Genomic DNA, 51,237 nt, shown 5'->3' on the forward strand with positions numbered 1-51,237 from the left:
CTGGAAGCCACCCAGTCCGGCTACGAAGTGGGCACCCGTAACGTGGTCGACGTGCTCAACGCCCAACAGGCGCTGTACGCCGCCGAGCGCGACTATGCCAACGCCCGTTACGACTACATCATCAACTCCCTGACCCTGAAATCCACCACCGGCGACCTGCAGCAGGGCGACCTGGCGGCCATCAACCAGTGGTTGTCGGACACGGAAACTCTGAACATCTACCAGCCGGACCTGGAAGGCCGCAGCGACGCGCTGGTGCCGGATACACGTTATTGAAAGGCAATGTAGGAGCCATGCTTGCATGGCGAACCGAGCCCTAGCGAGGAAAAGGCGTTGCAGGATCCTCCGGAATCTCACCTGAGGAATCGGATACGCCTTCTCGCCCTGTGGTGCTTGTGCTTCGTTTCGTGAGGTTCGCCATGCGAGCATGGCTCCTACAACAGCCCCTGCTTTTACTGTTCACTAATCAGTTTAAGCCCCTTCTCCAGCGCCCCACGATTGGCTTCCACCACCGCTGCTGCCGCCTGCCCCTGACGCTGGCGTTGATCCGGATAACGGAACAGCGCCTGCAGGGCAATGGCCAGGGCATCCGCATTGTCCACCAGGGTCAGGGCACCGGCGTCATCCAGCAGATTGGAGATGGCGGTAAAGTTGTGCAGGTGGGGGCCAGTGAGCACCGGCTTTCCCCAGCCGGCCGGTTCCAGCAGATTGTGCCCGCCCACCGGCACCAGGGAACCGCCCACAAAGGCCACGTCGGCCACCCCGAACAACATCAACAACTCGCCCATGGTATCGGCCAGGTAAACCTGGGTGTCGGCGGCGATGGTGTCCTGCTTGCTGCGCCGGGCCAGGCCAAGTCCCTGCTGGCGGACCAGCTGGGCCACGCTGTCGAAACGCTCCGGATGCCGGGGCACCAGCATCAGCAGGGTCTGCGGTGCCGTTTCCAGTAGAGCCTTGTGCGCTGCCAGCACCGGCTCGTCTTCACCGGGATGGGTACTGGCGGCGATCCACACCGGACGCTCGCCAATAGCGGCACGTAAATCCCCTGCCGCCTGACGCACAGCATCATCCAAACTCATGTCGAATTTCACGCTGCCGATGGCATGGACCCGTTCCGGCCAGGCACCCAGAGCCACATAGCGTTTCGCCTCCACCGGGGTCTGCACCGCCAGGGCATCGAAGCGCGCCATCATGGGCCGCACCAGACGGGGAAACTTGCGGTAGCCCCGGTAGCTTTTCTCCGACAGCCGCCCGTTCATCAGCATCAGTTTGGCTCCGTGACGCTTCACCGCCGCACACAGGTTGGGCCACAACTCGGTCTCCAGCACGATCACCGTTTTCGGATCGAAAGCCCGCAGGAAACGGTTCAGTGCCGTGGGCAATTCCCAGGGGCAATACACATGGGTCACCCGGTCACCGAACAGGGCCTTGACCCGCTCCGAACCCGTAGGTGTCGTAGTGGTAACCAGTAGCGGAACATCCGGATAATCCGCCAGCAACCGCTCAATCAACGGCGCCGCCGCCAGCGTCTCCCCCACCGACACCGCGTGTACCCAAAGGCTGTTTTTCAGGGTGCCGGGGCGATAGCCCCAGGCCATGCGCTCTTTCCAGCGCAACCGATACGCCGGCGCCTTTCTGCCCCGCAGCCACAGGCGCAGGAAAAGGAAGGGCAGCAATAAATACCAGAGGAAAGAATAAAGGGTTCGCATGGGCTCTCTTGTTTTGGCGTGGTGCGTATCGCGTGCTTGCGTGTTAGCGGCTTCGCCTATGCTAGCATAGCCGCACTGTTCAACGATGGTGAGCCATGAGTGACTCTACCCTGAAACCTGACACACTCCGCCCGGACATTGTGATCTTTGGCGGCGGCATCGCTGGCCTTTGGCTGATCAACCGGCTCAACGCCGCCGGCTACCAATGCCTGCTGCTGGAGTCCGCCACCCTCGGCGGTGACCAGACCCTGGCCAGCCAGGGCATTATTCACGGTGGCCTCAAGTATGCCCTGGGCGGCAATCTGTCCAGTGAATCGGAATCCATTGCCGCCATGCCGGACCGTTGGCGTGCGGCCATGGCCGGCGACGACCCGGTGGACCTGCGCCAGCTGCAAGTACTGAGTGACACCCAACACATGTGGTCCAGCGGCTCCGTGGCCTCACGGATGACCAATTTTTTCGCCAGCAAAATGCTGCGTGGCCGCATTGAAAAGCTCAAGCGCGACCACTTCCCCAGTGCACTGGCCAACAAGGCCTTCAGAGGCAACGTCTACAAACTGGACGATCTGGTCATCAACACCGAATCGCTGATCGAGACACTTAGCACCCCGGTCCGCGACCGGCTGCTGGCGCTCGACAACGAACGGGACACGCTGGAATGGGATGAAAACGGCCTGCGCGCCGTCACGGTTAATGGTCAACGCATTGAACCGCGCCTGACCCTGCTCGCCGCCGGCAACGGCAACCCGGCCCTGCTCGACGGCGCCCATCAGGCCCACCTGCTGGAGCAGGAACACAGCCAGCTGCGCCCCCTGAAAATGGTGCTGGTCAAACATGATCTGGGTCATCGCCTTTACGCCCACTGTGTCGGCACCAGCAACAAGCCCGTGCTCACCGTTACCACCCACGACTGCCCCGACGGCAAGGTGGTGTGGTACCTGGGCGGCGATCTGGCGGAACGGGGCGTGGAGCGCAGCGAACAGGAACAACTGACTGCCGGCCGGGACGAACTCAAGCATCTGTTCCCCTGGCTGGATTTCAGCAACGCCGAATTCGCCACCCTGGATGTAACCCGCGCCGAACCCAGACAGCAGGCACTGGTAAAACCGGATAACGCCTACGCCCGCCGGGACCAAAACCTGATCATCGCCTGGCCCACCAAACTCACCCTGGCCCCGGATCTGGGCGACCGGGTCATGGCACTGATTGAAGAAAGCGGCCTGCAGCCGGGCGAGCCATTAACGGTACCGGCAGAACTAAAACAGGCGCCCATGGGTGTGCCGTACTGGCATACCTGTTTTTAACATTGCCCGAGGGGGTTACTGGAGACGTGTGAGGCTGAGTTGAAAGTTCAAAGTTTAAACGCGAGGCAGGGCTGTTCCGGTTTTTAACACTGGCGCTCCGCGACCACCAGCCATTGGGGCGCGGCGACAACATTAAAACCGGCACCCGGTCTATCCCGCGCTTTTCAACTTTAAGCTTTGAACTTTCAACTGCTTTTACCCCGCAACCCGCCCCCTCCTACCGTCAATACAGAGGACCGTCATGTCTTTCATGCGCCCGCTGGGCAACACAGGATTAACCGTCAGCGCACTCGGCCTGGGCACGGTGAAAATCGGCCGCGACAAGGGAGTGAAGTACCCCAACGGCTTCACCATTCCCAACGACAAGGCCGTGACGGAACTGCTGGCGCAAGCGCGGGATCTGGGCATCAACCTGATCGACACCGCTCCCGCCTACGGCCACAGCGAAGTACGGCTCGGCCAGCTGATGAGCCGGCGCCAGGACTGGGTCATTGTCACCAAGGTGGGCGAAGAGTTTGATAACGACAGTGGTGAAAGCCATTTCGATTTCTCCCCGGAACACGTTCGCCGCTCCGTGGAACGCAGCCTGAAACGGCTCAACACCGATTACCTGGATTGCGTATTGATTCATTCCGATGGCAGCGACCTGGCCATTATGGAGCAAGGCACCCTGGCCGCCCTGAACGAGTTAAAGAAGGAAGGCCTGGTGCGCACCACTGGCATGTCCACCAAGACAGTGGAGGGCGGCATTGCCTGCCTGGACCACGCCGACATGGCCATGGTCACCTACAACCTTCAGCACCAAGATGAAGTACCGGTGATCGAACACGCCGCCGCTCACCAAAAAGGCATCCTGATCAAGAAAGCCTTTGCCAGCGGTCACCTCAATGACACCCTTGCAGACCCGGTGCAGGAAAGTCTGAACCAGATCCTTGGCACCGCGGGCGTCAGCAGTATCATTGCCGGCACCATCAATCCCGTCCACTTGCGGGAAAACGTGGCCAAGGCCCGACAGGCCTGCAAGCAATAACAACAACAGGAAACCCCATGCGCTTTTGTCTGATGATTCTGCTACTCGGCACCTCCCTCGCGGCACAGGGGGATAACATATTACTGCTCCGCGAAGCCCCTCAGGGGTGCGAAGAAAAAGGGGAAGTCTCGGTGTCGTCGGGGAGCAAAATGCAGGGCATGCTGTTCAGCGATGCGTTCATCAATAACAACGTGAACAAGAAGCTCGCCAAGGCCATCAAGAAAGCCGGCGGCAACCGCGGCATGCTCAGCGATCGCCGTGAATTCATGATGGAGAGCCACTTCCGCGGTATTGAGCATATCGAGCTGGATGCCTGGGTCTGGCACTGCGAAGAAAAAGAGAGCTGAGCCTCAAAGCTCGCAGCTAGTAGCTCGAAGCTGCTTTTATCTCCGTCCCCAACGATTGCAACCCCGCCCAGTGACCTTGCTGATACCCCCGCTCCAGTTTCCCGGCATGGGTGGTCAAGCGATTCACCGGGAAATCCGGCTGCGGGGCAATCACGGTGAGATTGCAGTCTGCAGGGGGATTATCGATAAAATCCAGCGCCTGATTATAGGCATCCGTTCGCTTCACCATGGCCGCATACAGTGCCGGCATGTCACGCACCCAGGGCTTGAGTAGCGGTGTCAGGGCACTGGAACGCTTGCGGTAGCCCTGATGGCGGGACAACACCACGGTAATATCCCGCGCCCCCTGCTCGTAGGCCCAGCGCACAGGAATGGAATCCGCCAGCCCACCATCTGTCATCGGCTGCCCATCCACGGTGGGAAAATCCCGGTAAGCGAAAGGAATGGAACAGGACGCGGTCATCACTTCATCCAGATTCTCGGGTCGGGTCTGGAAATAACGGGGCGCACCATCCTCCACCGACGTGGTCACCACCCACAGCGGCACCTTTCCCTGCCAGTGCTGCTCCAGGCTTAACGGCACCTCCAGGCGCGATTGATGCCACAACCAGTGCACATCGCACAGATGCCCGCCGGCCATAAAACGCTGCCAGTTGATAAAGTCCGGACGGCAGGCATGGTCGGTGATGATCCGCCGGCTTCTGCCGTGGTCTCCCGCCAGATAACCAATCAGGTTGGTCGAACCGGCAGACACGCCCACCGCAAAATCAAAACCGCGATGCGGGTTTTCCAGAAACGCATCCAGCACCCCTGCAGCAAAAATGCCGCGCATGGCACCGCCTTCCACCACCAACGCACGCTGGGACATTCTCTTTCCTCCACCTCGGACCCGCGCAGACTCCACGCACCGGAGCCAACTGAGATAACGATGGCAGAGCGAATCAGCCAGTGGAAATAGAGCGTTACTGTCCCTGCCATCGTCATCCCTGATGCATCACATCCGCCTGCGGGGATTCACCTCGTGACGCCTGCACCGATACAGCGCAGCTGCATCAGGTTAGCGCATCCAGTCTCTTCCCTGGGGCACTTAGCATTCAACGCCACTGTTATTAATTATTGTAAAAACAACACGTTAAATATTTTTTGTTTGGCTGGCACCGCATTTGCACAAGTTCGAATACCAACTTGTGTACAACCAGGTGTGCTAACGAATGATTGGCTGGACTCTTCAACAATGGCAGGCGGCTTACCGCAGCGGTGACCTCACCCCGGTACAGGCCATGAAAAAACTGGCGACCTCACTACACGACAGTGAACGCGCCCTGTGGATCCACCTACTGGATGAGTCCTCCCTGACAGCCCAGGCTGAAGCACTGACAGATTCTTCTTTGCCCCTCTATGGCATTCCCTTCGCAGTGAAAGACAACATTGATGTGGCGGGCATGCCTACCACCGCTGCTTGCCCCGCATTCGCCTATACCCCGCAGCAAGACGCCACCGTGGTACGTCTGCTGCGTGAAGCCGGGGCTATCGTGGTGGGCAAGACCAATCTGGACCAGTTCGCCACCGGCCTGGTGGGCACCCGCTCCCCCTATGGTGAAGTGCCCAACCCGTTTAACCCGGATTATCTCAGCGGCGGCTCCAGCTCTGGTTCCGCCACGGCGGTGAGCCTGGGTCTGGTGCCATTTTCCCTGGGCACCGATACCGCCGGTTCCGGCCGGGTACCGGCCGCGTTCACCAATACCGTGGGCCTCAAGCCCACACGCGGTGCCATCAGCACCCACGGTGTCGTCCCCGCCTGCCGGACTCTGGATTGCGTCAGCATTTTTGCGCTCAGCGTAGACGACGCCCAACAGGTCTACCGGGTGATCGGCCAGTTCGACAACCACGATACCTACAGCCGCCCGGCCCCGGCATTACAGACCACCGGCCTGCCCGCACGCCCCACCCTCGGCATTCCCAAAGACCTGCCCTGGTTCGGGGACACCCAGGCCAAACAGTTATGGGAACAACAGCTGGAGCAGGTCAAACAGATTGCCGACCTGGTCACCGTGGACACCGCCGTGCTGCAGGATGCCGCCGCGTTGCTCTATCAGGGCCCGTGGGTCGCCGAGCGTTTCACCGTTACTGAATCCCTGTTGCAGGAAAAACCGGATGCGCTGCTGCCGGTGATTCGCGACATTCTCGAACCCGCCGCCACCCTCACTGCTGCCGACGGTTTCCGCGCCCAGTACCAGCTCGCCGCACTGAAACGCCAGTCGGACGCCCTGATGGAAACAGTGGACGCCCTGCTGTTACCCACCACGCCGGGGATTTACACCCGCGCCGCCGTTCAGGCCGACCCCATCACCCTGAACAGCCAGCTCGGCACCTGGACCAACTTCGTCAACCTGCTGGACCTGTGCGCCCTGGCACTGCCCGGCGGCTTCCGTGAAGACGGCCTGCCCGGTGGCGTGACCCTGATTGGCCCGGCCTGGCAGGACCATGCACTGGCCGACTTCGGGCAACGCTGGCAGCAGGCGCAGCCCTGGCAAGCCGGCGCCACCGGCCAACCCTTGCCGGATCCGCAACCCCACGCGGCCAATGATGATGACGACGACCTGATAACCGTTGCGGTGGTCGGCGCGCACCTTACCGGCATGCCCCTCAATACCCAGCTCACCGAACGCGACGGAGTCTTGCTCGAAGCCACTCACACCGCGCCCTGCTATCGCCTCTACGCCCTGGCCAACACAGTGCCCCCCAAACCCGGGTTGATCCGGAACGAGAAAAACGGCGGCGACAGCATTCCCATCGAACTGTGGCAAATGCCGGTAAAACACTTCGGCAGTTTTGTCGGCCTGATCCCCGCCCCACTGGGAATCGGCAGCCTGGAAACCGCCGACGGTCGCTGGGTGAAAGGCTTTATCTGTGAGCCCTGGGCCATTGACGACGCCACCGACATTACCGCGTTGGGCGGCTGGAGAAATTACATCGCGCAATTGAAGAAAAACGCCGAGGAGACACACTGATGTTGCAAAAAGTCCTGATCGCCAACCGGGGTGAAATCGCTGTTCGTATCTGCCGCACCCTGTCGCAGATGGGCATCACCTCAGTGGCGGTGTATTCCGACGCAGACCGTAACAGCCAACATGTCAGCGCCGCCGATGAAGCCGTGGCGCTGGGTGGGCAAACCGCCGCGGAAAGCTATCTGCGTACCGACCTGATCCTCAAGGCGGCCAAAGACACCGGCGCCGAGGCCATCATCCCCGGCTACGGTTTTCTCTCGGAAAATGCCGAGTTTGCGGAAACCTGTGAAGCCAACGGCATTGCCTTTATCGGCCCCACCCCGAAGCAGCTCCGTGAATTCGGTCTCAAGCATGAGGCCCGCGCGCTGGCGGAAAAAGCCGGCGTTCCGCTGGCCCCCGGTACGGACCTGCTACAAAGCCTGGAAGAAGCCAAACAGGCTGCCAGCGATATCGGTTATCCGATCATGTTGAAAAGCACCGCCGGCGGCGGTGGCATCGGCCTGTCGCGCTGTAATGATGAAGCCGAACTGGTGGCCGCCTATGAATCCGTGAAACGGCTGGGCGAAAATTTCTTCTCCGACAGCGGCGTCTTCATTGAACGTTTTGTCGCCCGCGCCCGCCATGTGGAAGTGCAAATTTTCGGTGACGGCAACGGCACCGTACTGGCTCTGGGTGAGCGCGAGTGCTCCCTGCAACGGCGCAACCAGAAAGTAGTGGAAGAAACCCCGGCGCCCAACCTGCCCCAGGCCACCCGTGAAAAACTGCATGCCAGCGCCGCCCGCCTGGGCCAGTCGGTGAAATACCGCTCCGCCGGCACCGTGGAATATATCTACGATGACCAGCGAGACGAATTTTATTTCCTGGAAGTTAACACCCGCCTGCAAGTCGAACACGGCGTCACCGAATCCGTATTCGGGGTGGATCTGGTGGCCTGGATGCTGATGCTGGCCGGCGGTGAACGTCCACCACTGGATGACGCCTACACCAGCCAGGGCGCGTCCATGGAAGTACGCATTTACGCCGAAGATGCCCTGAAAGATTTCCAGCCCAGCCCCGGCGAGCTCACCGAAGTCGCCTTCCCGGATAACGTTCGTCTGGACGGCTGGGTAGAGACCGGCACCGTGGTGAGCCCCCATTACGACCCCATGATCGCCAAACTTATTGTCCACGGTAACGATCGCCAGGATGCACTGGAGAAGATGCAAACCGCACTGGCGCAAACCCGACTGTCCGGTATCGCCACCAACCTGGATTACCTGCGCCAGATTTTGCGCGACCAGAATGTCATCGCCGGCACCGTCTCTACCCGTTATCTGGAAACCTTCCACTACACGCCCATGGCGTTCGAAATCGTTGACCCCGGCACTTACACCACCGTGCAGGATTACCCGGGCCGAACCGGTTACTGGGACATTGGCGTACCGCCATCCGGCCCCATGGATGATGTCGCCTTCCGCCTCGCCAACCGCATCGTCGGCAACCATCACAGCGCCGCCGGCCTCGAAGCCACCCTGGTGGGCCCGAGCCTGAAACTCCATTGCGACACGGTGGTTGCTCTCACCGGCGCACAATGTGACGCGCAGGTGGATGGCAACGCGATCAACCTCTGGGAGCCGGTTGCCATCAAGGCCGGCCAGACCCTGACCACCGGCAAGGTCGAGAGCGGCTGCCGAACCTACATTGCCGTGCGCAACGGTATCGACGTACCGGATTATCTGGGCAGCAAATCCACCTTTGTGCTGGGCCAGTTCGGCGGCCACGGCGGCCGCACCCTGCGCAAGGGCGACGTACTCGCCGTGTGCCAGCCCCAGCTGGCCGGCTGCCCCACGCCCGCACCGGTAGCCGACCCTCACCCGGCAGAAAAAAACCTGCTGCCCGACTACCCCCAACAGTGGGACATCAAGGTGCTGTACGGCCCCCACGGCGCGCCGGACTTTTTCACCGACGAGGCCATCGAGGAATTTTTCCAGGCCGACTGGCAGGTGCACTACAACTCCAACCGGCTGGGCATTCGCCTGGTCGGCCCGAAGCCGAGCTGGACACGCACCGACGGCGGCGAAGCCGGCCTGCATCCCTCCAACGTGCACGACAATGAATATGCCATTGGGTCCATCAATTTCACCGGCGATTTCCCGGTTATTCTGACCAAGGATGGCCCCAGCCTCGGCGGGTTTGTGTGCCCGGTGACCATTGCCAAAGCCGAACTGTGGAAAGTGGGTCAGCTGAAACCCGGCGACAGCATTCGCTTCTCGCCGATCAGCTTCGCTGAAGCCAAGGCACTGGAGGAAGCCCAGGATGCCTCCATCGAGAATCTGGGTGTTATTCCGGTGGTACAGCCCGCCATTGCCGATCACAACGCTGCCTGCACCTCGGCCACCATGCTCGCCGAACACGACGCCAAGGGCGACGTACCGCGTATCGTCTATCGTCAAGCGGGCGACAAGTACATCCTTATCGAGTACGGCGATAACGTGCTCGACCTGGCCCTGCGCATGCGTGTGCATGCGCTTATGGAAAATCTCAAAAGCGCCCCGGTCAGCGGTATTCTGGAGTTGTCCCCCGGCGTTCGCAGCCTGCAAGTTCACTATGATTCCCGCCTGATTGATCAGCCAACGCTGGTCAGCACTTTGCTGGAACGGGAACAGACCATCGGCAGCGTGGACGAAATGGTCGTCACCTCTCGCGTTCTGCATTTGCCCATGGCATTCGAAGACAGCGCCACCCTGGAAGCGGTGCAGCGCTACCAGGAAACCATCCGCAGTGATGCGCCCTGGCTGCCCAACAATGTGGAATTCATTCGCCGCATCAACGGCCTGGATTCCACCGAGCAGGTCCGCGACATCATCTTCAGTGCCAGCTATCTGGTGCTTGGCCTGGGCGATGTGTATCTCGGTGCGCCCTGTGCGGTGCCCATTGATCCGCGCCATCGCCTGATGACCTCCAAATACAATCCGGCACGGACCTTCACCGCCGAAGGCACCGTCGGGATTGGCGGCGTTTACATGTGCATCTATGGCATGGACTCCCCCGGCGGCTACCAGCTGGTAGGGCGCACCCTGCCCATCTGGAACAAACACCTGAAGAACAAACAGTTCCTGAATGGCGAACCCTGGCTGCTGAAGTTTTTCGATCAGGTGCGCTACTACCCGGTCAGCGAAGAAAAGCTAACCGAGATGCGCGACGCCTTCCGTCACGGCCATCTGGACATCGAGATCACCGAAGAACCCTTCAGCCTGGCCGAACACCGCCAGTTTCTGGCCGACATTGAACCGGAGATGGCCGCCTTCAACGCACGCCGTGATGCGGCCTACCGTGAAGAAGTGGCGCGCTGGCAAAACGAGGATGCCGCCATCGAATCTGCACTCATGGGCCATAGCGCAGATATCGGCGATGTGGATGGCCACCTGATCAATGCGGAAATCAGCGGCAACGTCTGGAAGCTACTGGTGGAAGAAGGCGCTCAGGTCTCGGTTGGCCAGCCTCTGGTCATCGTGGAAGCCATGAAGATGGAATTCGAGATTGTCGCCAACGCCAACGGCAAGATCACCGGCCTGCATTGCCAGCCTGGCGCCATCATCAATGCCGGCGATCCGGTCGTCGTCATCGACACCGATGCGGTGGCCTGAGGGATCAAGCATGAATGCGCGAGCGGCAAAAAAAACCGAGAACCTGGCAGAGCGAATCTATCTGCAACTGAAGCAGGACATTTTCGATTTTCGGCTAATGCCCGGTGACCGCTTCAGTGAAAACGAGATCGCCGAACGAATGGGGGTGTCACGTACCCCCGTGCGCGAAGCCCTGTTCCGGTTACAACGCGAAGCCTATGTGGATGTGCTCTATCGCAGCGGCTGGCAGGTCAAACCCTTCGATTTTAAATACTTCGAGGAGCTGTACGACGTGCGCACCATTCTGGAGTGCGCTGCGGTACGCAAGCTGTGCGAGCACGACGGCGAACTGTGCAAGCTGGACGACCTGGTTAGCCAGTGGTGCGTCCCCAGGGAGCAGAGACTTGACGATGGCCCTGTGGTCAGCGGCATGGATGAACGCTTTCACGAAAAGCTGGTGGAAGCCGCCGGCAACAGTGAAATGGCGCGCATTCATCATGACCTGACCGAGCGGCTGCGCATCATTCGTCGCCTGGATTTCACCAAGCCACCACGGGTGGATGCCACCTACAACGAACATCAGGCGGTGCTGGAAGCCATCCTGCACCGCCGGGTGGAGCAGGCACAGATTCTATTGCGTGCTCACATTGAAGAGTCCCGTAACGAAGTCAGAAAAATCACCGTGCATATGCTGCACGAAGCCAGTGCACGCAGTCAGTTGCACTCGGTCGATAACAACGTAAATACGGGGGAAGACGGCCAGCGCTCCTGATGCGCATCCGGCCACTTTGTTTGGGCAACGATTGCCGCCCAGGGAGTTCACGGAAATGGAAACGCCAACTTAAACGCAAGGGGAAACACCATGAGTTTTTCACAATCCATGAAGAAACTGGCTGCCGGCGTTGTCGCATCCAGTGCTATTGCCTACAGCGGCGCCGTCATGGCCGCCGACACCATCAAGGTGGGGGTCTTGCATTCCCTCTCCGGCACCATGGCCATCAGTGAGTCCACCCTGAAAGACACCGTTCTGATGATGATTGAAGAGCAGAACAAGAAGGGCGGCATCATGGGCAAGAAGCTGGAACCCGTTGTGGTTGACCCGGCTTCCAACTGGCCGCTGTTCGCCGAAAAAACCCGCGAGCTAATCACCAAGGAAGACGTGGACGTTATCTTTGGCTGCTGGACGTCAGTATCGCGCAAATCGGTACTGCCGGTGGTGGAAGAACTGAACGGGCTGCTGTTCTACCCGGTGCAGTATGAAGGCGAGGAATCGTCCAAGAATGTTTTCTATACCGGTGCGGCGCCGAACCAACAGGCCATTCCTGCAGTGGATTACCTGATCAACGACCTGGGTGTCGAGCGCTTCGTTCTGGCCGGTACCGACTACGTTTATCCGCGTACCACCAACAAGATCCTGGAAGCCTACCTGAAATCCAAGGGGGTGGCCGAAAAAGACATCATGATCAACTACACCCCATTCGGGCATTCCGATTGGCAGAGCATCGTCAGCGAGATCAAGGCGTTTGGCAGCCAGGGCATGAAAACCGCCGTGGTTTCCACCATCAATGGTGATGCCAACGTTCCCTTCTACAAGGAACTGGGTAACCAGGGCGTCAGCGCTGAAGACATTCCCGTGGTTGCATTCTCCGTGGGCGAAGAAGAGCTGTCCGGTATCGACACCGGCCCGCTGGTCGGCCACCTGGCAGCCTGGAACTACTTCCAGAGCGTCTACAACGACAACAACGAAGCCTTTATCGACCAGTGGCATGCATTCACCGGTGACGACAAGCGCGTAACCAACGACCCCATGGAAGCCACCTATATCGGTTTCAACATGTGGGTGAAGGCCGTGGAGAAAGCCAAGTCCACCGATACCGATAAAGTGGCTGACGCCATGATCGGCATCCAGACACCGAACCTGACCGGCGGCACCGCCGTGATGAACGAAAACCACCACCTGTCCAAGCCGGTGCTGATCGGTGAAATCCAGGATGATGGCCAGTTCGCTGTGGTCTGGGAAACCGAAGGCCTGGTGAAAGGCGATGCCTGGTCTGACTTCCTGCCCGGCTCCAAGGATCTGGTCTCCGACTGGACCGCACCGACCCGTTGCGGCAACTACAACACAAAAACCAAAAGCTGCGGCGGCGCTTCAGCCGAGTAAGTCCCACAGACCGCACTCCGGGCAACGCCCGGAGTGCGCGTTACAAGAAAGACATGTGAACACCGTGAAAGCCAGCGGATGACCAGGAAATAGCGCCAGCCTTGAGGCCCGCCTTTCTTGCGTAATCCATCAGGCCTCTGGCCTCTGGCTTTCATTATTTAACGCCCTGTAAGGAGCCCGTCATGGGTTACAGATTTGGCCGAATGCTGACCGCAATGCTCGTTGCGCTGCTGGTCAGTGTGAGCTGGGCTGAAGAGCCGCTGCAGGACCCGACAGCGCCGCCCCGGACCACAACACAGAGCAGCGTGGATGGGATCGACATCCCCCCCCTGACGCTCCAGGAAATTATCAACCGGTTGACCAGCCGCAGCTTTGATAAAAAAGAAGCGGCTATCCGTCAATTGGCAAAGCAGGACAACCCACGTGTTGTACCGCTACTGAACGCCTTGATGAACCGCGAGCTGGTGCATAATCGCAAAGACGACACCATCGCGCTGGGCCTCAAGAAAGACGGCCAATGGGAACTTCGCGACCCTGAAAGTCGCCAGGTCATCGGCCAGGTGGATAGCCGGGCTGCGCGCCCGGTCATCATCAATAATCGCCTGCGTACCGTGATCAATAACCAGCTGGCGCTGGCCGCGCTAAACGACCCGGACAGCGATATTCGCTACCAGGCCGCCGGGCAACTGATCGGCAATGATGACCCGGAAATGCTGGCGGCACTGGCTGCCCGTCGCCACCAGGAAAGCCGCCCACGCGTTGCCGCGCAAATTGATACCGCCCTGAATATTGCCGCCCTGCACAGTGATGACCGGACGACACGGCTGGACGCCATCGACGCGCTTGCCGGCAACCTGCACCCGGAGGTGAAAAACGCGCTCAACACGCGTCTGCTGGCGGCCGACAGCTCGCAGGAAACACAGGCCCTGGAAAAAGCCATTGCCCGCATTGAAACCCGCATCGAGACCTTCCAGACCGCCGACACCGTGTTCTTCGGCCTGAGCCTGGGTTCCGTTTTGCTGCTCGCTGCCATTGGCCTGGCCATTACGTTCGGCGTCATGGGCGTCATCAACATGGCCCACGGCGAGCTGATCATGCTCGGCGCCTATACCACCTATGTGGTGCAGCAACTGCTGCCCAGCAGCCATGAGTGGTCATTGCTGATTGCCGTCCCCGCAGCCTTTCTGGTCTCTGCCTTTGTCGGCGTACTGATCGAACGGTTTGTGATTCGCTTTCTTTACGGCCGCCCGCTGGAAACCCTGTTGGCCACCTTTGGCGTCAGCCTGATTCTGCAACAGGCGGTACGGGTGATCTTCTCTCCGCTCAACCGCACCGTGATTACCCCGGAGTGGATGAGTGGCGCGTTGGAAATCAACCCGGTGTTCTCGCTGACCTACAACCGCCTGTACATCATCTTCTTTGCCCTGGCCGTATTCCTGGCCCTGCTCACCCTGCTCAAGAAAACCCGGCTGGGCCTGCAGGTCCGCGCGGTGAGCCAGAACCGCGCCACCGCGCGTGGCCTGGGCATTCGCAGTGAGCGGGTCAACGCCCTGACCTTCGGGCTGGGGTCGGGTATCGCCGGGGTGGCCGGCGTCGCCCTGGCGCAGCTGACCAATGTGGGGCCGAACCTGGGCCAGAGCTACATCATCGATTCCTTCATGGTGGTGGTGTTCGGCGGTGTCGGCAATTTGTGGGGCACCCTCACTGCCGCATTCAGCCTCGGCATTGCCAACAAATTACTTGAGCCCATGGCCGGCGCGGTCCTGGCCAAGATTGTCGTACTGGTCTTCATCATCCTGTTTATCCAGCGCAAACCGCGGGGCCTGTTCCCGCAACGTGGCCGGGCGGCGGAGGAATAACATGCGAGATTCAACATTCAAAAGCGCCTTTAACGACCGCACGGCAAAAACCTTCATGGGCGTGCTGTTCGGCGCCACCCTGCTGGTAACAGTGCTCAACCAACTGTTTCCTGCCGATTCGGCCCTCCATGTGAGTGCCTATACCGTCACCCTGCTGGGCAAGTACCTGTGCTATGCCCTGTTGGCACTGGCACTGGACCTGGTATGGGGCTACTGCGGCATCCTCAGCCTGGGTCATGGCGCCTTCTTTGCTCTGGGCGGCTATGCCATGGGCATGTACCTGATGCGCCAGATCGGTGACCGGGGGGTGTACGGCAACCCGGAACTGCCGGACTTCATGGTCTTTCTCAACTGGAGTGAACTGCCCTGGTACTGGCACGGCTTCGACCAATTCTGGTTCGCAGCGCTGATGATTTTGCTGGTGCCCGGCCTGCTGGCGTTTGTGTTCGGCTGGCTGGCATTCCGCTCCCGGGTCACCGGGGTGTACCTGTCGATCATCACCCAGGCGCTGACCTATGCATTGATGCTGGCGTTTTTCCGCAACGAACTGGGCTTTGGCGGCAACAACGGGCTCACCGACTTCAAGGACCTTCTGGGCTTTTCACTGCAATCCGACACCACCCGCGTGGGGCTGTTGATGGCCACCGCCGTGGCCCTGGCTGGCGCCTTCGTACTGTGTCGCTGGATTACCGGCAGCAAGCTTGGCCGTGTGGTACTGGCCGTTCGCGATGCGGAGTCCCGAGCACGGTTTGTGGGCTATCGCACGGAACATTACAAGCTGTGGATTTTCACCCTCAGCGCCATCCTCGCGGGCATCGCCGGGGCGCTCTACGTGCCCCAGGTAGGCATCATCAACCCCGGGGAATTTTCACCGCTCAATTCCATCGAGCTGGTGGTATGGGTCGCCGTGGGCGGACGCGCCACACTGTACGGCGCGGTAATCGGTGCCATTCTGGTGAACTACGGCAAAACCGTATTCACCGGCATCATGCCGGAAGCCTGGCTGTTTGCCCTGGGCGGGCTGTTTGTGGCGGTCACCGTCTTCCTGCCCCATGGGTTGGTCGGGCTGGTGTCGGAAAAATGGGACAACATAAAAAGCCGTTTTGCCTCCGGCGATAAATCACCAGGTTCGGAAAATGCGGTAGAAGGAGACCCGTCATGAGCGCACTGGACAACCTGCGCGAAACCTTTCGCCGTGACCAGGTATTCGATTTCATGCGACAGGGCACGCGCCCGGTGTTGCCGGGCCAACTCGATTCCGGCACCAGCAAGAACATTCTCTACCTGGAAGACATTACCGTCAGCTTTGATGGTTTCAAGGCCCTCAATGACCTGACGATGTATATCAAGACCGGTGAGTTGCGCTGCATCATTGGCCCCAACGGGGCCGGCAAATCCACCATGATGGATGTGATTACCGGCAAAACACGGCCCGATAGCGGCACCTGCTTTTTCGGCCAGACCCTGGACCTGACCCGCATGAGCGAAACGGACATCGCCACCGCAGGCATCGGTCGAAAATTCCAGAAGCCCACCGTGTTCCCGGAACACACTGCATTCGAAAACCTGGAACTGGCCATGCACGGCGCCAAAGGGCCCTGGCATTCCCTCTTTACCCAACTCAGCGGTGAACAAAAAAACTGGATTGAGGAAACCCTGTACACCGTCGGGCTGCTGGAGGATCGCAACAAGGTCGCAGGCCTGCTTTCCCATGGCCAGAAACAGTGGCTGGAAATCGGCATGGTACTGATGCAGAAACCACAGCTGTTGCTGGTGGACGAACCCATCGCCGGCATGACCCGCCAGGAAGTGGAACGCACCGGTGAACTACTGCAAAGCCTGGCCGGCAAACATTCGGTAGTGGTGGTTGAACACGACATGGAATTCATTCGCTCCATCGCCAGCACCGTTACCGTACTGCATCAGGGTAGCGTGCTGGCTGAAGGCACCATGGAGCAGGTGCAGAATGATCCGAAGGTGATTGAAGTCTACCTGGGCGAATAATCGAGCACTGTAGGAGCGCCACTTGAGGCGCGAACAAAGTTTCGATTTACCAGAAGCGAGTTTCGAAAGGCAAAAGAATTTTCGGTTTTCGCAACTCGTTACTCGCTTCTCGGTACTCTGAATTGAGAGCGGTCTTCGCGCCTCAAGTGGCGCTCCTACAGCGGCTTCGAACAATGTTACGGAGTAAAACCGTGCTGAAACTGAACAACGTCAACCAATACTACGGCGAATCCCACACACTCTGGGATGTGGACCTGGACATGAAAAAAGGCGAATGCCTGTGTGTCATGGGCCGCAACGGCGTGGGCAAGACCACCCTGCTGAAAACCATTATGGGCCTGCTGCCCGTAAAAGGCGGCAGCATTGAATTCAATGGCCAGGACTTTGCGCGACAGGCCGCCGAAGAGCGCGCCCGTGCCGGGATTGGGTATGTTCCCCAGGGCCGGGAAATTTTCCCCCTGCTTACCGTGGAAGAAAACCTGGAAACCGGTCTACAGGCACGCCCCGATCGCAGCAAAAAAATCCCGGACCGCATATACGATCTTTTCCCCGTGCTGCATGAGATGCGTAACCGTCGTGGGGGCGATCTGTCCGGCGGGCAGCAACAGCAACTGGCCATCGGCCGCGCCCTGGCGCTGGACCCTACGCTGCTGATTCTCGACGAACCCACCGAAGGCATTCAGCCCAACATCGTCGACATGATTGGCCGGGTAATCAAAACCCTGAACCGGCAGGAAGGGCTGACCGTGCTATTGGTTGAACAGAAACTTCACTTCGCCCGCGCCACCGCCGATCGCTTTGCCATTCTGGATCGTGGCAGCAAAGTGGCAGAGGGGAAGATAGGCGAACTGGATGACACCCTGATCAAGAGTTATCTGACCGTATAGGAGATACCGAGTTGCGAGTTGCGAGTTGCGAGTTGCGAGTTGCGAGTTGCGAGTTGCGAGTTGCGAGTTGCGAGTTGCGAGTTGCGAGTTGCGAAAAACATTGTCGCGGGGTTTTCGATACTCGCAACTCGAAACTCGCTTCTCCTCACTCAGCCCGCATTGCGCCACACATCCCGCAATTCGCCGTTTTCACCGAACAGTTTTTCCCGCCACTCGTTTTCCAGAGCAGACGTATCTCGTTGGTCCGGATGAAAATCCCGAGCGAAGAATTCCGGCATCAGCGGCATGATTTTGGTGATAAACCCTTTTCGGCCCAGCAACAACGTCACCCCTTCGGCAATATCCTTCCAGTCCGTTGCCTTGCCTTCCCGCGCCACCATCCAGGACCAGCTAATAAACAACCCCGGTGTCAGACTGCCAACCACCAGAGGTAGTGCCAGCAGGCGCTGATACCAGCGGTTGCCAATCAGGTTGTAGACATCGTACGTCACCGACTTGTGCTCCAGTTCTTCCAGCGCATGCCATTCCCACAACGCCAGCAACTCCGGGTCAGCCCGGCCACGGAAGTCCTCATCCGTAAGCAGCTGTTCCGCCAGTGACGCCGTAAAGTGCTCCATGAACGTGGTGCAGGCCAGCTGCTGGCTGGCGGGCAAGCGAGACAACAACCACAGCCCGGCCTTGACACTTTGTTCGGCAACGCGAGTATCAATGCCGCGTTCCTTGAGGAAAGCATTGAGGCGCTCATGTTCACGGCTGTGAATCGCCTCCTGGCCGATAAAACCAGACACTTCGGCCTTCAGGCGCTGATCGGCAATCCGCCCCCGATAGCGCCGCACCGATTCCACAAAAAACATCTCACCGGGCGGAAAAAAACCGGAAAGCACCGCGAAGTGCAGCGACGCCGTGGCGTTATCGCCGTACATGTAACGCGGGCTGTCCGCACGAAAACGGAAATTAATTTGCCGGGGAGGAATCCCCACGGTTGCTCCCGCGAGACGGCGCACCTTGCTCCCAAGCCGGGTTACAGCATTCATGACGGTACTCCCTGTTCAAGCGTGCCCAACGGGCGGTAAACATATTGGAAGCGTTTATCGCTACCACTTTGCCATTGATCAATGGCAAGTTAAGCATGAACAGAGACAGCCTCTGGCCCCATGTGCCAACGGCCTGTTTTATTGTGAATTTGGCTCACCGCCTGACCAGGGTAATCATGACCGCATCCAGCCCCTACATACCCGGCCACTATCTGCTCCAGCTAATGGAGTCAGGGCTGCTGCCCACGGCCACCACGGAGCGGCTGGAACGCCATCTTGAGAAAACCGGTCTCGACCCGCTGCAACTCAGCGACGCGCGGTTGTCTCCACAATCGCTGGAGGCCCTGTTGAATGCCTGGCCGGAAATCCAGCCGCAGCGGCTGGCGATCCTGTTCGGGCAACAAGTCACACTGACCAGCCAGGGCAACCTGAGCCTGCTGCTCATGACCGCACCAACGCTGCGCGATGCCCTGAAACTCCATGCCTTCCTGCCCCTGCTTACCGACGCCGTCAGCCTGCAGTTTTACGAAACCGCGCAAACCGGGCATATCCAAATCCAGCCTCACAGTGGCTCATCGCTGCTGGATGATGTCCTGGTGCTGTACGGGTGTGCCGCACTGGAACAGCTTTCCACCCTGTTAACCGGAGCCACCTTTGAACACCAGGTTCAGCTATCACAACAATACCGCCACGTTGTCGACGCGCTGGATGGCAAGCTGGCTGACCGTTGGACTGCCAAAGCGGTGGTATCCGGCATCACTTTTCCTGCCGCCGCGCTGGACCTGAAATGCCTGTTCGCCGACAGCATTACCCATCAGCGGCTGGTCAACCAATGCGCAGACCTGATGGCGAACAGACAGGCATTGCTGCCGCTGGTCTCACGTATCCGTCAGCTGCTTGACCAGGGGCACGCTGAGCCGAATCAAGAGAGTGTTGCCCAGGCCCTGAACATGTCACGCAGCACCTTGAAGCGGCATCTTTCCCGTGAGAACACACACTTCCAGGCGGTACTCACAAACATTCGCAAGGAAAATGCGGTGCGCCTGCTACTTGGCACCACCCACTCCCTTGAGCACATCGCCGAACAGCTGGGCTACAGCGATCAAACCAATTTCAGCCATGCCTTCCGACAATGGTCCGGGATGACCCCTGGCCAGTTTCGTAAACACAGCCAGTAAACCAGCATAGACAGACCACGGCGCACCTTTCACACTGCGCCTCCCATCACTGACCCGTGGAATGCCAACCATGCTGGCCACCCTCTGGACGATTATTGCTCCCGTGCTGCTGTGCGCAGGCCTGGGCTATGGCTGGGCGCGGGCCGGCAAGCCCTTTGATACCCAGATGGTCACGTCACTGGTCACCCTGGTCACCACCCCATGCCTGATTGTCGCCACCATGGGCAAGACGGATCTGGACCTGCAGGCGCTCATGGAAGTGGCCGGCCTGGCAGTGGCGGTGCTGGCCACCACGTTCGTGGTCAGCGCAGTGATACTGCGCCTCACCGACCAGCCCTTCCGGGTGTTTCTGCCTTCACTGGTCTTTCCCAACACCGGCAACATGGGCATCCCGTTGTGCATGCTCGCGTTTGGCGAAGCCGGGTTGGCGTTATCGCTGGCCTGGATGATGCTCTACTCCGTGGCGCACTTTTCCCTGGGACTGGCCATCGTCAGCGGCCAGGGCTTTTCCCTGAAACTGTTCCGCCACCCGATTCTGATCTCCGTGTTTCTGGCCGTGGCCATGGTCGCTTTCCAGCTAAGCCTGCCTGAGTGGCTCTACAACACCGTCAGCCTGATCGGCGATCTGACCATCCCCTTGATGCTGATTACACTGGGGGTATCCCTGTCGCAGCTGAAAGTGCGCCATCTGGGTAGCGGAGCCGGGTTTGCGGTGCTGCGTCTGGCCAGCGGCTTTGCGGTGGGGTGGGGACTGGTGACGGCACTGGACATCGACGGCCCACTGCGTGGCGTGGTGCTGATCGAATCCACCATGCCGGTGGCGGTATTCAATTACCTGCTCGCCAAAGCCTACAACCGGGGCGCGGAAGAAGTCGCTGCCATGGTGGTGATTTCCACCTTGCTGGCGTTTCTGCTGCTACCCCTGCTATTGAGCTACGCGCTCTGAACCACAGACATTAACGGGAACAAACCACTTCGGTTTCATACGCCCAAAATCCCGGCGCAGGTTATGCTTGAGCGAACGCTTTGAATCCAGCACAAAAGCCTCCTGACCGTCGCGGACAAATACCACCCAGTGCCAGAACGGCTTGCCGTTTTCCCGGTGCCACTTGATCGCCAGCAGTGCCCGTTCCGGTAGCCCCTGCCAATTGGAAAATGGCTGCTCACCCGGCAGCGCCTGCAGCCCATACGCCGCCAGCAACCGCCGCACATAAGCGGTATCCGACCACAGCGTGCGGTCTTCCGGGTCGATCCCCAATCGGGCGGCTCGCTGCCTTGCCTGGCGGTAGTTCACCCCCGCAAGGGCGGCCACTGCAGCAATCCCGCAACCCGTCACGTCTTCCTGAATCACCGGCTTCATCCGAGCCTCCTGTGCGCCCTCTTTGCCAAACGCTTACACTGACGGTTTTTCCGTCACGGGGCCATTCCATGATCCACCGCCTGACACAACTTTTTCCACTCTGGGCCCTGCTGTTTTCCCTGCTGGCCTACTGGCAACCGCAGAGGCTGGTAGCCGGCAAGCCAGCCATCGTGCCACTGCTTATGCTGATCATGTTCGGCATGGGGCTGTCGTTAAGCTGGGAGGATTTTCGGCGGGTGTTCAAACGGCCCGCAGTGATTGCGCTTGGCGTCGTGTTGCAATACACCCTGATGCCTCTGATCGCCTGGGGCATCGGTATCGCACTGCAACTCCCCCAGGCATTACTTGTCGGGCTGGTACTGGTCGGCGCCTGCCCCGGTGGCACGGCGTCCAATGTGATCGCCTATCTGGCTCGCGCCAATGTGGCGCTGTCAGTGGCGATCACCTTTGCCTCCACCCTGGTGGCAGTGGTCGCCACGCCCTTGCTGACCTGGCTGTATCTGGGTGAACGCATCCCGGTGCCAGTAACCGGCCTGTTGCTGTCATTGATCCAGATCGTGGTCATTCCAGTGGTGGCCGGCTGCACCCTGAATACCTTTCTGCACCGCCAGCTGACGCCAGCTCGCGCCATTTTCCCACTGGTTTCCGTGGCCGCCATCGTCATCGTGATCGGCATTATCGTGGCCCTGAACCAGGGCAACATTGCCGAAGCGGGCATGGCGGTGTTTATGGCGGTGATGCTGCACAACGCGCTGGGGCTGGTGGGCGGCTACGGCATCGCCCGATTACTGCGGCTTGATCCGCAAACCGCCCGCACCCTGGCCATTGAAGTGGGCATGCAGAATTCCGGGCTGGGCGTGGCACTGGCGATCAAACACTTCACCCCACTGGCCGCCCTGCCCGGCGCCCTGTTCAGTGTCTGGCACAACCTGTCCGGATCGTTGCTTGCCTCGTTCTGGCGTCGCAGCATGCCAGAACAGTAGGCGCGATTCTCAGGGCGCAAGGCGCTCATGACTCCAGCTGCCATCCGCCTGCCGGGTATACCGAAACCGGTCATGCAGGCGACTCGGGCGACCGTGCCAGAACTGGATTTCCGTGGGGATGATCCGGTAGCCGCCCCACTGCGCCGGGCGCGGCACCGGCGCCGAAGGAAATTCCTGCTCCAGTCGTTTCACTTCCTCTTCCAGCCATTCCCGGCTGGCGGGCTGGCTCTGCGGCGAGATGGCCGCGCTCACCTGGCTGGCATAGGGGCGGGAGGCAAAATAGCTGTCAGATTCTTCCCGATCCACTTTGTGCGCTTCACCGATAACAATCATCTGGCGGTCGAAAGGCTGCCAGAACATGGTGAACGACACCTTGGGGTTGGCCGCAATGTCTTCCCCTTTGCGGCTGTCGTAGTGGGTAAAGAAGGTGAAGCCGCCACCCTCGATACCTTTAAGCAACACCACCCGGGAAGAGGGCTGGCCGTCAGCGCTCACGGTGGCAAGCGTCATCGCATTGGGCAACGGCAATCCGGCCTCAATGGCTTCATCCACCCAGAGACGCGCCTGCTCCAGTGGATCGTCATGAAGGGAGACCTGGGTCAGCCCTTCAGCGTGATATTCTTCGCGCACATCTTTCATGGTTTCCCCGGCTGGCTGTCATACTGAACCGGCAGTATAACGCCCACACGCCAACAACCACGAACCAGGATCAAGAAGCAGGACAGTTAGCCATGCTCAACACCGCCGACGAAAATCGCCGCCGCCACGACCTGCACCCGGACCATCCGGTGTGGCTGTTTGGATATGGCTCGCTGATTTACAAGGCCGACTTTCCCTACCTGGCACGACGACCGGCGTCGATCAGCGGCTGGGTCCGGCGCTTTTGGCAAGGTTCCCACGATCATCGCGGCACCCCGGATAAACCGGGCCGGGTGGTCACCTTGATTGAAGCCCCCGGCATGGTGTGTGCCGGCATGGCCTACCGCATCACCCCGGATGTGTTCGAGCATCTGGATCACCGCGAGAAAAACGGCTATCTGCGCGTCACTACCCCTCTGAGCTTTGCCGATGGCCAGCATGAACAGGGCCTGGTGTATATCGCTACCGCAGATAATGCCGCCTTTCTCGGCGAGGCCAGTGAACCGCAGATTGCCGATCATATAGCGGCCAGCCATGGCCCCAGCGGCAGCAACGCCGAGTACCTGTTGCAACTGGCCGAGGCGCTACGACAACTGGACGTGGTCGACGAACATGTCTTCCACATCGAGCACTATCTGCTACGTGCCTGTGATTAATTCACTGTCTGCATATACCGGTCCCAATAGCCGTCCTGTGGCGCAATCTGCTCGACCACATCCACCCATAAACCGGACGGGTCCCGCAACCCGAAGCGGTGTTGACCGAACGGCTCCCTGGTAAGCGGGTACACCACCGGCCCGCCGTCCCGGGTAAAGTCCTGGTGGGTTTGCACAATGTCATCCACTTCAATCTCCAGGCACACACCTTGCCCGCCGAAACACTCAGGCCCCGGCGGCGCCGAAGGATGATCCGGGCTCATAAAGGCCACCACGCTGCCCTGCTGCTCATTGCCCAGCAGCACAAACCAGTCGCTGTCGAACAGCACATCCAGCCCGAAATGCCGCTGCCAGAAATCCCGGCAGGCCACCTTGTGGTCGGTGACCACGATGGGGTAACGGTCGCTGATCTTCATCTTACACCTCCTTGTTAAAAACAGACAGACAGTCTGCTTTGAGAAAATAAAAACAAACTGCTAGTCTGTTTGTCAACCAAAAGAGGAAAACCATGGCCACCAATGCACAGCGCCGCGCCCAGACCCGCGGCTGCCTGATCAATGCCGCCCGCCACCTGTTTGCCGAACAGGGCTATGCCGACACCAGCACCGAGGCCATCCTGTCCGGCGCCGGCGTCACCCGGGGCGCCATGTATCACCATTTCCGTAACAAGGCGGAGCTGTTCGAAGCGGTCTGTGACCTACTCAGCCAGGAAGCCATGGCTGCCATTGAGAAAGCCGTGGACGGCCAACGCGGCAGCCTGGCCACCCTCAAGGCCGGCAGCCTGGCCTGGGTGGATTTCATGGCCCGGGACAATGTGCGGCGCATCCTGGTGGTCGAAGCTCCCTCGGTACTGGGTCAGCAACGCTGGCGGGCCCTGGATGAGCGTTACAGTTTCCCGCTGTTGCGCGAGGGCATTCGCGAAGCCATGGCGGAAGGCGCCCTGCACTTTGCCGGCAGCGCCGAAGGGCTGGCGGAGCTACTCAATGGCGCCATGAATGCACTGGTACTGAATGACCCAAGGGGAGAGAATTTGCCCCAACGGCGCCAGGACCTGCTGGCCCTGTTTGATCGCTTTTGTTGATTGCTTCCGCGGAGACACCCCATGACTGCCTGCCCCTGCCAGTCCGGCCTGGATTACGCCCACTGTTGCCAACCCCTGCACCAGGGCAAGCCCGCCGCTTCACCGGAAGCGTTGATGCGCTCACGGTTTTGCGCCTTTGCCTTAAAAAATACCGATTACATTGCTCAGAGCTGGCACCTGAGCCAGCGCCCCGCCGGGCTGGATTTGGATGACGACCAGCAGTGGCTGGCGCTGGCGATCATTGCCAGCGATGAAGAGGGCGATACCGGCTGGGTTCATTTCCGCGCCACCAGCAAGGACCGTCACGGCCTGGGCGTGCTGGAAGAACGCTCGCGGTTTGTGAAGGAAAATGGCCACTGGTATTACCTGGACGGAACCCCCTCGGTAACAGCCTTAAAGCCCGGCAGAAATGATCCCTGCCCCTGCGGCAGCGGCAAGAAATTCAAGAAATGTTGCGGGTGAAAGGCAGCAACGAGTTTCGATTTGCGAAAGGCAAAGCCGTGAGTAATTTTTTGGTTTTCGAAACTCGCACTCTCACCATTCAGGAAAACGCCAGAAACCCGTCTTCCACTGGTTCTTCCAGCAGCACATGCCTGTCATAGGCATAATGGTTCATCACTTTCCACGGATGCCCCTGGCCCTGCCGAGGCAACAAATGGCTGGCGCGTTGTACATAACCGGACCCCAGCGCATCCATGATGGAATGGTCCTGCTGCGATTGCGCGCATTCGGCCCGGGGCGTCACCACAGCAAGCCGGTTTTCTTGCAGATAATTGAGCAGCCGGCACACGTAGGCAGCAGCCAGATCGGCCTTGAGCGTCCAGGACGCATTGGTATACCCGAACACCCAGGCCATGTTGGGCACTCCCTCCATCAGCACGCCTTTGTAAGTCATGCGCTGACTCACATCCAGCGGCGCACCATCAACCGATAACGTCATGCCGCCAAGCACCTGAAGATTCAGCCCGGTGGCGGTAACAATAATGTCCGCTTCCAGCTCCCGCCCGGATTTCAACAGGATGCCATTTTCCGTAAAGGTCTCGATATGATCGGTGACAATGGTCGCCTTGCCATCGCGCAGGTCCTTGAACAGATCCGCATCCGGCACCGCGCACAGGCGCTCGTCCCAGGGCATATAAGAAGGGCTGAAATGGGCCATATCCACGCCATCGCCCACATGCCGCTTGACGTTGGACAACAGCAGTTTGCGCATAAATTTCGGGTATTTTTTTGACGCTTTATAAATCAGGCGCTGCAGCTTGATATTGCGCCACCGTGCCATACCAAACACCCAGTCCGAAGGCAGCACCGCATCCAGCAGTTCGGATAATTTGTCATGGCCGGGAATGGAAAAAATATAGGAAGGTGAACGCTGCAGCATGGTGATATGAGCGGTTTCCTCCGCCATGGAGGGAACCAGTGTAACGGCCGTGGCACCACTACCAATCACCACCACTTTTTTATCCTTGTAATCCAGGTCCTCCGGCCACTGTTGAGGATGAACACAGCGCCCCTTGAAGCGATCCATACCCGGAAAATCAGGTAAATAGCCCTTGTCGTAATTGTAATAACCGGTGCAGCCAACCATAAACCGGGCGGTGAACGTCTCGGTTTCTCCACTCTCTTCATGGGTTACTGTCACTGTCCAGCGCTGATCCTTTTCCGACCAGTCCGCCGAGGTAGTTTTCAGGCCATAGCGGATATGCTCTGTGACCCCAAAGGCGTCCGCCGTTTCATGAATATAATGACGAATGGAGGGCCCGTCGGCCAACACTTTCAATTCATTCCAGGGACGAAAACCATAGCCAAAACTGAACATATCAGAGTCGGAACGAATCCCCGGATAACGGAACAGATCCCAGGTTCCTCCCATGGCCTTGCGCCGCTCAAGAATAGCAAAACGCTGGTCCGGACAATCCTTGCTAAGATGACAGGCCATGCCGATACCCGACAGCCCTGCACCGATTATCAGGACATCCACATCATTACCGGTGTGTTCATTATTTTCGGCATGCTTGTGCTGGCTAACCATGAGAACGCTCCCTTAAAAAGCCGGTCAAATCATCACGTAAAGAGTTCCTTTACCGTTCACCATCCCATTGCCAACAACCTCAGGCAACCGACTTTTTCTGCCTGCACCCTACCCGCCAGGTCACGCAGCATGGATCCACGGAATGGCCCTTGCATTTTTACGTCCAAAGTAATCATCAGGCCGTTTCCAAGTCTATACAAAGCAGTACTTGGCCCCATTCCATAAGGGGTATAGCGTTAAACGAAAAGCAGAACAAAGGTGGCATCATGGCATCAACAGACTCAACCACCACACTCCCTGACTGGCACGACGGGAAACGTTACCTTTGGTTACTCAGCCCGGCGATCCCCGTGCTGGCTGTTTCGTTTCTTCTCATTTATCTGTTTATCTGGCCCTGGCCCGGGTTGCTCTGGGGCGGCCCTTTCCTCGTATACGGTCTGATTCCCTTTGCCGATTGGGTGGTAGGGGCCGACACCAGCAATCCACCGGAATCTGCCGTCCCACAGCTGGAAAGCGATACCTACTACCGGCTGATTGTTTATGCCTACATCCCGACCCAGTATCTGGCCACTATCCTGGGCGCCTGGCTGGTGGCCAGCGGGGATGTGCCACTGTGGGGCCTGGCCGGTCTGGTCTTCAGTGTCGGCGCGGTTAACGGCATTGCCATCAATACCGCCCACGAACTGGGCCACAAGAAAACCCGAACCGAACGCTGGCTGGCCAAGATCACTCTGGCCCCGGTTGCCTACGGGCACTTTTTCGTGGAGCACAACAAAGGGCACCACAAAAACGTGGCCACCCCCGAGGATCCGGCCAGCTCGCGCATGGGCGAATCATTCTGGGCGTTTCTGCCGCGTACCATGATCGGTAGCGTGAAATCCGCATGGCAAATTGAAGCGCAACGTCTGCAACGTTGTGACCAACCACTGTGGTCCCTGAAAAATGAAAACCTGCAAAGCTGGCTAATGACCGTTGCCCTGTTTGGGCTATTAACCCTGTGGCTGGGCTGGGTGGTTTTACCGTTTCTGCTTCTGCAGGCGTTTTATGGTGCCTCCCTGCTGGAAGTGATTAATTACATGGAACATTACGGGCTGCTTCGGCAGAAAAAATCTGACGGTCGCTACGAGCGCTGTGAGCCCCGGCATTCCTGGAACAGCAATCACATCGTCACCAATCTTTTCCTCTATCAATTGCAGCGCCATTCCGATCATCATGCCAACCCGACCCGCCGCTTTCAGGCGTTGCGCCATTTTGATGACAGCCCGCAACTGCCCTCCGGCTATGCATCCATGCTGATACCCGCTTACCTGCCTTTTGTCTGGTATCAAAAAATGGACCCGCTGGTCTATCAGCATTACAACGGCGACCTGACCCAGGCCAATCTACAACCGGGAAAACGCGACGCGCTACTGAAAAAATGGCAACGCCCGGTGGTCAGTTATCGCAGCGCCGATTCTGAACCCGATGTGCAGCAAGATGGCGTTGAGGCGGCGCGCCAGGCCGAACAGGACATCGACAAGGCTCACCAGTTTCAGTGCCCAAACTGCGGCTACACCTACGACGAGCAACACGGCGATGAAAACGAAGGGTTCCCGCCCGGCACCCGCTGGCTACAAATCCCCAACGACTGGGCCTGCCCGGACTGTGCAGTACGCGAGAAAGTCGATTTCGTCCTCAAGCAACACTGACGGACACCCTCCGGCGACTCCCCCCCCCTGTAGCCGGAGGGATTTTTTTGTTTAGCGTGGATAGCACGTTTCTTGCAGCTTGACAGGCTTGTCTCGAATTACGACCGAGACCGGCGCATGGCCAACGGCGTAATGCCGAACCAGCGCCGGAAAGTGCGACTGAAGTTGGAGGTATCCTGGTACCCCAGCTGTTCCGCAATGCGTTCCACCGGGTCCGCCGTTTCCATTAACAGCCAGCACGCCAATTCCCGGCGCACTTCATCGAGCAACAGCTGATAGCTCGTCCCTTCCGCTTTGAGTTTGCGAATCAGCGTGCGCGGTGACATGGCGAATTCGCTCGCCATGGTTTCCAGTGAAGGGAAAGCGCCGGGCTGATCCAGCAACACCAGTCCCACCTGCTGACTGAACGGCCCCCCCTGTTCCAGCTGCTTGCGCTGATGTTCGCAATCACGCACCGCAGTGCGATGCATGGCCGGATCTGCGGTCAGACAACGTTTGTCTAACTGGTGGCTGGCAATCACGATCTCGAACTGTGTCGTGCCAAACTGCACCGCACAACCCAGTAGCCGCTCATATTCCGGCGACCACTGGGCGTCTGGCAGTGGCAGTGACACACGAATATCCCGGCCTCGTTGCGGCAGCACCGCATCAATCATCTGAAAATAGGTGCCCAGCAAGGCACCGTAAAGAAACTCACGGGCCTCGCCCAATGGCTGCCTCTCGGTGATGATGAGGCGACCCTCGCCGCCTTCCTCGACAAACGCCAGATCCGTCAGCTGCAGGCGAATCGAGGCGAAACGCGCAATCACCTGGTGCAGGGCACGCAGATCGGCGGCGGAAACCACAGCATACCCGAGCGCACCATGGGCTGACACCGAGGTGGCATTGGCAATATGCAGCCCGATCCAGGGCTGGCCGGTTAACGCCACGGCCCGGCGAATCAGCCGCGTCAGTTGTTCCTGGCTGAGGTAGCGGTGTTCGCTGAGCAGCTGCTGCCATTCCAGCCGGGTGCCGGCAAAAATATCCGCATCGGTAAACCCCTGCCCATGGAGGTGAGCACACAGCAACCGGCTATAGGTGGGATGAATGGCCGGACGCAGCCGTTCAACCATGGATACCCCGTGTTCCTCCACCATCACATTTTTCACTACCGCCCTCGCTCCCGCTGGATGCCACCCAGCTTACCCCGAAACACACTGTTTAATCTGTCACTTTATGACGATTTATTGCCACCTCCTGCGGTGCTCCTGCCAGACACAGCGGCGCAATATGGCAGCAAGACATGAACTTGCACACAACAACAACGAGGCCTCTTATGAACAAGGCAGGCGTATTTATCGGCCCCTCCGGGGTCGAATACCGGGATCGCAAGCGTCACCTGTGGATGGTATCCCTGTTAGTCCCGGGCACCGTATTCCTGGGCCCATTGCTGTATATGACCACCGGCAACGCCTTGTTGCTGTGGCTGCCGCTGGCCTTCTATTACCTCACCATTCCCGTGCTGGACATGCTGATCGGTGAAGACCAGAGCAACCCACCGGAGGAGGTTGTCCCGCAACTGGAAGCGGATCACTTCTACCGCAGGATGACCTATGCCCTGGTGCCAATCCTGCTTGGCGCCTACCTGTTTGGCATGTGGTTTGTGGGCACTCACACTCTCCCCCTGCATGGCGTCATCGCCATGGTGCTGATGACGGGCACCATTTGCGGCGCCGCCGGGATCAATCTGGGCCACGAGCTGGGCCACAAGAAAACCCGTATTGAGCGCTGGCTGGCAAAGCTGGTTCTGGCGCCCCTGGGCTACGGCCACTTCCCCATTGAGCATAACAAGGGCCACCACCGCGACGTGGCCACCCCGGAAGACCCTGCCTCGTCGCGGCTGGGGGAAAATATCTGGAAGTTTGCCGCCCGCGAAATCCCTGGCACCTTCAAACGTGCCTGGCAGCTGGAAAAGGCGCGCCTGCAAAAAGCCGGCAAACCGGTATGGTCCGTGCACAATGACATTCTTCAACCCGGCCTGCTGAGCCTGTTGATCTGGGGTAGTGTCATTGCCCTGTTTGGCTGGAAAATGGTGCCCTTTATTGCTGCCGTCACTCTCTGGTCCTACCTGCAGCTGACCTCCGCCAATTATGTGGAACACTATGGGCTGCTGCGTCACAAGGATGGCAATGGCCGCTATGAACGGACTCAGCCCCATCACAGCTGGAACAGCAATCACATGTTTTCCAACTGGGCTTCGTTTCACCTGCAACGTCACTCCGACCACCACGCCCACCCGGCACGGCGCTACCAGAGCCTGCGTCATTTCGAAGACCTGCCCACGCTCCCGAACGGTTACTTCGGCATGTTCCTGATCAGCTACATCCCGCCGCTGTGGTTCCGGGTGATGGATAAGCGCCTGCTGGAAAAGGCAGATTACCAGGCTGCCAATATCAATTTCGATCCCGCCAGGCGAGCCGCCCTGATCCGCAAATACGCCATCAAGGAATCCGCCCCGACACAACAGGCCGCATGAACGCGCTTTCCCTTTACCGCGCCCGCTCTTGCGGGCGCGTTCTTTTTTGCCCTGCACACGTCTTGTATCACCGGTTACGTATCCGCCCCCCAATGGCTTAGGATACGAACACAGTCAGACCTTCCATTGCGCTGATCCATTTCGCTGATTCTTCAAGGAGTCTCCATGAGCGATTCACAATTTGATGTGGTGGTCTTTGGGGCCACCAGTTTCGTTGGCCAGATTCTCTGCCAGTACCTCTTTGACACCTACGGGACCAATGGCGAGTTAAAGTGGGCAGCAGCCGGGCGCTCACTGGATAAACTGGAGCAGGTAAAAGCCTCACTGGGCAACGCCGCCAGCACCCTGCCCCTGATCACCGCCAATGCCAACGACGACGACAGCCTGGACGCCCTGTGCGCACAGACCCGCGTGGTGGTTTCAACCGTGGGGCCTTATGCGCTGTATGGCGAGCCCATGATCAAGGCCTGCGTTAACAGCGGCACGGATTACTGCGATCTCACCGGTGAAGCCCAGTGGATTGCCGACATGCTTGAGCAATACGAAGCCACCGCCAAGAAGAATGGCGCACGTATCGTGCATTGCTGCGGCTTTGATTCCATTCCCTCGGACATGGGCGTCTACTTTCTCCAGCAGCAAGCCCAGGCCCGCTTCAACGCGCCGGCCAGCACCGTGCGCATGCGCGTCAAAGTGGCCAAGGGTGGCGTTTCCGGTGGCACCGTCGCCAGCATGATGAACATTGCGGAAGAAGCCGGAAAAGACCCGGCATTGCGCAAAAAACTGGCCAACCCCTACCTGCTTTGCCCACCAGACCACGGCTTCAAAAGCCGTCAGAGCAGCATCGGCCTGGCCAGTTACGATAACGACTTCAACGCCTGGGTCGGCCCCTTTGTGATGGACGCCATCAACAGCCGTGTGGTGCATCGCTCCAATGCCCTGACCGGCCAGGCTTACACCGATCACTTCACCTATAACGAGGCCATGCTCACCGGCGATGGCATGGGTGGCCGCATGAAAGCCCTGGGGATCGGTGCCGGCACCGGGTTGTTTTTTGCCGCTGCGGCCATCAAGCCTACCCGCTGGGCACTGAACAAGTTTGTGGTGCCACAGCCTGGTGAAGGCCCCAGCCCCGAGGCACAAAAAGCCGGTTTCTACGACATCCGCTTTGTCGGCCACACCGACAACCAGGACACCCTGAAAGTGAAAGTCACCGGTGATGCGGACCCCGGCTACGGGTCCACCGCCAAACTGCTGGGCCAGGCCGCCGCCTGCCTGGCTCAGGACGTGGTAGAAGATGCCCCCGGCGGCTTCTGGACCACCGCGTCCCTGCTCGGTGAGCCGCTACTGAAACGGCTGCAGGAAAAAGCCGGCATGACCTTCACCGTGATCGATTAATTCCTCTCCCGGCCTGTGAACTCGCTCACAGGCCGGACCAATTTCCAGCGGCAACGGATGCCAGCCTCACACGCAATCCGTATTCTCCCCGGTTTTCCAAACAGGACGGGGTTGCCATGGAAGCGCTTGCCATACTGAAAATTCTATTGATTCTGTTCCTGCTTGGCTCAACGATTTACAGCGCCATTGTCTATCAGGGCCGCAAGAAATCCTCACTGAAAAGCCTTGCTGCATTCCGCCAGCAACACTCACCCCAGCGCAAGCTCGATCCCACCGAGCTACGTCTTGTTGACGCGGTTATCGCCCAGGCAGAACAAAAAACCCTCGGCGCCCTGGACAGCCATGAGGTTTTTTCTCTCAGCGGCCCCTACCTGCGCCACGGACTCACCAACAACGGCAACACTGTCTGGCACGACACCATCGACGGCGTGGAAGTCCTGTTGCCCTATGACGCCGAGTATTTTCTCCGCGAGCATAATGAAGCGCTGGTCGTGCTTGCCAAGAAAAAAGCCATTGTCGTTGCACTCAATGATGCGTTCACCCTTGCCGGTGGAGAAGAGCGCGATCAACGCCGCGAGCAAAACCAGCAACAATGGGAGCGCGGCGACTACGGCGGGTTATCCCCCATTGTCGAGGAGCCGGACGCCAGCCAGGATACCAACAGCGACACCTTGATCATTCGCGAACAACGGGATGAAAGCGACGCCGAAATCCAGGCGCGGCGCGGCCGTGGCATTGGCCTGCTACCCGCTTTTCTCTGGACCCTGACTTTTATCTCCCTGGCCATTGCCGCCCACTCCGACACCGGCCTGTTTCTGGCGCTCTTCCTGTCTGCCGGTGTCGTGTTCATCCTGCTGGCCCTGTTCACCACTTTCCGTCGCCCGCCCCTGGGCGAGCCACTGAAAGTCAACCAGGTGTCCGGCCAGATTCGCCTCACGCCGATCGCCGTGGATGAGCATAACAACGTACAGGTGTCGGTAACGCTCAACGAAAGTATCGGCTTTGATCTCCCTGAACACTGGCGGCCTTTCATCCAGTACGAGGACGGCCAGCATCAGGAAATGGCGGTGCGCGTAGACGATTACAGCGTTGTGCGTTACGGCCATCGCATGTCGCTGGATGAGGAAGTGCGGCGCTTTCCGTTAGTGTACTGGGGCCGCCACCTGACCCTGGCCATCGTGGGCGCCATCGCCCTGCTGTTTCCGCTCAGCAGTGTCACCCAACTCTCCCGCGACACCCTCCTTACCAGCCAATCACTCAGCGGTGCACCGCAAAGAGAGCTGGACAATGCCAAGGCCGTGCGTGACAACCCGCCCGCCGCCGGCACGCTGGTCCACCTCAAGGGCAACGCCCGCTGTGCCGTGGAAACAGGAAGCGACTCGCCCAGCATCGACTGCCGGCAACTTTATTGGGGTAGCAGCGCCCCCCGGTCCAGCCACACCCAGGCACCAGACATCATCCAGCGTTTGCAGGATAAGGACTTGCTGCAGGCACGAAGCGACAACTACCTGACACTGATGGCCACCATGCAAGGCTGGGATACTTACCGTAATGGCAAGCCGGTCATGCTCACCAACCTGCCCCGCATCATAGAGACGCTGGATTCAGCCTGCGCACAGAACGGCACTGACGGGGATATCGACTACCGTTGCCAGCGCATCCACCGGCAGATGCTGGAACGACTCATCTATACCCTGGACCCCCAGCCGGAAAACTGGCACCCGCTACGCGAGGCGGTTCAGCAGCGCGCGGACACCGATGACCCGGTCACCGCCATCACCAGCGAAGCGCATATCAAGGTTCTGCGTCAGCAGATAAGTCAGCTTGTTATTGCGCTCGATGCTGGCCGCAGCCTGGAAATCGCAAAAGACATCAACAACAGCCAGCAAGGAGGTGTAGCCATCCGCCTGGTACAGGGCCCATTGCCCGCCGCACTGGAGGCGACGGAAAGTCATGAGCGAAGCGCCATCATGGACAAACTGCTGGCCATGATCGACGCCCCCGCCGGACAGCCGTTTGCACTCAGCGGCATGGTCACGGCTTACCAGCCCGGTAACGGCGACGCACCGGCGACACTCAGCCTGGACCTGACCCGCCATCGCGACACCATAAAACCGGCGGCCATCAATGTGCTGTGGTTGCTACTGGCCGCAGGTCTTCTGTTTGGACACGGGGTCATGGCTGCGGTGCGATTTGCCCAGCACAAAAAAAGACACCAGGCGGTTGCCGCCCTGTACGCCTGAAGCCGGCGACTTAGCCGTTACAACCCCAGGCACGCACCATGCAGCGCTGGCCACCCTGACGGGCGCAATACTGCAGCGCGGTGTTCTGGGCCTGGCTGCCGCTGGAGGCCGTGCCCCAGCCATACGCGGAGCTGCCCGCTGTCTGGTCCGCCGCATAGGCGGCGCAGCCCCTGGAGAACGTCTGCACCACCCGACAACCGTAACCGCATTCGCTTAACGCCCGTGACTGGGCTTGCTGCATGCTTCCATGGTTATAACTGAAGCCGTACTGATCATCCTGATTGCTGTCGATGGCTAGGGGATGCGGGCGAGGCGGATCGAAAACGCTTACTGAAGCTGAAAGTCCTTTACCGGCAAGGGCGCAGGCGCAACCTCGCCCAGGGCATCCGCCACGGAAATCTCATGAATACGACACAGCGCATCCAGGGGCAGGTCATTGGGGGCCCGGCCGAAAGGGGTTTCCAGGTGTTCGGACAGGCGATCAATACCGAAGAAGGTATAGGCCACCGCCGCCGCCAGTATCGGGGTTGCCCAGCCCATGCCACCAATCAACGCAAAGGGCAGCAGGTAGCAATACACATAGGCGGTGCGATGCACCAGCAAGGTATAAGCGAACGGCAAGGGCGTGGACGCAATACGTTCACTGGCGGCCTGGATACCGCTCAACGCCGCCAGACGTTCATCGAGGATCTTCAGCCCCATGCTGTCCAGCGCCCCCTGCCGGTACTGCTCACCCAGTATGGCGCCGGCCTGTGCCAGCAACGCATCCGCCGGGTTGGCTTTCGCCAGCGCTGCATCCCGCTGTTCCGCTGACACCCAGGCCAGCAGTTCCTCGTTGACGGTTTCGCGGCGAAGCTGGCCCTTCAGCGCCACCGCATGGGCCAGCACCGGCATCAACAATGCTCGCCGGGCCGGAGCCTTTTCGCCCAGTAATGTGCCGCTGGCTCGAGCCAGGCTGCGGATTTCAGTGACCATCTGGCCCCATTGTTTGCGCGCTTCCCACCAGCGGTCATAGGCCGCGTTATTGCGAAAACCGAGCAGGATCGACAACACGATGCCGAGCAGGGTCACCGGCATAATCGTCAGGCTGGTCAGGTCAATCAGTTGGTAGTGACTGAGCGCGGCAACCACCACAGAAAATAATGCAACAAAGAGAATGTGTGGCAGGATTTCCGGCACCACTGATCCCCGCAGGGCAAATAACAGGGCGATGGCATTGGGGCGCTCTCGAACAATCATGGTCTTTATCCGCTGACAGTCAGCCCTGATGGTAAGCAATCGTGGGGGCGATTGGCAGAAGGGGTGGAAACAAAAACGGTTCTTCGTGGATTAGGGAACCTCTGAATAACACGCTTCTCGCCGTCTGACAGGTTTATCGCGAACACCCGCTACTTTGCCAAACGCATCAACGCCGGATGCCTGACGTAAAGCCCGATGAACCACAAAAAAGGCCCCTCAGGGCCTTTTTGTTTGCGCATTGTCTGGCGGCGCCTAGGGCTTCGACTCCGCTGCCGGCGTCGGGGCACCGGCCAGGGCCAGGTACACATCCACCATGGCCTGGGTCACCGCCGTCTGGCTGCGCACCTGGGCATCCCGGGTGGTGGTCAACTCCTGTTCCGCCGCCAACACTTCGAAGTAACCAATAAAGCCCTGCTCATACCGGGTTCTGGCCAGTTCCGCTGCTCGCTGGGCATCGTCAGAAGCCCTCACCAGTTGCGCCGCCCGCTGCTTTGAACGCTGATAGCGCACCAGTCGGGTCTCCGTTTCTTCCAGCGCCACCAGCACCGCTTGCTGGTAGTTGGCCAGTGCCTCACGGCTGCTGGCATCTTCCGCTTCGATGCGCGCCTTCACCTTGCCATAGTCGAGAAAGGTCCAGTCCACGCCCAGTGCCACGCGCCGACTCTCCGCCGGACCAGTGAACAGGTCGCCGCTGTCTGTAGCCACCGATCCCAGCAACCCGCCGAGGGTAAAACGGGGAAACAAGTCTGCTGTCGCCACACCAATACGCGCGGTGGCGGCGGCCAACCGGCGTTCCGCGGCGGCCACATCCGGCCGGCGTCGCAATACGTCACCGGGGCTGTCTACCGGGATCACCGGCAAACTGCCCGGCAACCCGGTATTCACCGCCAGGGTGTCGACCAGGGCGGCCGGCGGCTGCCCGGTGAGCACGGCAATACGGTGCATCGCTGCGCGAATACCCGCCTCCAGGGAAGGCAAGGCGGCACGGGTACGTTCCAGCTGGGCACGGGCCCGTACCGCATCAAACTCCGTACCCCGACCCGCGTTGACCCGGGCGGAGACGATATCCAGCGTCTCAGTCTGAATCGCCACATTCTGCTCGGCCACTTGCAGGCGTTGCTGCAAGCCCCGCAGTTCGAAATAACTGCTGGCCACCTGCCCGGCCAATGCCACCTGCAAGGCACCAAGGTCGGCACCCACTGCCTGCAACTGGGCAGCCTGGGATTCGGTGGCCCGGCGCAAACGGCCGAACATATCCAGCTCCCACTGCGCGGCGATGCCGGCCTGGTACCGTTCCACCCGCTCCGGGCCGCCGCCAACCGGGGTGCGCTCCACATCCGCCAGATGCTGCTCGGCACCGCTGGCACTGGCCGTGACGCTGGGCCACTGCTCCCGCTTGGCCCCGTACAACAAGGCTGCAGCACGATCGTAACGGGCCAGCGCCGCCTGCAACGTCTGGTTCGCTATCAGGGTTTGCTCGATCAATTGCGCCAACAAGGGATCATCAAAGCCCTGCCAGAAGTCCTGCTCGGCCCGGGCAAAATCACCCGGGGTGGTGGTGGAGGAATGTTGTGCCGCGAAAGTCTCCGGCTCCGGCGTGGCCGGCTTCTGGTAATCCGGCCCGACGGCGCACCCCGCCAACAGTGCCACCCCACCGATAAGGCCCAGTGCATTACGCATGCTTATCTCCTTGAATCTGCCCATGGGCGCCCCCGTCCAGGGTGCTTTCATGGTGACTGACTGGGGGCTTGCTGCCCGCCAGTTTGCGCAACGCCACATAGAACACCGGCGTCAGGAACAACCCGAACAGGGTGACGCCAAGCATGCCGAAGAACAGCGCTACACCCAGTGCCTGGCGCACTTCCGCACCGGCACCACTGCCCAGCACCAGCGGCAATACCGCAGCGGTGAAGGTAATGGATGTCATGATGATCGGGCGCAAGCGCAGGCGGCAGGCTTCCAGTGCTGCCTCAACCACACCCTTGCCCTGCATTTCCAGTTCGCGGGCGAACTCCACAATCAGGATGGCGTTCTTGCAAGCCAGCGCGATCAACACCACCAGCCCCACCTGAACAAAGATGTTGTTATCGCCGCCGAAGAACCACACGCCCATCAGCGCCGACAACATGCACATGGGCACGATAAGGATCACCGCCAATGGCAAGGTCCAGCTTTCGTACAGTGCGGCCAGCACCAGGAACACCAGCAAGATCGACAGGGGGAAGACCAGCAAGGCCGCGTTGCCCTGGGTCGCCTGCTGGTAACTCAGGTCGGTCCACTCGAAGGTCATGCCGTTGGGCAACACCTCGTCAGCAATCTGGTTGAGCACCGCCATGGCCTGGGCAGAGGAAAGCACCTGAGGGTCGGCTTCACCGGCCAGGTCTGCCGCCGGGTAGCCGTTGTAGCGCAGCACCGGGTCGGGACCGAAATCTTCACTGATCGTGACCATGGAACTGATCGGCACCATATCGCCGTGAATATTGCGGGTACGCAGCCGGCCAATGTCATCAATGTCTTCCCGGAAAGGCGCATCCGCCTGGGCAATCACCTGCCAGGTGCGCCCAAAACGGTTGAAGTCATTCACGTAGGCCGAGCCCAGATAGGTCTGCAAGGTATCGAACAGTTCGGTCAACGGCACGCCCTGGGCTTTCGCCTTGAGACGATCCACCTCCGCATTCAGCTGCGGTACGTTGGCCTGGTAACTGCTGATGGGAAAACCCATCCCCGGGGTTTGCGCAATGGCGCCCTGGAACGCATTCACCGCGTTCTGCAATTCCCCATAGCCCAGGTTGCCCCGGTCTTCGATAAACAGCTGATACCCCGAGCCGTTACCCAGGCCGAGAATCGGCGGAGGCATAAAGGAAAAGGTAATGCCTTCCTGCAGGCCTGCGATCTTCTGGTTGATCTCGGCATTGATCTCGGCCGCCGAACGGCTGCGTTGATCAAACGGTTCCAGCGGGAAAAACGCCACCCCGGTATTGGAGGTGTTGGTGAACTGCAAGGCATTCAGGCCCGGGAACGCCACCGAGTGAGCCACGCCTTCGGTACTCATGGCAATGTCCGTTACTTTCTGCAGTAACGCATCGGTGCGCTCCAGCGACGCCCCTTCCGGCAATTTCACCCCGGCAATCAGGTACATCTTATCCTGTACCGGAATAAAGCCCGGCGGCACCACTTTGAACATCAATCCGGTACCGGCCAGCAACAGCGCATAGATCACAAACACCACCCCACGATGATGCAGCGATCGGGACACACCGCCATGGTACTTGTCCGAGCTGGCATTAAAGAAACGATTGAACGGACGGAAAATCCAGCCAAACAGCGTATCGATGATGCGTGTCAGGCGATCCTTCGGCGCGTCGTGGGGCTTGAGCAACATGGCCGCCAGCGCCGGCGACAACGTCAACGAGTTGATAGTGGAAATCACTGTGGAAATGGCAATGGTGACCGCGAACTGTCGATAGAACTGGCCGGTAACGCCGGACAGAAACGCCATGGGAATAAACACCGCACACAACACCAGGCCAATCGCCACAATCGGACCAGACACTTCTTTCATTGCCTGATGTGCGGCGGCCAGTGGTGTTAGCCCCTCCTCAATATTCCGCTCCACGTTTTCCACCACCACGATGGCGTCATCCACGACAATACCGATGGCCAGAACCAACCCGAAAAGGGTCAACGTGTTGATGGAATAGCCAAGCAGATAAAGCGCCGCAAACGTACCGACAACCGAAATCGGCACAGCCAGAAGCGGAATTATCGACGCACGCCAGGTCTGCAGGAACAGGGTGACCACCAGCACCACCAGCAGCACGGCTTCAATCAAGGTCTTGATCACCGACTTGATGGAATCACTGACGAATACCGTGGTGTCGTACACCGCTTCATACTTCACGCCTTGCGGAAAACGGGTGGAAATTTCGTCCATGGCGGTGATCACCTGGTCGCGAATTTCCAGCGCATTGGCCCCCGGCGCCTGAAAAATACCAATCGCTACCGCGTCCTTGCTGTCCAGCTGGGAACGCAAGGTGTAATCCCCCGCGCCGAGCTCCAGCCTCGCCACATCGGACAGACGAACAATCTCGCCCTGGGCGCCGCTCTTGAGGACCACATCACCAAATTCCTCCACCGTACGCAGTCGCCCCTGGGCGTTAATCAGGGTCAGAAAGTCACTGCCCGGCATAGGCTCGGCGCCCAGTTGGCCGGCGGATACCTGCACATTCTGTTCGCGCATGGCGCCCACCACATCACTGGCGGTCAGCCCCCTGGCAGCAATTTTTTCCGGGTCCAGCCAGGCACGCATGGCGTAGTCACCGCCGCCAAAGATTTGTGCATCGCCGACCCCACGGATCCGCGCCAGCACGTCGCGCACATGGAGGCGGGCGTAATTGCGCAGGTACAGGGTGTCGTAACGTCCATCCGGGGACGTCAGGTGAACCACCATCAGGAATGTCGGAGACTGTTTCTGCGTGGTCACCCCCTGGCGGCGCACATCTTCCGGCAACCGGGCCAGGGCCTGACTGACCCGGTTCTGCACCCGCACGGTGGCATCATCGGCGTCGATGTCCGGCCGGAACGTCACCGTCATCTGCAACACCCCGTCGGAGCCCGCCACGGATTTCAGGTACATCATCCCTTCAACGCCGTTAATCGCCTCCTCCAGTGGCGTCGCCACGGTTTCCGCAATCACCTTCGGGTTGGCCCCCGGGTACACCGTGCGCACCACCACCGACGGCGGCACCACTTCCGGGTATTCACTCACCGGCAGGTTGGGTATGGAAATCAGCCCCACCGCAAAAATAATGATCGACAACACCGCCGCAAAAATCGGCCTGTCGACAAAGAATCGTGAAAAATTCATGGCAATACTCCTGCGCGGCGGATCCATGACCCACCGTGACATGTCGTTCCCTTTGAAGTCGCCGGACCGCCTTTCTCGCTAGCGAGCAATCACGGTTATCCGGTTTTGCTGGAGAACCTCTGCGCACCTTGTAACGCAGAGGCGCTCCGGATCACGGCTGGGCAGACGCCACCGCGGGTTCAGCTGATGGTTCATTCATGGCAACCTGATGAGGCGCCACGGGCATGCCGTCAAAGAACACCTTCTGCACACCGTTGACGATGACTCTGTCGCCCTGTTTCAGGCCATCCAGAATTACCAGCTGGTCGTCCACCGCCCGGCCCGGCGTCACCTGACGCCGCGCCGCCATATTGTCTTCGCCGACCACATACACAAAGCGGCGGTCCTGATCGGTAAGCACGGCTTTGCGGTTGACCAGCATGGCGTTATCCATTCGCACCATGGGTAACTGCACGCGGGCAAACTGGCCCGGTTTAAAAATGCCATCCGGGTTCGCCAGTTCCGCCCGGTATTGCAGGGTTCCGGTGTTGGCGTTTAACCGGTTGTCGATAAAATCCAGTGTGCCCTGATGCGGAAACCCCTCCTCCCCGGCCAATCCGATCCGCACCGTGGTCGGCTTTCCCACTACACGAGCCTGCTGACTTTCCATGGCGGCCTGCTCGTCCGCATCGAAGTACACGTGCATCGGATCCACCGACACCAACGTGGTCAGCAATGTCTGATCGGCACTGGCCAGGTTTCCCTGAGTGACCATGGCGCGCCCCGCCCGCCCGCTCACTGGCGCTCTCACCTTGGTGTATTGCAGATCCAGTTCTGCAGTCTCCAGCGCGGCTTTGGCCACATTGACCAAAGCACGGGCACCCATCAGCGCCGCATTGCGCTGGTCATACTCTTCACGGGATATGGCACGGCTATCCATTAACGACTGCGCCCGCTCCGCCTGGCTTTTCGCCAGTGCCAGCTCACTTCTTGCCTGGGCCAGTTGTGCGTTAGCCGCCTGTTGTCTCGCCAGGTATGGACGTGGGTCGATCTGGAAAAGCAAATCGCCCGCTTCCACCAATGCCCCTTCTTCAAAAGCAACCTTGTCGATGTAGCCGCTCACCCGAGGTCGCAAGGCCACGGTTTCCGGCGCCACTACACGACCGGTGAAAGATTCCCACAGGGTCACCGACTCGGCATTCACTTGAGCCACTTCTACATCCGGGGCGGGCATCTGCTGCCCGGCTTCGCTACGGGCATCGCACCCGGACAGGAAAACGATCGCCAACAAAATAAAAGCCAGGCCCAGGTACATTCCCGCGCCACTGGCCGTTTCACCATTTACACTTTCCATGAATCTGACTCCCACTATCACCCTTGATGCATCACCGCAGTAATGCGTACCCGATAATCGAATAACCCTGAAACGATTCGACAGCGTGGCGAAATCAATTCACCAGCCGATCAGACATTCACCCTGAAAAAACCATGATCAAATCGCCATGGAAGAGAACCCTACTTCCTCAAGCTAACTTTAGGTCAATGGAAAAAGCTGTTTTATTTTGCTTGCCCGGCACACACATTTTTCCAGGCAGTGGCCAACAGCTGATCTTCCAGAGTGGAGAGAAACTGTAGTGAAGCAAGGGCAGATCACGGTATCGGGTTACTGCCTCAATATTGCCTGATTCTCTGAAAACACCCTTCGGGCAACCCAGGCCCGGCATACTGTCATCCCCCGACCCAGCGGGCTGGCACTGCTGTTTCAGGCAAGCAACACCGGCCAACCTCTTCCTCACAGGCGGCAAACAATGGCTTTGCTGACGTATAAGACACTATTATTAAAGGGGTAACGGAAATCCAAAGGAAACACAGCGTATCCACCCGGCACACGGCCAGGCACGGATTCGCGCTACCCACCGGGCTTGTCCGATTCCACATTACACTCGGGGCGGATTGCCGGTTTCTGCGCAGTCATTGCCTGATTCTGCAAAAAGCATTCTGATAGCCCGAAGCACACGCTGCTCATGCGTATACTGCGGAAAAGGAGGACACCATGACCGCCACACCATTAACTGCTGCCAGACAATCCAGCATCGCGCTACAGCAACAGCTGGCGCGACTTGTTTGCGAACAGATTCCAGAGCCCGGCATGCTTTCCTCCGACATCCCCGGCGTATCGCTGTATCGTGCGGATGACACAAGCAGCTGCGCATCAACAGTCTACGAGCCCTCGCTGATTTTTATTCTTCAGGGAACCAAGACCATCCAGCTGGGAGACCGCGAGATTGTCTACGGGCCCTCAAGCTATCTGGCCAGCTCGGTACACTTGCCAGTACTCGGGCAGATTGTTGATGCCTCACCGGATCATCCCTACCTGGCGGTAAAAATTGATGTGGACCCGCAGGAAGTCACCGACCTGGTGCTGGAACTGGGAGACAAGGTTGGCCGTTATGAGCCAAGCGAAGAATGCCCGGAAGTGGGCTGTGGCCTGTGCATGTCACACATGGATGACCCCATGCAGAACGCGCTGCACCGACTACTGAACCTGATGACCACGCCCGACGATATCGCGGTGCTGGCCCCACTGACCCGCCGGGAAATCATCTACCGCTCACTGATTGGCGAGATGGGACCGCGCATGCGCAAGTTCGCCTCGACGGATTCCCAGGCCAACCGCATATCACGGGTCATCTCGACCCTCAAGGATCGCTATTCGGAACCACTGCGGGTAAAGGATCTGGCTGATTCAGCCAACATGAGTGAGTCCACCCTGTTCCACAGTTTCAAACAGGTAACACGCATGTCGCCGTTGCAGTTCCAGAAGAAGCTGCGCCTGCATGAAGCACGCAGGTTGATGCTCACCGAAGGCCTGGAAGCGGCCACCGCCAGCTATCGTGTGGGTTATGAAAGCCCTTCCCACTTTAGCCGGGAATACAGCCGCTTGTTCGGTGCACCGCCGCGTGCGGACGTTAGCAAATTGCGCGGAGCACAGGCAGGCGTCAGCGCCTGATTAGGCAGCCCGGGCAACCGCTTGACGCCGGATGCCCGACGACGGACGCCTGCATTCAAGACCTGAATACCCTCGCTGTCAGGCATCTGGCATCGAGCATTTGGTAAAGCACCGGAGATTCGCGATGAACCTTCCTAGCTTTTCAATTTATATCCGGTTTTAAAGATCCACCACACCAGCCCCATGCACAGCGTCAGAAACAGCAACGTCATGCCCAGGCTGATCCCGATGTGCACATCGGCCACACCAAAGAAGCTGTAGCGGAACCCGCTGATCAAATAGACCACTGGGTTGAACAAGGTCACCGTCTGCCAAACCGGCGGCAGCATGTCGATGGAGTAGAAACTGCCTCCCAGAAAAGTCAGCGGGGTAATGATCATCAAGGGAATGATCTGTAGCTTCTCAAACGTGTCCGCCCATACCCCGATGATAAAGCCAAACAGGCTGAAGGTGATTGCCGTCAGCAGCAGAAAGCCAATCATCAGGAAAGGGTGCTGCACGTCATAGTCCACAAACAATCGTGCCGTCAGCAGAATCAGCACGCCTAGAATCGTGGACTTGGTTGCTGCCGCCCCCACATAACCAATCACGATCTCCACATAGGACACCGGCGCCGATAACACCTCGTAAATGGTGCCGGAAAAGGTAGGCATGTATATCCCGAAAGACGCATTGGAAATGCTTTGCGTCATCAAGGACAACATGATCAGGCCGGGAATAATAAACGCCCCGTAACTGACGCCATCAATCTCGACCATCCGTGAGCCGATGGCCGACCCGAACACCACAAAGTAAAGAGAGGTGGAAATCACCGGCGAGGCCACGCTTTGCATCAGGGTACGCCAGGTGCGCGCCATCTCGAACTTGTAGATAGCGCTAATGGAATGCATATTCACTTTCATTGATTAATCCTTCCGGGAGCAGCCAAACGAGAACACCAAACGGCATCAGAGGCTTTCCGGGGTTTCAGTTTTTACGTGTTGCGTACCACGTGAGGCTTGTGGCGTGCCATGCACCAGATCCACGAAAATATCTTCCAGCGAACTTTGCCGTGAATGCAGGTCCTTGAATTCAATACCCTGCTCGCTCAGGTGACGCAGCAATTCAGCAATGCCCGTGTTTTCCTGGTTGGCATCGTAGGTATAAACCATCGAGTAGCCCTCATCGGCCAGCGCCAGCGCCTCGTCCGCCATGGCGGCGGGAATCGCATCAAGCGGTTCAGCCAGGTGTACTGTCAATTGCTTGCGCCCCAACTTTTCCATCAGCCGGGACTTTTCATCCACCAGGATAATTTCGCCCTGACGGATAATACCCACGCGGTCAGCCATTTCCTCGGCCTCTTCAATATAGTGGGTCGTCAGAATAATGGTGACGCCCTGCTCGCGCAGCTGGCGGACCATTTCCCACATTTCCCGGCGCAGCTCTACATCCACGCCCGCCGTAGGCTCGTCCAGAAACAGGATCTTGGGCTCATGGGAAAGCGCCTTGGCAATCATCACCCGTCGCTTCATGCCACCGGACAGCATCATGATCTTGCTGTCTTTCTTGTCCCACAGCGACAGCGCCTTGAGCACTTTCTCAATGTGGCCATCATTACGCGGCTTGCCAAACAGCCCGCGGCTGAAACTCACTGTTGCCCAGACGGTTTCAAATGCGTCGGTGGAAATTTCCTGGGGCACCAGACCGATGGCGCTTCGTGCGGCACGAAAATCGGTAATGATGTCATGGCCATCGGCGAGGACCTTGCCGGATGATGGATTGACGATCCCGCAAATAATACTGATCAGGGTCGTTTTGCCGGCGCCGTTGGGGCCCAGCAGGGCAAAGATCTCCCCGGGCTGAATCTCCAGATTGACCTCTTTAAGCGCCTGAAATCCGGATTCATAAACCTTGTTAAGATTGTTGACCGAAATTACTGCATCCACATTGTCTCTCCTTCAAAGGACGCCTTCCCACTCTCACTGCATCGCGCCGATGGCAAGCATACCTTATACCGGCTAACCATTATGCACACCCGGTACCACCTATGGGCGCGGATATGCAGGACGACCAGCACGCTCACGAAACCGCCGCAAACTCCGGGAGTCGGCGCCCCGCTTTCAGGCTCTTCGCCCACCACCCAAGTACCGCCATTTGCTGCGCCAGACGCTTCTCTGCGCGGGCCTTCTGCTCCTCCGATTGCCAGCGCCCATGGGCATCAAATTCGTCACCGGCATTGATGATGCTCACCACATTGCGCACTGTCACTGCATGCAACTCGGCATAGACCAGCCGTAACTGCTCTACCGCTCGCAACCCACCGGACACCCCGCCATAACTGATAAACGCCACCGGCTTTGCTTTCCAGGCCGCACTGGAGATATCAATGACCTGCTTGAGGATGGCTGGAAAACTGTGGTTGTACTCCGGCGTAACCACTAAAAAGGCATCGGTCTTTGTCAGCCTGTGATGCAACTGCCGCACACTGGCGGATGCTGCATTCGGAAAATCCGCCGGCACAGCAAAATCACGGGGATCAATCACCTGCAGCGCAAAATCGGGCAGATCCCGAATCTGCTCTGCAGCCCAATTGACCAGAGTGTCACACAAACGCCCTTCACGGGTACTGCCGTACACCAGAGCCAGAGTCAGCGGATCGCGCGTGGCCATATTACCTCCTGAACAGTTGACGACAATGAAGGCTCAGCGTAAAACCTCAATCAATATTGAGGTCAATATTGAAAGAGACAGGGAGCAGCTATGACCCTCATCAACGCAAACGATATCGGTAAAGCCCTGACCGTGGGGGAAGTGGCAGACCGGAGCGGGGTTGCGGTATCCGCCCTGCACTTTTATGAAACCAAGGGGTTGATCCAGAGCTGGCGCAGCAGTGGCAACCAGCGCCGCTACCACCGAGATGTACTGCGCCGTGTCGCCGTGATCAAGGTCGCCCAGCGTATTGGCATTCCCCTGGCCGAAATCGCCGACGCCATGGCCAGCCTGCCCGACGGCCGCACGCCCACCGCCCGTGACTGGAAACGACTCTCCGCACGCTGGCAGGAGCAACTGGATGCGCGCATTCACGCCCTGACCCAGTTACGTGATCAACTGAGCGACTGTATCGGTTGTGGGTGCTTGTCGATCAAGGCCTGCCGGCTGCGCAATCCCTATGACTCACTCTCCGAGCAGGGCACCGGGGCCCAGCTACTCGAGGATGAACAATGACCCTGATTCCACTTCTGCCCGGGCTTTCTCTGCGAACCTTCTGCGCCAAAAACACTCTGTCATTGTAGCCTGCGACTTTTGTCGGCATTCATTTTGCCGACCGTGACGTGGCAGAATGGGGGGCCTATTCTTTACTGGACCCAGCATCTGAACCCCGGGCACACCCCGCCCAACTCTTATTAACCGCAATCAGGAGGCAGTATGAACGAGAATACCGTAACCGTTATCCCCGGTGACGGAATCGGGCCGGATATCGTGGATGCCACGGTACGGGTACTGGACGCACTGGATTGCGGTCTGAAATTTGAGTATGCCATCGCAGGGCAGACCGCACTGGATCAGGGACTGGAGCTGGTGCCGGAAGACACCCTCGCCGTGCTCAAACGCAACCGCCTGGCGCTGAAAGGCCCTATCACCACCCCGGTGGGCGGCGGCTTCACATCCGTGAACGTGACCTTGCGCAAGACCTTCGACCTGTTCGCCAACGTGCGCCCGGCCCTGTCCATTCCCGGTGTGAAGTCCCGCTATGACAATGTGGACATCATGACCATCCGGGAAAATATCGAGGGCATCTATTCCGGGCTGGGGCAAACCGTCAGCGACGACGGCGAAACTGCCGAGCTGCGCAGCCGCATCACTCGCACCGAATCCGAGCGCCTGCTGCGCTTCGCCTATGAAACCGCCACCAAACAGGGGCGCAAGAAAGTCACCGTGGTACACAAGGCCAATATCATGAAGTCCACGTCCGGGCTGTTTCTGGATGTGGCTCGCAAGGTTCGCGAGGACTACCCGAATCTGGAACACGAGGAAATGATCGTGGACGCCACGGCCATGCAGCTGGCCATGAACCCTCATCGTTTCGATGTGATCGTCACCACCAACCTGTTCGGCGATATTCTCTCCGACCTGTGTGCCGGCCTCATCGGCGGGCTGGGTGTGGCACCGGGCGCCAACATCGGCGAGCACGGCGGCCTGTTCGAAGCCGTCCACGGCAGCGCCCCGGACATCGCCGGCAAGGGCATCGCCAACCCCACTGCCATCATGCTCGCCGGGGCCATGATGCTCGATTACATGGAACAGCACGACAAGGCTAAAAGACTGCGCCGCACCGTGCGACACGTGGTCGGTCAGGGGGAAATCGTCACTCCGGATCTGGGCGGGCGCGCCAGCACCACCGAGTTTACCGATGAACTGATTCGGCATCTGACCACCTGATTTTACACAAAGACAGCAACCGGATGCCCTGCAGGAATGCCGCAGACGAAGCGATAGTCAGGATCTCAAGCCACGAGTCGCGAGTTTCGAAAGTCAAAACCTGAAACGTGCATTATTTGCAGGGTTTCCGCTTCTCGTAACTTGCAACTCGTCACTGCTTTTATCGCGATGCGGACGACGTTCCTGTGACAAGCTCACAATGAGCCCGCCCTCCCCCACCACTGCCACTAGCCACACCACACACAGTGATCAACTTCACACTTTCAACCGGAACCGGTAATGTATTTGTTATCCCCTGTTTGGGGGAGGGGGAATAACGGCTGCCAACCATAATGTCCGCTGCCCGGATTCATGGGGGAATCCGCCAGCGCCTGGCAGCCAGTAAGGGCCGCAAGGGGACAGCCATGACCACCACGACGATCACCACCCATGCGCGCAATGACGCCGCACCCGCCACGTCCACCCAACTGACCGAGCAAGAACTTAAGAGATACAACCAACTGGTCAACATGCTGTATCGCTGCTTGCATGACAATACTGGTTTCAGGGCATTCTTTGAGGCGTTCCAGGCGCACTTCCAGGCACTACAAGGCGGCATCATGGGCATCACCAGCAACCCGCAACGACTCTGTTACGGCTGGACCTTCGGTTACCCGGAAGGGTTTGAACAGTGGTATATCAACAGCGACCTGCCGGAAAGGGACGAAGCCATTACCCGCTTTGTCAACCAGCCGCCACGCCAATTCGCCTCCTTTCTTGAGGGACACTCTGAAGGCAGCATTCTCGATATGCTCGGCCCGGAAAGTCGTGCCTGGGCGGAACAGATCAATATGATCGACAGTGTAGGCATGCTGGTGACGCAGACCGAACAGTGTCGCGTGATTTTCATGGCTAACCGCCAGCAACAGCATGGCCCCTACAGTGCCCGCGAGCTGCTGCAACTGAATCTGCTGGCACCACACATCGAGAATGCCGTCACCCTGCATTTAAAGCTGTATCAATCCAGCAATGACAACGAAAACCTGGCACTGGCACTCAATCATGTGAACAAGGCGCTGGTCGTCTGCAATGCGCTAGGCAGGGTCGCACAGGCCAACCATGCGGCCCGCAGTATTCTCGAGAGCAGCAATAAACTGTTTCTCTCAGAAGGGGAACGACTAACGAGCAAGAACAATCGTCTGGCGAGAAAAATCAACGATGCCATTTCCACCTGCATTGTTCATTCTCATCAAGGAAAGCTGGAGCCTGTCACCCTGTTTATACCCGATTCGGATGAACGGTTGGCACTGAGTCTGGTCCCCTTGATCGCAGATAACCCGGACAACAACGGAGTGCTGATCGAACTCTTCAGTTTTAATGCCAGCCAGCAGCCGGATCTTGAAAAAATGCAGGCATTATTTGATTGCACGCCGGCGGAAGCCTCCGTGGCCAGCGCCATGATGCAAGGTCTATCCGCCAACGAGATTGCCGAAAAAAAAGGCATTTCCATCCATACCGCTCGCCAACATATCAAGAGTTTGTTGGGCAAAAACGGCTTTGGCAAACAAACCGAGTTGATTGCCATGCTGGTCAGGGCACTGGGGTGAAACCACCGCCCTAACGCATAAAAGACTCAATATCATACCGACCTTCACACATGAAGTGCGCCCAATGAAGAACAGGAAAAACCATGGCACTCGTCCTACAAAATGAGCCAGATCTGATTCAAGCCCTCTACCGCTCTCTGACTCACCGGGAGGGATTTCATACCTTTCTGGAAAAGCTGACCAACGCCATCAAGGGCTGTGCCGCCCAGCTACTGGTCATCAACCGGCAGCCCTTGCGCATGGAGCACCTCTGGTATCACGGCCTGTCCGAAGAATTCATCACCTGGTATCTGGAAAACAACATGATTGCCCAGGACGTGGTCACCAACCAGGCGGTCAAGCAGGCGCCGGGTCTGTTCCAGGCTGCCCTGCCCCTGCTGCCAGACTTCCAGCCCGACGAAGATTATTCCAAATGGGAAAACGAACAGGACATGCTGGATTCCGCCTGGCTGCTGGTTGATACCACCCGCACCCACAGCTTCGTGCTCACCATCCAGCGTACCGTTGCACAAGGCCCTTATCAGCAGGCGGAACTGGATGCCCTGAATCGACTGGTTCCGCATATCCGCCAGACCGTACAGCTTTACCGGCAACTGGAGACCCGTAACCAGGCGGCCTCCTCACTGGCCGCCATCATTGACGTTCTCCCCGACGCCACCTTTGTCCTCGACAGCATGGCCACCATCCTCTACTCCAACAAGGCTGCCCGTGAGCTGATCGCCCGCGAGCGCTGCCTAGGCATTCGTGACGAACGCTTCCGCTTCGCAGAAAGCGATGTCCAAAGCGCCTTCTTTCGAGCCTCCGCCCAGGTGGTTCGCTCCAGCATGGGCAAGGAAGCCTATTGCAGCGAGACCCTGTTTCTCAAACGAGAAGGACGCAGCCCACTGATATTCGTGATCCGCCCCATCGAAAGCAGCGACCTGCTTGCCGGTGGCGCCCTGGTAAGCGCCTACGAAACAGACAACCGCCCCCTTCCCCGCGCGGAGCATATTGCGACCTATTTCGAGCTGACTCCTGCTGAAGCGCAGGTTTGTGAACAATTGGTCAGCGGGAAAGACGTACAGACAATAAGCGAACAGTTGGGCCGCAGCGTCTCCACTGTGCGCTCGCAGATAAAACAGGTTTTCCAGAAAACCGGTTGTTCCCGGCAGGGGGAGCTGATCAGCCGAATTCTGGCAGCGTTGTTGCGGTAGTACTCACCTCTGTCATCCCTGTGTTATTCGTTAGCACCCCCTTCACGAGGACGCTGAATGAATAGATATTGGAGTGTCAAAACCTTTTCTCCTAACCGTCCAGAAAGCATAAAAAAAGAGGGGGCACGCCCACTGCTGTCCCACAGTTGAGGGACAAATGAAAAAGCCTGAACCGAACTGGTTACAATGATTCTGCGAGGAAAACATTGTGATCAGGGAGGTTCAG

General features: G+C 58.9%; 43 protein-coding genes. 27 read left to right on the forward strand and 16 right to left on the reverse strand.

All coding sequences use genetic code 11. From position 1 onward, the window contains the following. A partial coding sequence (locus COA55_RS09640; protein ID WP_290501838.1) for a TolC family protein occupies positions 1 to 276 on the forward strand: 276 nt, incomplete at its 5' end. A 176-nt stretch (positions 277 to 452) separates the two neighbouring features. Here the strand turns inward: COA55_RS09640 and waaA are convergent. Further along, complete coding sequence (gene waaA, locus COA55_RS09645; protein WP_290501840.1) at positions 453 to 1,709, reverse strand: lipid IV(A) 3-deoxy-D-manno-octulosonic acid transferase; 1,257 nt, start codon at positions 1,707 to 1,709, stop codon at positions 453 to 455. 95 nt (positions 1,710 to 1,804) lie between these two features. Here waaA and COA55_RS09650 point away from each other — a divergent pair, with 95 nt between their 5' ends. The 3 genes from COA55_RS09650 to COA55_RS09660 all read left to right on the forward strand — a co-directional run bounded on the left by COA55_RS09650 (position 1,805) and on the right by COA55_RS09660 (position 4,390). Further along, positions 1,805 to 3,013 (forward strand): FAD-dependent oxidoreductase, encoded by a 1,209-nt coding sequence (locus COA55_RS09650; protein ID WP_290501842.1) that lies wholly within the window; start codon positions 1,805 to 1,807, stop codon positions 3,011 to 3,013. A gap of 241 nt (positions 3,014 to 3,254) precedes the next feature. Further along, positions 3,255 to 4,043, forward strand: coding sequence for an aldo/keto reductase (locus tag COA55_RS09655; RefSeq protein WP_290501844.1), 789 nt, complete (start codon positions 3,255 to 3,257; stop codon positions 4,041 to 4,043). 17 nt (positions 4,044 to 4,060) lie between these two features. Further along, entirely contained in the window at positions 4,061 to 4,390 is a 330-nt protein-coding gene (locus tag COA55_RS09660; RefSeq protein WP_063519797.1) for a hypothetical protein, read from the forward strand. A gap of 16 nt (positions 4,391 to 4,406) precedes the next feature. Here COA55_RS09660 and COA55_RS09665 read toward each other — a convergent pair whose 3' ends face one another. Further along, a complete protein-coding gene (locus COA55_RS09665) occupies positions 4,407 to 5,258 on the reverse strand; it encodes a patatin family protein (protein WP_290501846.1) in 852 nt (283 codons plus the stop codon). Positions 5,259 to 5,601: 343 nt separating this feature from the next. On the opposite strand from COA55_RS09665, the gene atzF reads away from it, so the two are divergent. The 8 genes from atzF to urtE all read left to right on the forward strand — a co-directional run bounded on the left by atzF (position 5,602) and on the right by urtE (position 17,914). Then, a complete protein-coding gene (gene atzF / locus COA55_RS09670; protein ID WP_290501848.1) occupies positions 5,602 to 7,401 on the forward strand; it encodes an allophanate hydrolase in 1,800 nt (599 codons plus the stop codon). Then, positions 7,401 to 11,024 carry an urea carboxylase gene (gene uca, locus COA55_RS09675; RefSeq protein WP_290501850.1) on the forward strand — a complete coding sequence of 1,208 codons (3,624 nt, stop codon included), beginning with the start codon at positions 7,401 to 7,403 and terminating at the stop codon, positions 11,022 to 11,024. The genes atzF and uca overlap by 1 nt, the downstream gene beginning before the upstream one ends. 10 nt (positions 11,025 to 11,034) lie before the next feature. After that, positions 11,035 to 11,775 (forward strand): GntR family transcriptional regulator, encoded by a 741-nt coding sequence (locus COA55_RS09680; protein ID WP_290501852.1) that lies wholly within the window; start codon positions 11,035 to 11,037, stop codon positions 11,773 to 11,775. A gap of 90 nt (positions 11,776 to 11,865) precedes the next feature. Then, positions 11,866 to 13,164 (forward strand): urea ABC transporter substrate-binding protein, encoded by a 1,299-nt coding sequence (gene urtA / locus COA55_RS09685; protein ID WP_290501854.1) that lies wholly within the window; start codon positions 11,866 to 11,868, stop codon positions 13,162 to 13,164. A gap of 182 nt (positions 13,165 to 13,346) precedes the next feature. Next, positions 13,347 to 15,023, forward strand: a complete 1,677-nt coding sequence (gene urtB, locus COA55_RS09690; protein ID WP_290501856.1) for an urea ABC transporter permease subunit UrtB — start codon at positions 13,347 to 13,349, stop codon at positions 15,021 to 15,023. Between the two features lies 1 nt (position 15,024). Next, complete coding sequence (urtC, locus tag COA55_RS09695; protein WP_290501858.1) at positions 15,025 to 16,185, forward strand: urea ABC transporter permease subunit UrtC; 1,161 nt, start codon at positions 15,025 to 15,027, stop codon at positions 16,183 to 16,185. Continuing rightward, positions 16,182 to 17,027 (forward strand): urea ABC transporter ATP-binding protein UrtD, encoded by an 846-nt coding sequence (urtD, locus tag COA55_RS09700; protein ID WP_290501860.1) that lies wholly within the window; start codon positions 16,182 to 16,184, stop codon positions 17,025 to 17,027. The genes urtC and urtD overlap by 4 nt, the downstream gene beginning before the upstream one ends. Positions 17,028 to 17,218: 191 nt before the next feature. Further along, on the forward strand, positions 17,219 to 17,914 hold the full coding sequence (gene urtE / locus COA55_RS09705) for an urea ABC transporter ATP-binding subunit UrtE (RefSeq protein WP_290501862.1): 696 nt from the start codon (positions 17,219 to 17,221) through the stop codon (positions 17,912 to 17,914). A 149-nt stretch (positions 17,915 to 18,063) separates the two neighbouring features. Here the strand turns inward: urtE and COA55_RS09710 are convergent, their stop codons facing one another. Beyond that, positions 18,064 to 18,948, reverse strand: coding sequence for a metal-dependent hydrolase (locus COA55_RS09710; RefSeq protein ID WP_290501864.1), 885 nt, complete (start codon positions 18,946 to 18,948; stop codon positions 18,064 to 18,066). A gap of 176 nt (positions 18,949 to 19,124) precedes the next feature. Between COA55_RS09710 and COA55_RS09715 the strand changes: the two genes are divergently transcribed. Then, positions 19,125 to 20,126: a helix-turn-helix domain-containing protein gene (locus tag COA55_RS09715; RefSeq protein ID WP_290501866.1), complete on the forward strand. Its 1,002-nt coding sequence runs from the start codon at positions 19,125 to 19,127 to the stop codon at positions 20,124 to 20,126. Positions 20,127 to 20,196: 70 nt separating this feature from the next. Beyond that, positions 20,197 to 21,072, forward strand: a complete 876-nt coding sequence (locus tag COA55_RS09720) for an AEC family transporter (RefSeq protein ID WP_290501868.1) — start codon at positions 20,197 to 20,199, stop codon at positions 21,070 to 21,072. Here the strand turns inward: COA55_RS09720 and COA55_RS09725 are convergent. Further along, complete coding sequence (locus COA55_RS09725; RefSeq protein WP_290501869.1) at positions 21,052 to 21,486, reverse strand: hypothetical protein; 435 nt, start codon at positions 21,484 to 21,486, stop codon at positions 21,052 to 21,054. The genes COA55_RS09720 and COA55_RS09725 overlap by 21 nt on opposite strands. A 68-nt stretch (positions 21,487 to 21,554) precedes the next feature. Here COA55_RS09725 and COA55_RS09730 point away from each other — a divergent pair, with 68 nt between their 5' ends. Continuing rightward, positions 21,555 to 22,469, forward strand: coding sequence for a bile acid:sodium symporter family protein (locus COA55_RS09730; RefSeq protein WP_290501871.1), 915 nt, complete (start codon positions 21,555 to 21,557; stop codon positions 22,467 to 22,469). Positions 22,470 to 22,478: 9 nt separating this feature from the next. Here the strand turns inward: COA55_RS09730 and pdxH are convergent, their stop codons facing one another. Beyond that, complete coding sequence (gene pdxH, locus COA55_RS09735) at positions 22,479 to 23,108, reverse strand: pyridoxamine 5'-phosphate oxidase (protein WP_290501873.1); 630 nt, start codon at positions 23,106 to 23,108, stop codon at positions 22,479 to 22,481. 92 nt (positions 23,109 to 23,200) lie between these two features. Here pdxH and COA55_RS09740 point away from each other — a divergent pair, with 92 nt between their 5' ends. Further along, complete coding sequence (locus COA55_RS09740; RefSeq protein WP_290501875.1) at positions 23,201 to 23,764, forward strand: gamma-glutamylcyclotransferase; 564 nt, start codon at positions 23,201 to 23,203, stop codon at positions 23,762 to 23,764. Here COA55_RS09740 and COA55_RS09745 read toward each other — a convergent pair. Next, positions 23,761 to 24,180, reverse strand: coding sequence for a VOC family protein (locus COA55_RS09745; protein WP_290501877.1), 420 nt, complete (start codon positions 24,178 to 24,180; stop codon positions 23,761 to 23,763). The genes COA55_RS09740 and COA55_RS09745 overlap by 4 nt on opposite strands. 92 nt (positions 24,181 to 24,272) lie before the next feature. On the opposite strand from COA55_RS09745, the gene COA55_RS09750 reads away from it, so the two are divergent. Beyond that, on the forward strand, positions 24,273 to 24,845 hold the full coding sequence (locus COA55_RS09750) for a TetR family transcriptional regulator (protein ID WP_290501879.1): 573 nt from the start codon (positions 24,273 to 24,275) through the stop codon (positions 24,843 to 24,845). A gap of 21 nt (positions 24,846 to 24,866) precedes the next feature. After that, the gene (locus COA55_RS09755) at positions 24,867 to 25,307 is read left to right on the forward strand and encodes a YchJ family protein (protein ID WP_290501881.1); all 441 of its coding nucleotides are present in this window, start codon (positions 24,867 to 24,869) and stop codon (positions 25,305 to 25,307) included. Positions 25,308 to 25,386: 79 nt separating this feature from the next. Here the strand turns inward: COA55_RS09755 and COA55_RS09760 are convergent, their stop codons facing one another. Then, positions 25,387 to 26,877: an NAD(P)/FAD-dependent oxidoreductase gene (locus tag COA55_RS09760; protein WP_290501883.1), complete on the reverse strand. Its 1,491-nt coding sequence runs from the start codon at positions 26,875 to 26,877 to the stop codon at positions 25,387 to 25,389. A gap of 266 nt (positions 26,878 to 27,143) precedes the next feature. Between COA55_RS09760 and COA55_RS09765 the strand changes: the two genes are divergently transcribed. Then, positions 27,144 to 28,565: a fatty acid desaturase gene (locus COA55_RS09765; protein WP_363970207.1), complete on the forward strand. Its 1,422-nt coding sequence runs from the start codon at positions 27,144 to 27,146 to the stop codon at positions 28,563 to 28,565. Positions 28,566 to 28,663: 98 nt separating this feature from the next. On the opposite strand, the gene COA55_RS09775 is transcribed toward COA55_RS09765, so the two are convergent. Beyond that, the gene (locus COA55_RS09775) at positions 28,664 to 29,713 is read right to left on the reverse strand and encodes an AraC family transcriptional regulator (RefSeq protein ID WP_290501885.1); all 1,050 of its coding nucleotides are present in this window, start codon (positions 29,711 to 29,713) and stop codon (positions 28,664 to 28,666) included. A gap of 167 nt (positions 29,714 to 29,880) precedes the next feature. Here COA55_RS09775 and COA55_RS09780 point away from each other — a divergent pair, with 167 nt between their 5' ends. From COA55_RS09780 to COA55_RS09790, 3 genes are all read left to right on the forward strand, one after another. Next, positions 29,881 to 31,080: an alkane 1-monooxygenase gene (locus COA55_RS09780; RefSeq protein ID WP_290501887.1), complete on the forward strand. Its 1,200-nt coding sequence runs from the start codon at positions 29,881 to 29,883 to the stop codon at positions 31,078 to 31,080. Between the two features lie 165 nt (positions 31,081 to 31,245). After that, positions 31,246 to 32,475, forward strand: coding sequence for a saccharopine dehydrogenase NADP-binding domain-containing protein (locus COA55_RS09785; RefSeq protein WP_290501889.1), 1,230 nt, complete (start codon positions 31,246 to 31,248; stop codon positions 32,473 to 32,475). 116 nt (positions 32,476 to 32,591) lie between these two features. Next, positions 32,592 to 34,718: an IgaA/UmoB family intracellular growth attenuator gene (locus COA55_RS09790; RefSeq protein WP_290501890.1), complete on the forward strand. Its 2,127-nt coding sequence runs from the start codon at positions 32,592 to 32,594 to the stop codon at positions 34,716 to 34,718. A 10-nt stretch (positions 34,719 to 34,728) separates the two neighbouring features. Here the strand turns inward: COA55_RS09790 and COA55_RS09795 are convergent, their stop codons facing one another. The 5 genes from COA55_RS09795 to COA55_RS09815 form a co-directional block, all read right to left on the reverse strand. Then, on the reverse strand, positions 34,729 to 35,010 hold the full coding sequence (locus tag COA55_RS09795; RefSeq protein ID WP_290501913.1) for a DUF4189 domain-containing protein: 282 nt from the start codon (positions 35,008 to 35,010) through the stop codon (positions 34,729 to 34,731). Positions 35,011 to 35,045: 35 nt separating this feature from the next. Further along, positions 35,046 to 35,957: a bestrophin family ion channel gene (locus COA55_RS09800; RefSeq protein WP_290501892.1), complete on the reverse strand. Its 912-nt coding sequence runs from the start codon at positions 35,955 to 35,957 to the stop codon at positions 35,046 to 35,048. A gap of 252 nt (positions 35,958 to 36,209) precedes the next feature. Continuing rightward, positions 36,210 to 37,637, reverse strand: a complete 1,428-nt coding sequence (locus tag COA55_RS09805) for an efflux transporter outer membrane subunit (protein ID WP_290501894.1) — start codon at positions 37,635 to 37,637, stop codon at positions 36,210 to 36,212. Then, positions 37,630 to 40,824 (reverse strand): multidrug efflux RND transporter permease subunit, encoded by a 3,195-nt coding sequence (locus tag COA55_RS09810; protein WP_290501896.1) that lies wholly within the window; start codon positions 40,822 to 40,824, stop codon positions 37,630 to 37,632. The genes COA55_RS09805 and COA55_RS09810 overlap by 8 nt, the downstream gene beginning before the upstream one ends. A 151-nt stretch (positions 40,825 to 40,975) precedes the next feature. Then, positions 40,976 to 42,157, reverse strand: coding sequence for an efflux RND transporter periplasmic adaptor subunit (locus COA55_RS09815; RefSeq protein ID WP_290501898.1), 1,182 nt, complete (start codon positions 42,155 to 42,157; stop codon positions 40,976 to 40,978). 699 nt (positions 42,158 to 42,856) lie between these two features. On the opposite strand from COA55_RS09815, the gene COA55_RS09820 reads away from it, so the two are divergent. After that, on the forward strand, positions 42,857 to 43,813 hold the full coding sequence (locus COA55_RS09820) for an AraC family transcriptional regulator (protein WP_290501900.1): 957 nt from the start codon (positions 42,857 to 42,859) through the stop codon (positions 43,811 to 43,813). A gap of 134 nt (positions 43,814 to 43,947) precedes the next feature. Here the strand turns inward: COA55_RS09820 and COA55_RS09825 are convergent, their stop codons facing one another. From COA55_RS09825 to COA55_RS09835, 3 genes are all read right to left on the reverse strand, one after another. Further along, positions 43,948 to 44,709, reverse strand: a complete 762-nt coding sequence (locus tag COA55_RS09825; protein ID WP_063519059.1) for an ABC transporter permease — start codon at positions 44,707 to 44,709, stop codon at positions 43,948 to 43,950. A 51-nt stretch (positions 44,710 to 44,760) separates the two neighbouring features. Beyond that, entirely contained in the window at positions 44,761 to 45,738 is a 978-nt protein-coding gene (locus COA55_RS09830) for an ABC transporter ATP-binding protein (RefSeq protein WP_290501902.1), read from the reverse strand. Positions 45,739 to 45,871: 133 nt separating this feature from the next. Then, positions 45,872 to 46,462, reverse strand: a complete 591-nt coding sequence (locus tag COA55_RS09835) for an NAD(P)H-dependent oxidoreductase (protein WP_290501904.1) — start codon at positions 46,460 to 46,462, stop codon at positions 45,872 to 45,874. 90 nt (positions 46,463 to 46,552) lie between these two features. Here COA55_RS09835 and soxR point away from each other — a divergent pair, with 90 nt between their 5' ends. From soxR to COA55_RS09855, 4 genes are all read left to right on the forward strand, one after another. Continuing rightward, positions 46,553 to 47,017 carry a redox-sensitive transcriptional activator SoxR gene (soxR, locus tag COA55_RS09840; protein WP_063518614.1) on the forward strand — a complete coding sequence of 155 codons (465 nt, stop codon included), beginning with the start codon at positions 46,553 to 46,555 and terminating at the stop codon, positions 47,015 to 47,017. A gap of 201 nt (positions 47,018 to 47,218) precedes the next feature. Continuing rightward, entirely contained in the window at positions 47,219 to 48,232 is a 1,014-nt protein-coding gene (locus COA55_RS09845; RefSeq protein WP_290501907.1) for an isocitrate dehydrogenase, read from the forward strand. A gap of 404 nt (positions 48,233 to 48,636) precedes the next feature. Then, complete coding sequence (locus COA55_RS09850; protein WP_290501909.1) at positions 48,637 to 49,818, forward strand: helix-turn-helix transcriptional regulator; 1,182 nt, start codon at positions 48,637 to 48,639, stop codon at positions 49,816 to 49,818. A gap of 83 nt (positions 49,819 to 49,901) precedes the next feature. Further along, a complete protein-coding gene (locus tag COA55_RS09855) occupies positions 49,902 to 51,011 on the forward strand; it encodes a LuxR C-terminal-related transcriptional regulator (protein ID WP_290501911.1) in 1,110 nt (369 codons plus the stop codon). Positions 51,012 to 51,237 lie beyond the last annotated feature (226 nt).

Source organism: Alcanivorax sp., from assembly GCF_002733835.1.
Lineage (GTDB): Bacteria > Pseudomonadota > Gammaproteobacteria > Pseudomonadales > Alcanivoracaceae > Alcanivorax.

Bases quoted from the DNA above. Each gene is read 5' to 3' on its own strand.
- COA55_RS09725 (WP_290501869.1), bottom strand. From the start codon at position 21,486: ATGAAGCCGGTGATTCAGGAAGACGTGACGGGTTGCGGGATTGCTGCA.
- COA55_RS09765 (WP_363970207.1), top strand. From the start codon at position 27,144: ATGGCATCAACAGACTCAACCACCACACTCCCTGACTGGCACGACGGG.
- COA55_RS09740 (WP_290501875.1), top strand. From the start codon at position 23,201: ATGCTCAACACCGCCGACGAAAATCGCCGCCGCCACGACCTGCACCCG.
- urtD (WP_290501860.1), top strand. From the start codon at position 16,182: ATGAGCGCACTGGACAACCTGCGCGAAACCTTTCGCCGTGACCAGGTA.
- COA55_RS09710 (WP_290501864.1), bottom strand. From the start codon at position 18,948: ATGAATGCTGTAACCCGGCTTGGGAGCAAGGTGCGCCGTCTCGCGGGA.
- COA55_RS09655 (WP_290501844.1), top strand. From the start codon at position 3,255: ATGTCTTTCATGCGCCCGCTGGGCAACACAGGATTAACCGTCAGCGCA.
- COA55_RS09790 (WP_290501890.1), top strand. From the start codon at position 32,592: ATGGAAGCGCTTGCCATACTGAAAATTCTATTGATTCTGTTCCTGCTT.
- COA55_RS09835 (WP_290501904.1), bottom strand. From the start codon at position 46,462: ATGGCCACGCGCGATCCGCTGACTCTGGCTCTGGTGTACGGCAGTACC.
- COA55_RS09650 (WP_290501842.1), top strand. From the start codon at position 1,805: ATGAGTGACTCTACCCTGAAACCTGACACACTCCGCCCGGACATTGTG.
- COA55_RS09750 (WP_290501879.1), top strand. From the start codon at position 24,273: ATGGCCACCAATGCACAGCGCCGCGCCCAGACCCGCGGCTGCCTGATC.
- COA55_RS09665 (WP_290501846.1), bottom strand. From the start codon at position 5,258: ATGTCCCAGCGTGCGTTGGTGGTGGAAGGCGGTGCCATGCGCGGCATT.
- urtB (WP_290501856.1), top strand. From the start codon at position 13,347: ATGGGTTACAGATTTGGCCGAATGCTGACCGCAATGCTCGTTGCGCTG.
- COA55_RS09810 (WP_290501896.1), bottom strand. From the start codon at position 40,824: ATGAATTTTTCACGATTCTTTGTCGACAGGCCGATTTTTGCGGCGGTG.
- COA55_RS09760 (WP_290501883.1), bottom strand. From the start codon at position 26,877: ATGGTTAGCCAGCACAAGCATGCCGAAAATAATGAACACACCGGTAAT.
- COA55_RS09680 (WP_290501852.1), top strand. From the start codon at position 11,035: ATGAATGCGCGAGCGGCAAAAAAAACCGAGAACCTGGCAGAGCGAATC.
- COA55_RS09800 (WP_290501892.1), bottom strand. From the start codon at position 35,957: ATGATTGTTCGAGAGCGCCCCAATGCCATCGCCCTGTTATTTGCCCTG.
- COA55_RS09785 (WP_290501889.1), top strand. From the start codon at position 31,246: ATGAGCGATTCACAATTTGATGTGGTGGTCTTTGGGGCCACCAGTTTC.
- COA55_RS09730 (WP_290501871.1), top strand. From the start codon at position 21,555: ATGATCCACCGCCTGACACAACTTTTTCCACTCTGGGCCCTGCTGTTT.
- COA55_RS09660 (WP_063519797.1), top strand. From the start codon at position 4,061: ATGCGCTTTTGTCTGATGATTCTGCTACTCGGCACCTCCCTCGCGGCA.
- urtA (WP_290501854.1), top strand. From the start codon at position 11,866: ATGAGTTTTTCACAATCCATGAAGAAACTGGCTGCCGGCGTTGTCGCA.
- COA55_RS09815 (WP_290501898.1), bottom strand. From the start codon at position 42,157: ATGGAAAGTGTAAATGGTGAAACGGCCAGTGGCGCGGGAATGTACCTG.
- COA55_RS09715 (WP_290501866.1), top strand. From the start codon at position 19,125: ATGACCGCATCCAGCCCCTACATACCCGGCCACTATCTGCTCCAGCTA.
- COA55_RS09780 (WP_290501887.1), top strand. From the start codon at position 29,881: ATGAACAAGGCAGGCGTATTTATCGGCCCCTCCGGGGTCGAATACCGG.
- COA55_RS09820 (WP_290501900.1), top strand. From the start codon at position 42,857: ATGACCGCCACACCATTAACTGCTGCCAGACAATCCAGCATCGCGCTA.
- COA55_RS09755 (WP_290501881.1), top strand. From the start codon at position 24,867: ATGACTGCCTGCCCCTGCCAGTCCGGCCTGGATTACGCCCACTGTTGC.
- COA55_RS09805 (WP_290501894.1), bottom strand. From the start codon at position 37,637: ATGCGTAATGCACTGGGCCTTATCGGTGGGGTGGCACTGTTGGCGGGG.
- COA55_RS09845 (WP_290501907.1), top strand. From the start codon at position 47,219: ATGAACGAGAATACCGTAACCGTTATCCCCGGTGACGGAATCGGGCCG.
- COA55_RS09855 (WP_290501911.1), top strand. From the start codon at position 49,902: ATGGCACTCGTCCTACAAAATGAGCCAGATCTGATTCAAGCCCTCTAC.
- COA55_RS09745 (WP_290501877.1), bottom strand. From the start codon at position 24,180: ATGAAGATCAGCGACCGTTACCCCATCGTGGTCACCGACCACAAGGTG.
- soxR (WP_063518614.1), top strand. From the start codon at position 46,553: ATGACCCTCATCAACGCAAACGATATCGGTAAAGCCCTGACCGTGGGG.
- uca (WP_290501850.1), top strand. From the start codon at position 7,401: ATGTTGCAAAAAGTCCTGATCGCCAACCGGGGTGAAATCGCTGTTCGT.
- COA55_RS09850 (WP_290501909.1), top strand. From the start codon at position 48,637: ATGACCACCACGACGATCACCACCCATGCGCGCAATGACGCCGCACCC.
- waaA (WP_290501840.1), bottom strand. From the start codon at position 1,709: ATGCGAACCCTTTATTCTTTCCTCTGGTATTTATTGCTGCCCTTCCTT.
- COA55_RS09720 (WP_290501868.1), top strand. From the start codon at position 20,197: ATGCTGGCCACCCTCTGGACGATTATTGCTCCCGTGCTGCTGTGCGCA.
- urtC (WP_290501858.1), top strand. From the start codon at position 15,025: ATGCGAGATTCAACATTCAAAAGCGCCTTTAACGACCGCACGGCAAAA.
- atzF (WP_290501848.1), top strand. From the start codon at position 5,602: ATGATTGGCTGGACTCTTCAACAATGGCAGGCGGCTTACCGCAGCGGT.
- pdxH (WP_290501873.1), bottom strand. From the start codon at position 23,108: ATGAAAGATGTGCGCGAAGAATATCACGCTGAAGGGCTGACCCAGGTC.